This window comes from Rhodoglobus sp., assembly GCF_053580035.1.
Genome location: NZ_JBMDVL010000001.1, coordinates 684,414 through 740,716, shown reverse-complemented (window position 1 = coordinate 740,716; position 56,303 = coordinate 684,414). Strand labels below are relative to the sequence as shown.

Below are 56,303 nucleotides of genomic sequence, written 5' to 3'. Positions count from 1 at the left end.
CTACAACCAGAACACGCGTGAGTTCGAATTCAAAAAGGGGCCGGTATTTGCGAATATCGTGATCGGCGACGAGATCAACCGGGCCAGCCCGAAGACGCAGTCTGCGCTCCTCGAATGTATGGCGGAGTCGAGTGTGACCGTTGATGGCCACACTTACGAACTGACGAGCCCATTCATAGTCGTTGCCACGCAGAATCCGATCGAGATGGAAGGAACGTATCCGCTGCCCGAAGCGCAGCGAGACCGTTTCATGGCGCGGATTTCGATGGGGTATCCGGATGCGGAGTCCGAGTTGGCCATGCTGAGGTCGCGCGAGCTCTCGAGCCCACTTGATTCGCTAACGCCCGTTGTGAGCGTCGAGCAGTTGCGCGACTTGATTGCCACGGTGCGGCGAGTATTTGTCAGCACCGCGGTGGAAGAATACGCCGTTGCTATTGCTCAGGCGACGCGTCGTGATCGTGAGGTTCGGGTGGGGGCGAGCCCTCGGGCAACGCTTCACCTTGTGCGGGCGGCGAAGGCCAGGGCGGCTATCGACGGTCGCGATTTTGTTCTTCCGGATGACATTGATGAACTCGCCGTGACTGTGCTCGCACACCGAATGATTCCGGCTCGCCATGCTGGTGACACTGCTGCGGTGCTCTCGGGTCACTCGATCGCCGATGTGATTGAGCGCATTGTGGCTGAGACTGCCGTTCCTGTTATCGCTGCTGCTTCCTAGATCACTCATCATGCCCCGCGCAGACTTTCGGCGATCTATCCGCATCATTCTTGGCGGTGCCCGTCTGACGCGCCGAGGAATTGTCTTCGTGGTGTGGGGGATAGTGACGGTTCTTCTGGGTTTCGGCGTCGATATGCCAATTTTGTTATATGTCGGATGCTTCGCGGTTGCGTTGCCCCTTGTCGCGCTGTTGTTTGTGCGAACTCGGGAGTCGGCGCTGAGCGTTTCTCGTCGTTTTTCGTTCCCCGTTGTTGAGGCGGGAAACACCACTGCGGTAACCCTGCGCGTTGATAATCATTCACAGCGAGCGACTTCGCCTGTGCGGTGGCGAGATGCGTTGCCGTGGCGGCCCTGGGTGACAGACAGCGGTTGGCTTCCGCGGTTGTCGGTCAAGACTCGCTTGGCGAGTGACCGCAGCGCGGCGCAATTGAGTTATTCATTGACGCCAGCCAGCAGGGGAATTTTTGAGATCGGTCCTCTCGTCGTTGAGGCAACTGATCCATTCGAGCTTGCGTGGGGCGCCTGGAACGTTGGCTCCGAGTCCTCGCTCATCGTGACTCCGCGGGTCGCACAACTCGCAACGAGTGCGCTTGTTGCTCAGTCGGGTGACGGTGAGGCACGCGTTGTCCAGCGCCGGTCGGCCGGCGATGATGACGACGCAATGACGCGCGAGTACCGGCGCGGCGATGCGATGCGCCGGGTGCATTGGAAAGCGTCCGCCAGACACGGCAGCTTGATGGTTCGCCAAGAGGAGCAGCACAGTTATCCCGAGGCCCGAATCATTGTCGATACCCGATTGGAGGGTTATCCCGATGCGAGTCGGGCAACATCACTGCGGGCTGTTGGCGGCGACCGGGTATCGCCGGCGCACAGTGCCCGCTTTGAATGGGTTGTTGGCATGTTGGCATCCGCGGCGGTGCAGTTGCGTCGAGAAGGATTCCTTGTTCAGATCATTGAAACGGGGCAATCGCAGTTGACGGATGCCGCAACGCTGCACCGCAGATCGTCTGCTGAGCAAGAATTGCTGACTCGACTCGCGGCTCTGGCTCCGATTGAAACGCCGGCCGACTGGTGGGGTGACCCTGCATCTCGTTCGTTCGCGCGTGGTCCGGTCATCGCGTTGGTTGCACGGCCTGAACCGGCGACGATTGATTACCTCGTGAGTCAATCGACCAGCACTGTGCTCGCGGTGGTATTCATAGTGGAATCGACCTCTAGTTTTGGCGATCGGGAGCGGACGAACGCACCGCAGCGTCCGCCTCTCGCGGTGGAGCTTCGTGCCGCAGGCTGGAGAGTCATCTCGGTGCAGTCGTTTGACGATGTCGCTGACGCCTGGAATCTGTTCGTCGCGGAATCGATGGTGGCGCGTGAACGTCACTGATAGCGCACGTTTGGCTAGCATCGAGCGCCACACCTACCGGCTTCAACTGTGGTCGATGGCCGGTGTCATGGCGTTGGCTGTTGGCATCGCAGCCGGCAGCCTTGGGGCCGTGCTGACGGAGGGGGCATGGTGGTTCCCGTTCATGGCAATGGTGATGGTGATGTTAGCCACCGCCGCTGCGGTTCGCGGTGTGACCAAGCGTCGTCTTGTCGGCACGATCGCGGCCTTCCTCTCTGGCGGAGTCATTCTCATCCTGATGTTTGCGGCCGACACGGCGATTGCCGGGATCATCCCGACGGGCGAGACTTTTGCCCGCTTTGCGCAACTCGTCAGCGACGGCGATGAGTCGATCGCGAATCAACGTTTTCCTGCGGATGCCGAAATTGGCATCGTCTTTCTGATCTGTTTGGGTGCGCTAGCGGTGACGCTCGCCATGGATGTTGCAGCCTTCGTGCTGCGCAAACCGGCGTTAACCGGCATCCCGTTGTTGATTCTGTTGCTGGTGCCGAGTCTGGTTCGCAGCGAGTTGCATGATGCTTTTGTCTTCGCGACGACGGCGCTGGCGTATGTCGCGATCTTGTTGGTTGCTTCTCAAAGGGCCAGCGTGCGCACAGCGTGGCCTTTAGTGGCGGTAGCTCTCGTGATTTCGCTCATCGTTCCTGTGTTGCTGCCAAGCGTTGAGCCTGCGGTTGACGCGGGAAGTCGTCCTGGCCTGATCTCGACTGGCGTGAATCCCATCATCAACCTGAGCAGTGATCTGCGGCGTAACGCACCCCTGCTTGCCCTGCAGTACACCGCTGAGGGCACGGGCGAGTACCTCCGGGTTGCCGCCCTCGACACGTTCGACGATGACACGTGGCGGCCATCGGAGAACGACGATGCACGTAGTGATGCGATTGACACGTTCCCCGAGCCTGCGGGGCTTACGCCAGAGGTGCCGCGCAGCGAAAACATGATGCAGATCGAAATTGAGCGCATCCGAGGTAAATATTTGCCTGTTCCCTATGCGACGTCTGGCATTTCGGGGCTGGATGGCGACTGGAGTTGGGAACCAGAGGGCCTCACCGTTTCCACTGTGGATGCCAACTCAAAAGATCAAGCGTATGAAGTGTCGTTCGTCACACCAGCGCCATCGATCGAGCAATTGAAGGCGGCTCCGACAGTGCTGCCAGACGGTTTTGACAAATATCTGGCGCTACCCGAAACGCTACCGGCCGTTGTTGGCGAGACGGCGCTTGACGTGGCTGGTGACCTGCCTACGCGTTTTGATCAAGCGCTCGCTCTTCAGTCGTTCTTCAAAGACACCGATTTTGAGTATTCCGAGAGTGCGCCGCTCACCGATGACTATGACGGTTCTGGGGCAGAGGTCCTCGCCGAGTTCTTGAGCGCGCGCAGCGGCTACTGCGTGCATTTTGCCTCCGCTATGGCGGCGATGGCCCGCACTCTCGACATCCCTGCCCGCGTCGTTGTCGGGTTCACGCCCGGTCAAAAGAAAGCAGATGAGGAAACTGACGAGATTCGGTTCGTCGTGACGACGGACAATTTGCACGCGTGGCCGGAGTTGTACTTTCCGACCGTCGGGTGGATCCGGTTCGAACCAACGGTCTCTGTGGGCACTGAGCCCCGGTTCGCGCAAAGCATCGTTGACGATCCCAATACGCCAGACGTAGATGAGTCCCAACCAGAGCCTGCCGCAACGCCAGCACCCACGCCGACAGCGACCTCCGGAGCCCGCCCCGATCTCCCTCTTGATGAGCAACCGAGTAGTTCACCGACTGGCCCCGCTGCGGTATCCCCGTTCTGGTGGTTGCTTCTCGCGCTACCGGTTCTCCTGCTGATACCAGCGCTCGTGAGGGCGATTCGTCGTGGGCTGCGCTTGACCGCCGTCTCTCGAGGAGGTGTCGCTCCGGCCTGGCGCGAAGTGCGTGACACCGCCCGAGATCTGGGGCTAGCCATTAGTGCAACCGCCACCCCGCGCCAGCAATATGAACAGATGGCAGCTCAGCTGGGTTCGTCGAGTGCGAGCGCACTGGCAAGCCTTCTGACCAGTGTCGAAGCTGCTGCCTTTGGTCCGCGCGCGACTGCGTTGCGACCGGCGGCTGTGAGATCGGCGCTGACGTCATTGAGGTCCGCTGCGAATTGGCGAGCGCGACTGCGGGCACGCTGGGCACCGCGCACAGCGTTTGGGCCGGTCGAACGGTCCCGCTAGGCGGGACTAAAACCAATGACCGGTTTGCCAGTAACCGGGTTGTGAAGAATTGAGGCTCGCACGCCGTAGACGTCAGCGATAAGCGCTTCAGTGAGTACCGTTTCGGTAGGGCCAGCAGCCACAACGCGACCGTGCGAGAGCACGATGATGTGATCGCAGTAGCTCGCGGCGAGTGACAGATCGTGCAACGCCGCCAGCACGGTAACCCCGGTGGTGCGGAGCTCTGCAAGCAGCTCGAGGACCGCAAGTTGCGCGGCAATGTCGAGGTGGTTCGTTGGCTCGTCGAGCGTGAGCAATTGTGGTTGCTGAGCGAGCGCCCGAGCGAGCATTACACGCTGCTTTTCGCCGCCAGAAAGACTCTGGAATTCTCGGCCCCGAAAGTCGGTCATACCCACGGTGGCGAGGCTTTCGGTGACGACAGCTGCTGACTCGGCGGAATCCGCTTCCCACAGTGACTGGTGGGGGAGTCGGCCAAGCTGCACAACCATGTCGACGGTGAGCGATGAGTCTGTGGTTGCATCCTGCTCCACAAACGCCGCCAAACGTGCGCGTTGTCTTCGCGGCATCCCGAGGAGGTTTTCTCCATCGAAGTGAACGGAGCCGGATGCCGGAACCTGCACGGCGGTAAGGGCACGCAACAGGGTGGACTTTCCGGCACCGTTTGGCCCGACGAGCGCGCTCAGCGAGCCGCGGGCGACGGTGCAGTCGACATTGTCGATGAGGAGGGTGCCGTCGATCGTGACGCTGATGCGTTCGCCAACGAGGCCATTCTGCTCGCTCATGTTGAACTCTTTCGACGAGTGAGCAGGAAGGCAAAGATGGGAGCGCCGATCATCGCGGTCACGATCCCCACCGGGATCTCTCGTGGATCAAAAAGCGTGCGGGCGAGCGTGTCTGCCCAGACGAGGAACACTGCCCCCAATAGTGCGCTGAGGGGCAACAGCGCTCGATGGCCGGGCCCGACGAGCAGTCTCACGGCGTGAGGCAAGATGAGTCCGACGAATCCGATGGAGCCGCTGACTGAGACCATGGCTCCGGTGACGAGCGCAGTCGCCGCGAGAAGCCCCCACCGCGTCGCGCTGACGTTGACGCCGAGCGACGCGGCTTGCACATCGCCAAACGCAAAAGAATCGAGCAAGCGCCCCGTGAGCATCACCGGGATGCCGACAACAATGATCGCTGTCATTGTGATGGCGACAGCGGGCCAGCGTGCACCGCTCAGCGAACCAAGCAGCCACGAAAGAACTTCGCGGTAGGAGTCACCGGTGACCGTCCAGAAGATCACAAAGCTTGTGATTGCGGAGGCGAGGGCCGAAACAGCAATCCCCGCAAGCACAGTGCGTGAGGGAGTGATCGAGCCAAGCGACCCGGCGAGCAGCAGCGTCAACGTCAGCGCGAGAAGTGCACCCACGAACGCAGCCAACGGCAAAAGGATGGCCGCGCCGAGCAGCAAAACCGAGACCGCACCAAGCGCAGCACCAGAAGACAGCCCGAGCAAATACGGGTCGGCAAGCGGATTGCGAGTGATTGCCTGCATAACGGCACCGCTTAGCGCCAGCCCGGCTCCAACCGCAGCCGCAGTGAGCACCCGCGGCAACCGCAATTGCCACACAATTCCATCGCGCAGTTCCGTTAACGGGCTCACCCCGATGCCGAGATGGCTGCCGATTGACCGCCACACCTCATCAAATCGGATGTCGGCAGGCCCGATCGTCACCGCAATCGTGATCGACACCAGAAGTGCGACCCCGAGAGCGGCGCCGAGCGCGAAGGGAGAAACCTTAGCCATCGAGCTCCGCAATTTGAGCAGTCAAACTTTCTGCTGCCTCTACGCTGCGCACGCCAGCTTCACTTGCCGCGAAGGGCACCACGAGGTAACGGCCAGCCTTCACCGCGCTGAGGTTTGCGGTTGCGGGGTTCGCCTCGAGAACGCCGATCTTCTTCTCGGCACTGTTCCAGGCGGCATCCACCAGCACGATGAAATCGGGGTCAGCGTCGACTACGGCTTCCCAGTTGTATGGTGCCCAGGTGGCATCCACATCGGCGGCAATGTTGGTGAGGCCGACGGTGTCGAGCAACAACTGCGGGGCACCGATTCCGGCGCCAACGTAGGGGGTGTCAGACCCGGACGAGAACCAGAGTGCTGTGCGCGAATCACCATTGGCATCGATTGCTGCGAGTCGATCACGCTGGTCGGTGATCAGGTCGCTCGAATCGACGCGGAAAATTGAGGCAACAGTTTCGATGTCGTTAAACACGTTGTCGAATGTCAATTGTGCGGGCTGTTCAGCGCTCTGGCAGGCGGAGGGTGCCACAAAGGTGTTGATGCCGAGCGCGCTGAGGTCGGCACGTTCACCGGCACCATCAGCGCTGAATGTTGATTCCCAGCCGGCGAAGACTAGGTCGGGTTCACGGTCAAGCACGGCCTCTTCGCTGGGTACGCGCTCCGCGATCGAGGTGAGTCCTGAAGCTTCGGATGCCCATTTCTCGGGCACCGGACCATCCTGGAATGCGGTTCCAATGATGCGATCGCCGAGCCCGAGCGCCAGCAGCAGCTCAGTAGTGGACGACTTGATGGTGATTACGCGTTCTGGTGCGGAATCGAAACTCACATCGAAACCGCAATTGCTCAGCTCGACGGTGTCGGTTGAGGAGTCGCTCGACGGAGCTGTTGACGGGGTGGCGGTAGCCGCGCATCCGCTGAGAGCAAAAAGTGAGACACCGGCGACAAGCGCGGTGCGGGAAAGTACAGACAAAGGGGCCTCCGAAAAACCGTGAATTTCGGCGCTGGGCGCGCGGAACAGGGTGAATAGTGTTTCGAGAAGACCGGCAGCCCAATCCTGGGCAAACCAACCACGCCATACCAAGCGCACGGGTCTGTAGAAACCATCCTATTAGGGCGGAGATGTCATGGTCGCCCTTCATACGAGCACCGAGTGGCTGTGCGATCGCTGACCGGGGGCGACAGCGAGGCTGTTGCGAGGGTAGAATTGACGATCGTGTCTAGAATCAACGAGAGTCCGTATGCCGTGTTGGTGCGCGATCTCATGCACCGCCCAGGTGAGATGAGAGAGCACTCGCTCGACATCGTCGTACCCGAAACCTTTGGGACCACCGTAATTGAGGTTCCCCAGGGCGCGGAATTGTCCATCGATGGCCGTTGTGAATCACTTCATGACGGTATTTTGGTGGATGCCGTTGTCGCGGGAAAAGCTAAGGCAGAGTGTGTTCGCTGCCTCATTGATGTCACGCTGCCGGTTCGAGTCGAGTTTCAAGAACTTTTCGCGTATTCTGAGGACGAAGCTTTCGACTACACGGTTATCGACGAATACATCGATCTAGAACCTGTAGTGCGGGATGCGGTGGTTTTATCATTACCGTTCCAGCCGGTCTGTCAGAAGGATTGTCTTGGCCTGTGCCCTGAGTGTGGGGTTCGGTTGCTCGATAATCCAGGACACGAACACGAAGCGCCGATTGATGCCCGCTGGGCAGCGTTGGCTGGCCTCCAAGATTTCACGCAAGACTCGCACGATCACGATTTGAACGACGCGAACGATTCACCTGAGACCCAAGAAGAAAAGAGTTAGTCATGGCAGTACCAAAGCGCAAGATGTCGCGGGCCAGCACCCGCATGCGCCGCGCCCAGTGGAAGGCAACCCCTCCCACACTCGTCAAGACCGTTGAAAACGGCAAGACCGTTTACAGCCTCCCGCACCGCGCCAAGGTAGTCGAAGACTCCGCTGGCACGCCTCTGTACCTGGAGTACAAGGGCCGCAAGGTAGCTGACGTTTAACTAGTTTCCTTTTCTCGGGTCACATCATGGCGGTCACGGGCTCTAGCGCACCGGCTGAGCTCTCCGCCGTGCTCGGGGTCAGTATTGACCCCGATTTGCTTGTGCTTGCGCTAACGCATCGCTCTTTCGCGTACGAAAACGGCGGCATTGCCAACAATGAGCGGCTCGAGTTTCTTGGTGATTCAATTCTTGGCCAGGCGGTTACGGTCAAGCTGTATCGCGATAACCCGGATCTTGATGAGGGCGACCTTGCCAAGCGCCGGGCTAGTCTCGTTTCTTCTGTTGCGCTTGCCGAGATCGCGCGCCAAATTGGGTTGGGCGCCTTCATCCGTCTTGGCAAAGGCGAAGAGCAGACTGGTGGACGCGAAAAGCCGTCGATTCTGGCAGACACTGTCGAGGCGGTCATCGGTGCCGCCTACCTTGATCTGGGCGGTGACGAAGCAACTGCGCTCGTCTTGAGACTTGTGGCACCGCTGTTGGCTGATCCTGAACGTTTTGGCGCCGCCATGGACCCGAAGACGAGTCTTCAAGAGCTCGCAGCAAAAATGGGTCGTGGTGTGCCCGACTATCGCATCGAAGATAGCGGCCCCGACCATTCCAAACGTTTCCACGCCAGTGTTGTCCTCTCCGATAAGGTCATTTCGACTGGCGTCGGCTCCAGCAAGAAGCAGGCCGAGATGGCCGCGGCGCTCGAAGCCTGGACCCTCCTCCAAACCGCAGTGAAGTAGCTGGCGTGCCCGAACTTCCCGAGGTTGAAGTTGTGCGCGCAGGGCTCGAACCGGCCGTCACTGGCGCGATGGCGGCATCCGTCACCGTCTTTGACGAGCGCTCTCTGCGTCGCCATGAGGGGCCAAGCGAAGACTTTGTCGACCGTCTGACCGGCCGCACCTTTCTGACGCCTCAGCGCCGGGGCAAGTTCATGTGGCTGCCTCTCGCCGATAGCGATGAAGCGCAAGATGAAGCGCTCGTCACGCATCTCGGCATGAGCGGGCAGGTGCTTTTGCGCGATCGGAGCACGGATGACCGGCTCACGCGCATCCGCATCGAACTTGATCATCCTGACCACGGCGCACTGCGCCTCAACTTTGTCGACCAACGTATTTTCGGCTCGATGGCGATCGACAGCATGCTGCCCACCGTTGATCAGCCCGCTTTCGCGGTGCCGAGCCAAGTCGCTCACATCGCTCGTGATCCACTCGACCCCTTCTTCGATGATGCGAAGTTTTTGCGGTCGCTGAAGGCGAAGCGCACGACTGTGAAGCGGGCGCTGCTTGATCAGACCCTCATCAGCGGGGTCGGCAATATCTATGCGGACGAAGCGCTCTGGGCCGCCCGTGTGCACTACAACCAGCCCACCGAGACTCTCAGCCGGGCGAAAGCAGTGCAGCTGCTCGCTGAAGTGAGGGCCGTGTTCTCTAAGGCTTTAGCCGAAGGCGGCACGAGCTTCGATACGCAGTACCTCAACGTGAACGGCGAATCTGGCTACTTCGCGCACTCGCTCAATGTCTACGGCCAGCAAGGGCGGGCGTGCCCGCGCTGCGGTCGCGAGGTTGTGCGCGAGAGCTTCATGAACCGAGGATCGCACTTCTGCAAGTTCTGCCAGCGCATTCGCTGAGGATTGTTCGCGGTCCATAGTTGGTTGAACCAGTTATAACGTGGGTGTGCGCCTTGCCCCTCGAATCGGCAGTACTCCTGCCCAGACAACGAGCTACGCGTACAACGCAGCCGATGCGCTCGCTTCTGTGGCGTTGCCGGGCTCGGCAACGGCGGTCACTTACACGGCTGATGGGGACAATCTCCGACAGTCGCGTACGAAGGGTGCGGCGACTACACGATACCTGTGGGATGTCAGTGGCAGTCTGCCGCTCTTGGTCGAAGCAGGCTCGACTAGCTATCTGTACGGGCCATCACACACTCCGCTCGCGCAGATTGATAGTGCTGGCAATATTGACTATTTGCATGCGGACCTTATCGGTTCGACCCGGATGACAACTAGTGGCTCGGGCGTGGTCACCTCGACTAATGCTTATGACCCGTTCGGTAAACGAACGCATACTGGAACTAAGGACTCTGCATTCGGGTTTTCCGGTAATTTGACCGATGTCGACACTGGTCTGATCTACATGCGCGCGAGGGACTACGACCCGAGGACGGGCCAGTTCCTTACAGTCGACCCTGCTCTGTACTTCACAGGTGACCCGTACGCGTATGTCTCGAATAATCCGCTGTTGAGAATTGATCCCACCGGTCTGTGGGACCTTGTGTCTGATGTCATTGACCCTCTCGCGGTGAGCATGATGCGAGGCAGTCTGGCAGGCGCCACGAGCGCAATAGTGGGATTCGGGGATGGTGCAAGCCTTGGGTTCACCGACTTGTTTAGGGAGTCCGTCGGTACGAACTGTGTCGTAGATAAAGGCAGTTGGTACTTCGGAGGTGGTGTTGTAGGAGTCGCCGGCATCACAGCCCTCAGCGGGCTCGTCAGTGGAGGGGCAAGCGCGGCGGGCGCGGCGAATACGACGGTGGCCATCTCGCGACCCTCTTCCCGGGTGCTGGGAGCGAACCTCGAAGCTGCCGGGACAATTCGCCCTGCAGGCTCTGCTGCCCATCACATTGTGGCCGGAAATGCCAAAAGCGCGGCGCAATCTAGGGCTACTCTCCAGAGGCTTGGCATTGACATTAATGACGCCAGCAACGGGGTATTCTTGCCTGGGCGTTTGACGTCCCCTAACCCGACAGGCGCAGCGGTCCACAGTACGATTCATACGAATGCCTATTATCAGGAGGTAAACAGACTCGTGGTGAAGTCAACCTCTCCCGCTGGTGCGACCGATGTCCTCAACCTGATCAGGTCGCAACTTCTCTCTGGCGGGTTTCCGCGATGAGTTCACCAGTGCGTGTCTACCGCCCAATAGGTTCTGATGGGTTTGAGTGGGCGCTGCCGGTGGACGATACCGATTTCGAAACACTCAACACATTGGGGCCTAGTTCACAGCTGTCTGTTCTTGGCGCGATTGAGATGGAACTGATTAAACTGGACGATCGGAGTCGACGTGAGCGACGTCGCGCAATGATGCCTTGGCTCGGATCTAGTCTCCTGGTGCTTCGTGATGAAGCTATCGACATCGTTGGTCCTTTGCTGGGCGCGTATGGCACGGTTTTTCCTGTCCGGTGTAGAGAAGCTCGATTGGCGGTGTTTGGCGCCCCCTTATTGGAGGGTGCCTTGGACGAGGTAGCGTCTGAGCCCGTGAGATTCAGCGACGGCGGAATCATGTATATGCCTCAGCCGATCTTTCACTCAGATGTGGTTTCGGGCGCTGGCGCGTTTAAACTCGCGGAAATGCCGCGGGGTGATCTGCACCTGACGGGCGAACTTGTTGACGCGATTCTTGCGACGGGACAGACCTCGGGTACCGACTTCACCCTTCTCTTTGAAGAGGGCGCCGAGAAGTAAAAGAACCTCCCGCACGACCGGCTCCCAAGGTTAAGTGGCTGCATCCTCGCGTTTTGGCGACCCGCTTGTTTTTGTTTCACCGTTGTGGGCCGGCAGTTTTGGCTTAGTCACCGATTAGCGCTGCAGCTAGCTCAACTCCTGCTTCCTCACCCCCTCGTAGCCAATCGGAACGAACCCTACGGCTTCGTTCAGGGAATCCATTGGGCTGAATTGCGTGGTCGATAGAGGCAGCCGGTACTTCGGCGGCGGTGCCGTTGGAGTTGCCGGCATCACAGTCCTCAGCGGGCTTGTCAGTGGAGGGGCAAGCGTGGCGGGCGCGGCGAATACAGCGGTGGCCATCTCGCGACCCTCATCACGGGTACTTGGAGCCAACCTCGAAGCCGCTGGAACAACTCGCCCTGCAGGCACTGCTGCCCATCACATTATGGCCGGACTCTCAAGTAATGCGGCGGACGCCAGAGCGGCGCTTCAGGGGTTTGGGATTGACATCAATGATGCGAGAAATGGAGTGTTCTTGCCTGGGCGTTTGATGTCCCCAACCCGACAGGCGCCGCGGTCCACAGCACTATCCACACAAAGCTTTATTATCAAGAGGTGAATGAGTTGTTATTGAGTTCAACCTCTCCCGCGCGCGCGACGGATGCGCTTGGCTTTATAAGGTCGCAACTTCGCTCGGGCGGTTTCCCGCAATGAGTTCACGCGTGCGCGTCTATCGAGTAAGGAGTCCTGAGGGGTTTGAGTGGGCGCTTCCGATTGACGAGGCCTATTTTGAGACTTTGCATACGTTGGAGGCGGGATCACAGCCGTCAATGATCAGTGAAGTTGAACTGAAATTATCAAAAACCGATGATCGGGGCCGCCGCGAGAAGCGAGCACTGATGCCGTGGCTCGGGTCAAACCTCTTGTTGCTTCGTGACGAGGCTATCGACACCGTTGGTCCATTGCTCAGCGGGTACGGCAGCGTGTTTCCTGTTAAGTGCAGGGAAGCCCGATTAGCAGTCTTCGGTGCCCCTTTATTGGAAGGTGCCTTAGACGAGGTAGCGTCTGAGCCCGCGAGATTTAGCGACGGCGGAATCATGTATATGCCGCGGCCGATGTTTCACCCTCATGTCGTTGAAAAGGCCGGAGCGTTCAGGGTTGCTGAAATGGAGCGCGGCCCCGTGTACTTTACCGGCGAACTTGTCGACGCAATTCTGGCGACGGGACAGACCTCGGGTACCGACTTTGTCTTGCTCGATGACCACGGTGATCAGCCCTAACTCTGTGCCAGCTGTTAGTTCGAGGTATTTCCGAGCGCCGGTCGGGCAGCTTTGCAAACGGTTCTCCATGAATGATGACCAATCAACACCGGCGTTCTCGCTCGGGGTAATCGTGGGCGGCACGAGCGCCGACTCCCGAGCATGGGGTGATGCCGTAATGGAACTGGCACGCACAGTCATCGAGGAAAGAGCCCAAGTCGAGTCCGCCCTGCGCGTGAACTTGGTCTTTCAGGTGCCGGGCGAGGTCCTTCCGGTGGATTTTTCAGGCGTCAGGACCGGGCGATACTCGCGGAACGAGCGCTTGCTCTTAATACAAGCGGCTGTTCCCCAGTCGCCGGTGCCGCTCGATCCGAAAGAAGTTCTTTTGCCACTGATTGCTGATTCGATTGAGCTTGCGGAGAAGTTCGCGCAGCGAAAAGGGATTATCAATGGACGGCTTGAGTCACTTCGTTCCCTGGCTATGCGTTTGAGCGCGGATAGTGGTTTTTCGTAGCCGGGAATGTCAGCCAGAGTCAGGCGATCGCGTGCTTGGGTTGTCGCCTGAGTTCGACCTCTACGTCAAGACTGGTGCTGAATTGACAAAATCTCTACTCACCGCGATTGCCAAAGGTGACATTGAGTTAAAGTTTATTCCATGACGCGCGAAAAGAGACGACCGCGCGGGACGACGGCCGGGGGATTCATGGCTGAATTGTCCACAGACACTGAGTTCATGGCTGCCTCAGCTGCTCGTGAATCAGCGCGCGAAGCGCATGCCGCCGAGTGGCGAAATGCTGAACGCCCAATAGTCAAGGCACTTCACTCTGCTGGTGTTGAGGTGGATTCGGTTTGGGATCTTATTAATACGAGCACGCCGTATCCACGCGCCCTGCCGGTCCTCATCGAACACTTAGAGCGGGGCAAATACCCTGATCGAGTGAATGAGGGCTTGGCGCGTGCGCTCGCAGTGAAGCCATCTGTTCAATATTGGGAACGTCTCGTAACGCTCTACAAGATGGCGAATGAGAGTGACGAGCGCGACGGGTTAGCAGCTGCACTCGCCGCATGCGCGACTAAAGAGCAAATTGATTCGCTCATTGAGCTGATCACAAGCCCATCAAGCGGCAAGAACCGAGTGTTATTTGTGAAGCCCATCTTGGCTCTCGCCGGAGCCAGGGGCGAAGTCCTCATTGATTCTCTGAAGAGTGATCCCGTAGTGGGCCAAGAAGCCACCGCACGTCGCGCAGAAACCATGAGGCGCAGGCGAACACGAAACAAGTTGTAGCCTCGGCGGCGACCGAAAATAATTGCTCAACCGATCAACATACTGGGTTAGCAGGTGTGGTCACCTCGACTAATGCTTATGACCCGTTCGGTAAACGAACGCATACTGGAACTAAGGACTCTGCATTCGGGTTTTCCGGTAATTTGACCGATGTCGACACTGGTCTGATCTACATGCGCGCGAGGGACTACGACCCGAGGACGGGCCAGTTCCTTACAGTCGACCCTGCTCTGTACTTCACAGGTGACCCGTACGCGTATGTCTCGAATAATCCGCTGTTGAGAATTGATCCCACCGGTCTGTGGAACTTTGTGTCTGATGATGACTTACGAAATCCCTCGGGGCACCCCGGAGCTCCATCCGAACGTAACTGGCGTTCGGATTATGGATCCTACGACGACCGGCAAGTATCCGTATCCGCAGGGCTACGCTGCTTACATGAATAAGAGCGGTGACACGGTTAATCCACTTAGTGGGGCGGGAATCGACCGTAACCACCCCTTTGCCCGCCTGCCGCTGCCATGATGAAGCTCCATGAACTCCTTGAATTTGATCCGGCACTTCGGAAGTGGCAAGCGAAGCCGGAAATGAATCCGTTGACGGAGGAACATGCCCTCCAAGAAGCGCAACTTCTCGAGGTGCGATTCGACGCTCTGAGACTGAAAGTTGGAATCCTTTTCGATCTTCGTATGGCGCTCCAACTTCGGGAAGCAACCACCGGACTACTTGTGGCTTCTGGTGTTCGGGACTTTTCTTGGTCAGGGCCGAGTCGCGATACCGCCATGACGTGTTGGACCATAGACGGCTCCGAGCTAGGTGGATCTTCTGATTCGTTCGAGCTGGTACTGGGCTTGTGGCCGCCCGCAGGAGAGTTGGTATTGCGCGCGGATTCCGCCGCCTTCTTTGCGGGAGATGTCACTAGTCTCCGCGGCTGGACTGAGGACTATATCGATCTCGATCGATCGGAGGTAGATGCTTACCTACCGCACTGGAACTCATCATTTTCGTTGGTAAGCGCAGTCTTTCGGGATGCGTAAGCAACGCAGGTAGACAGACGAGGAAATGCCGAAGATTTTCTGGCGCGCGGAGGATCGGCTAGCACATCACCATTCCAAGCCAAGTCGCTTTTCGAGGGTCTTCAGTGCGGCAGGAAACAAGCACGACACCATACTCGTGGTGCAGCTCGCTAGATCGCCAATGCCGGCAATCTAGCGAGCGCGTTTTAGCCCCAGGTGCGTGCGTCACCGCTGGTGCGGTAGTCGGGCCAGGGGAGATCGATCGGTGGCTGGAAGTCCACCGGCAGCAGGGCGGGCATCGGTTCGTCAGCGACTCGCTTGTCGAACTCGTTCTTCGCCTCGGCGAGGAGTGCGGGGTCAACCAGCAAGTCGATGAAAGTTCCTGCAACGGTCTTGCCGGCGGTCTCGATGGTGGGGTCGATCGTCTCGGGGATGCCGCCGAGAGCATTCATGACCCACCCCGGGTAGGCGCCTTTGCCTGGCGCAGGCTTGAGCGCGGGGCGTGAGACATAAAAGCGAACGGTCGGCGCGTAGTGCGTCATTTCGACGTAGTCGTCGCTTGTCCAGTTCTGCTGCCACGGGGCGAGGTGTTCGCGCAGTGCCTTCTCGGCATCCTGCGGGGTGATGAGCTGCTCGCATTCGTCGAGGAAAGGCTTCTCCATGGCGTCGAGCCCGAGATTGCGCTGAATCTCTTGAGCAACAGCGATCGCGTCAGCGCCGTAGCTGGGAGCGCCAACCGTCTCGAGGTTGTTGTAGAGAACGGTCGACATCGCGTGGTTGGTGCGACCGGGACGGCTGCGTGCCACCCAGGTCGTCTCAACATCGCAGTGCGCCATGGCACCGGCGTGCTCAGCGTTGCGGTCGAGCACAGCGAGCACGTGCTCCGCCATCTCGATGTTCGGCGTGCGCCACGAATACTGGATGCGGGCAACGCGCGCCGGCAGATTGTCGGCGGTTGCTTGACCGTCGAGCAAGATGGCGTCGCTGAGACTCCACCCTCCAAAGCTCGGGAGCATGGCATCCTGCATGATGCGCGACGAGGTGTACATCGACATCAGGGCAACGTTGGCGCCGGGAGCGCGTGCCGCAGAGTGCGAAGCAGGGATGGGGGAGTTGGGGTTGGCATTGAGCTGCCACGACTCCGGCTCATCGCAAATGAAGGTGTACACCTTGCTGTAGTAGGCACCGCACTGGGTGTCCCAGCGGGCGGTGTTGCAGAGCGGCAGCATGTAGAAGGGGTGGAAGCTCACGATGGCATCCACGTTGTCGTAGTAGCCGCGCAGTCCATGAACGACCTTGGAGCCGTGCATCTTTTCGGCGGGCTCGCCCGTGTACTTGAGGGTGCCGGGGATGTTGTGCTTCTCCATGGCGTGCTTGGTGGCGAGCAGCCCGGCAAGAGTAGAAATGCCGAGCGCTGAGTGCGGGTCGGTGTGGCCGGGCGCGAAGCGGCTCATCCCCTCGCGGCTGTCTTCGGTGACGGATGCCGACTGGTTGTTGCCGGGCACCGCGTCGTATTCGGCGTAGCTCAACATCGTGGGCCCGCCAGTGCCGTTGGTCCATTCCGCGCTGAAAGCGGTCGGCATCCCGGCCGAACCTTCTTCAACCGTGAAGCCCTCGGTGCGCAGTAGCTCGACGTACCACTGGGCTGAACGGAACTCGCGCCAGGCCGGCTCGGCGAGCTGCCAAATGTGGCTGTGCCACTCGGAGAGGCGAGGCATGTTGTCATCCACCCACGTGCGGGCGGTGACTTTAGCGCCGGCGGCGAGAGCGAGTTCTGTCATGTCGTGATCCTTGAGGTGAAAAGAAGTGGTGAGAATTGGAGAGTTGTCGGTGGCGCGAACCGCCGAGAGGGCTAGCCGTGTGCGGCTTCGAAGATGGCGAGCGGAACGTGCACAAGGGCGAGCCCCGGAGTCGCAATGGCCTGAGCTACGGTCTCCGTGAGTTGCTCGGGCTGGGTCACCGAAAAGCCATGACCACCGAAAGCCGCAGAGAGCACCGACCAATTGGGCTGCGCGAGTACCACTCCGACAGGAGTGATGCCTCGGTCGCGCTCGTTCTGGTTGATCTCGGCGTAACCACCATTATCGACACACACGATAGTGAGATCGAGGCCCTGCTCAATGGCCGTGATGAACTCTTGCACCGCGAACATGAGGGCACCGTCGCCAACCACGCACACTACGGGGCGATCAGGTGAGGCCACCTTTGCCCCGATTGCCGCGGGCAGACCATAACCGAGGGTGGCATAGGCCGGCGTGTACAGGAACGAGTGCGAAGTGTCTTGACGCACAACACTCGCCATCCCGAAATACGTGATCTGTGAGGAATCACCCGCGATGATCGCGTTCTCGGGGATCGCATCGTTAATCAGGGCCGCCACTCGGTGCAGCGTCGGTGACACTTCTTGAGCTTCACGAACCGCGGTTTCGCGCACGGCGTCGAGTTCCGCAGCCGTTGTCGCGTTGCCCGTGATGGGCTGTGCCGCCAGAGCGTCGCGCAACTGACCAACGATCACCGCGCTGTCTCCCACCAGCCCGAGATCGCTGGCGACGTTCTTGTTGAGTTGCGACTCCAAGACGTCGATGCGGATGACCGTGCCAGCCGGCGCGATAACGCCGCCCCACAGCTCCGCTTCGCCCAGCTTTGAGCCAATGATGAGTACGGCATCCGAGGCATTGATGAGCTCGTGGATGACGGGCAAACGGATCTCGGAGGCCAGCGAAAGCGGGTGAGTCTCCGGAATCGACGCCTTGCCATTGAGTGTTGTCACGACGGGCGCGCCCAGCGATTCGGCGAGAGCGGTGAGCTCGCTGCCGATACGGCTCGCACCGCCACCAGCGATGATGACGGGATGCGCGGCAGCGGCCAAGATCTCGGCGGCGCGTTCGACGGCACCGGCATCAGCGGCGGCGCGGGCACGCTCAGGGCGGGCCTGCAGCAATTCTTCCGGGCAATCGCTCGCTGACTCGAGCACATTGAGAGGAATCTCGATGTGCACGGGGCGCGGGCGACCATAGCGGAACAGCTCGAAGGCGTCGTGAACGGCGGTGACGGCATCCGTTGCGCTCGTCACTCGACGGCTCCACTCCACGATGGCGCCAGCGGCGCCCGTGGAATCTTTCGTCTCGTGCAGGGCGCCATTGTCGGCGAACTCGCTGCCTTCGGCGACGCCGGGGGAGATGAGGATCATCGGGCGGGATTCGCAATATGCGGTGCCCGCGCCCGACAGAGCGTTGAGCAGGCCGGGGCCGGAGGTGGTGATCACGACACCGGGCAGTCCGGTCTGCTGCGACCAGCCATCGGACCCATAGCTCGCGCCCTGCTCATGGCGAGTCGTCACAGGGTGGATGCCGAGTGCGCTCAGAGGGCGGTACAACTCGAGGTTGTGGGTTCCGGGAATCCCAAACACGGTGTCGATTCCGTAGTTGCGCAGCACCGTCATGATGGCAAGGCCTGCGTTGTTGACATCGACGCCCACGGCAGAGGCCGTTGCCGCAGCCTCAGCGGTGTAGTTGTCGTTCGTGGTCGTAGTCATCGCCGTGCTCACTTCGCTTCGGCGCTGTACTGGCGAACGCCATCAACCCAGGTTTCAGCGACAGCGATCTCGCCAATTTGGGCACATTCGGTTTCGAAAATATCGGCGGTGAGCACGGCAAAGTCGGCACGTTTGCCGACCTCGAGGCTGCCGAGGTCATCTTCGCGACCCAGAGAATAGGCGGCGTTGATGGTGTGAGCGCGCAACGCCTGTTCCCGAGAAATCGCGAGGCTGTCTGGGCCTAGCTGGGTGCCACGACGAGTGATGCGCGTGGTCGCCGCCTGAATGGCTTCGAGCGGGCGCGGGTCGGCGACTGGCGCATCCGAACTGATCGTGATCGGAACGCCAGCAGCAGCAAACTCGCCAAGAGGGTTGAAGCGCTCGCCGGGAGTGCCGATGGCCTGTTCAACACCCTCACCCCAGTTGAAGTGGTGCTGCGGCTGGTTGACGGGCCGGATGCCGGCCGTCGCCATCCGTGAAATGTGGTCGGCGGTGGGCAGGCCGCAGTGTTCGATGCGGTGCCGGGCGTCACTGTCTGGGTGCTCGGCTTGGGCCGCTTCGATCGCGTCAACAACCATCTCGATTGCGGTCGGCGATTGCGCGTGGGTTGCCGTCTGGAGGCCAACGGCGTGAGCGCGGCTGATGAGCGCCTTGTAGTCGGCGGGCTCGTGGTACAGCTGACCGGTGCGGCAGGGATCTCCGACATAGCCATCGGGGAAGTACGCGGTCCAGCCGCCGAGCGTACCGTCCGCGTAGAACTTGATGCCCGAGAAACTCAAGTGGGCGTTACCGAAGGCGCCGTGCATCCCGGTCTCGATCGCTTCCTCGAGCAAGTGAGACAGCAGATACATCGAAATGCGCGTCTTGAGCTGGTTCTCCTCGGCCAGGCGCAAGTAGGTGTCGAATTCGCGACGCGACACCTGGGCGTCACCGATTGTCGTGACGCCACCCTGAAGGAAGGCATCCTGTGCCACAGCAAGTTGGCGCACGTGCTCAGCCGGGGTGTCGGCGAGGTGAAAGTTGGGGCCATGATGGCCGACCTTCACTCCGCCGAGACCAGTCAGAATGTTGCAGGCGGCATCCGAAAGTTCGCCCGTGAGATCGCCATCGACATCGCGGAAAAATTCGCCACCATCGGGGTTCTTGGTGTCACGATTGATGCCAAAAAGTTCGAAGGTGTAGCTGTTGACGACACCACCGTGGCCAGAAGCATTCATGAGGTACACCTCGCGGTCGAGAGCGACCTCGTCAAGCTCGGTGCGATGAGGGTGACGCTGTTCGGCAAGATTGCGCTGTTCATAGCCGTAACCGCGAATCGGCTGGCCCTCAGGTACAGTGTCAGCCGCAGCCTTCAGAAGCGCGACAATCTCAGGAATGTTCGACGCTTTGTTTGGACCACAATCCACCCAGCTCATCAGCTGACCGAGCATCAACGGGTGAGCGTGCGCATCAATGAAGCCAGGAACAATGACCTGAGCTCCGAGGTCGACACGCGACGGCGACGCTGGTGACAGCTGTGCGGCCGCGTCGAGACATTCGTCGACGGTTCCGACCGCGGCGATTGTGCCAGCAAACATGAGCATGGCATCCACGACAGTGTTGGCGGCATCCAGAGTGTGGATGGCTCGCGCGGTCACTACCGTGGGGGTGAATTCTGAAAGTGGCACATCAAAGGCCGAAAGCTTGCGCATGAGTACTCCGGTGGGGTTCTTAGTGAGTGGAGAGTGAGGGTGCCGCTAAGGGCACGAGAGGCGTGTCTGGTGTGCCGCGTTGGGCCCATGAGACAACGTTCTGGGCTTGCAGCCGCACGTACTCTGCTTCACTGCGACCAGAGAAGTACGCGATGTGCGGTGTGATGAGAGCACGAGGATGACCGAGGAGCGGATGCTCGGAGCTCGGCGGTTCGGCATCCAAGACATCGAGGCCAGCGCCAGCAAGGTGCCCGCTGTCGAGCGCTTCGCACAGTGCTGAACTATCGACGAGTCCGCCGCGGCTCACGTTGATGAGATAGGACAGCGGTTTCATCGAGCCAAGGAATGCGGCGTCGACCATGGCGGCGGTGTCGGCAGTGAGCGGCAGGTGCAGCGAGAGGAAATGTGAACTCGAACGAACCGTCGCGGCATCGACCCGGCGAACGCCAGCCGCTGCGAAGCGCGCACGAGTCTCGTCAGTGTCCGGAATGAACGGGTCGTAGCCGATAATCTCGCCGAATAGCTGGCGTGCAAGTTCGGCGAACTTCATACCGATCCTGCCCAACCCCATAAGGCCGAGAGTGCACTCGCTGAGGCGCGGTTGCACGAGAGCATCGCGGTCGTTCCACCGGCCGAAAACGACGGCCTGCTGTGAGAACGTGATGCCGCGTGCCAAGTGAAGCGCCATTGCCAGCGCGTGAGTCGCGACCTCTTCGGTGGCTGCGCCGACGATTGTCGTTACCCAGATTCCGTGCTCGGTTGCCGCATCCACATCCACGTTGTCAAAGCCCATCGACATCAGCGCGATGATCTTCACGGAGGGCATCCGCTCGATCATGGACCGCGTGATTTCGGCATAACCGACAAGCAACGCACTGGCGCCAGCGGCCCCGGCGACGATCGTTTCAGCATCCAGCGAATCGAGGTAGCTGACGTCGAACCCGGCGGAGCTGAGAAGCTCCCGCCCGGCACTGAAGTCGGTGCCATCGAGGTCGGTGTAGACGGCGCGAAGCACGCCGCCGGTGTTAGTGGACATGGCTCAAGAACTGCTTCGTGCGCTCATGCTGCGGGTTATCGAAGAACTCGCCAGGTTCGGCCTGTTCGACAATCACTCCGCTGTCGAAGAGGGTGACCTCATCGGCCGCGCGACGCGCAAATTTTACTTCGTGGGTGACCACAATCATTGTCATGCCGCCGGCAGCGAGGTTTTCCATGACCTCGAGCACTTCACCGACCAGCTCAGGGTCGAGTGCGGATGTTGGCTCGTCGAAGAGCATGACGTGCGGGTTCAGGACGAGTGCCCGCGCGATTGCAACCCGCTGCTGCTGACCTCCGGAAAGTTCGGAGGGAAAGTGCCGGTCGCGATCGCCGAGGCCCACTTTGTTGAGCATCAGGAAGGCGCGCTCGCGAGCTTCGGCTTTGCCGACTTTCTGCACTTCGGTGAGTGCGAGCACCACATTTTCGAGCGCGTTGAGATGCGGAAATAGGTTGAATTTCTGAAACACCATGCCGATATCGCGACGTTGCACTGCGAGTCTGCGCTCGGAGTGGTGCGCGATGCGGCCGTTGTTGTCTGAGGCGCCGATTCGATTGCCATCGAGGCTGATTTCTCCCCGGTCGGCAGGCTCGAGTAGTGCCATCAGGCGCAACATCGTCGATTTACCGGAACCGGATGGACCGAGAACTGCCTTGACTTGACCTTTGTTGATCTGGAATTCGACGCCCTTGAGAACTTCGGTTCCGTTGTACGCCTTGTGGAGGTTCGAAACTTGAAGGGTAGGAACGGTGTTCACGGTTTCTGTGCTCATGCTTACTTCTCCTTCGAGACCGTTGCGAGTGCCCGTGTGCTCAGGCTGATCGGGTCGGTGTTCTTCTTGACGCCACGAGACGTCCAAAGGAAACGTTTCTCGATCCGACTCTGCACGAGAGTGATAATCGTCACGATGACGAGGTAGTACATGATCGCGACGGTGTAGTACTCGGCGTAGCGGAAGGTGATGTTTACCCCGACTTGGGCGGTGGTGAGCAACTCTTTGAGCGAAATCACGGATGCCAGGGAGGAGTACTTGATGAGTCCAATGAATTCGTTGCCAGTCGGCGGCAGCGCGGTACGGATCGCCTGCGGCAAGACCACCCTGCGCATTACGGAGCCAGGTTTCATTCCCAGAGCGCGAGCGGCAAGTTCTTGACCGTCATCCACGCTGCTCAACGCTGAGCGAATGATTTCTGCCATGAAGGCTGCTTCGACCAAACCGAGACCGACGGATGCTGCCACGAACGGTGTGTACCAGTCAGAGCGAAGGGCGGGAAACATCTGGGGGAGTGCGTTCCACATGATGAGCAGAACGAGTAGCGCAGGCAGTGCCCGGAAGAACCAGACGTAGAGGTGTGCTGGAGCGCGAAGGTAGCGCTGCTTGGAGGTTCGCCCGATGGCGAGGAAGAAGCCGAGCACTGTGGCGATGACGAGCGAGCACGCTGCGACTCCGACGGAGATGAGTGCACCCCAGAGGTAGGCGGGGTTGACGAGTTGGGTGAAGAAGATTTCTGGATCAAAGATCATGTGGTGTGACTCCCTGGTTGTGGGTGGTCACGCGAGGTGACCACCCACAGTCGAGTGTTCTTAGTAGACGTCGACGATCGAGGCGTCGAGGTTGTAATCGGCGGCGATCTTCTCGAGAGTGCCGTTGTCGTAGAGGGCGCGGAGGGCCTCAGCAACTGCAGCCGTGAGTACGCCGTCCTTGGGGGTGAAGACTCCGAAGGTGGTGTCTGGGTCGAAGACGCCGTTGGCTACGGCGAGTAGTCCGTCATTCTGGGTGGCCATGTAGGCGGCTGCGACGTTGGTTTCGACAAGCACGTCGGACTTGCCGTTGATCACGGCGAGTACGGTTTCTGCAGTCTTGGGGTACTCGGTATTGGTGATGCCTTCTTTGCCATCTGCGATGCACTGGTCGCTGAGCTTCTGAACGCTCACCGTGTTGCTGGATGCTGCCTGCGTTGCAACGCGCAGTCCGCACAGGTCGGCGCCTTCTTTGAGCTTCGCTGCGAGGTCGGGTGCTGCCAGCGCTGCGGGACCCGCATTCATGACGGCGGAGGCGTCGGCGATCTGTAGGCGCTCTTCGCTCATGTAGAGGCCGCCGAAGATGACGTCGCAGCGGCCGGTCTGGAGTCCAGGCATGAGTCCGTCAAACGAGGTGATTTCGAATTTGGTTTCGACGCCCCAGTAGTCAGCAACGGCGCGGATGCCGTCAGCGTCGAAGCCGATGATGTCGCCGCCAGTCGAGTCTGCGTAGTACTCAAGGGGTGCGTATTCCGGGTCGATGCACGCGGTGAAGGCGTTGGCGTTAACGAGACCTTCAGGGGCGTTGGATGAGGTGGAGTCTGTGGTGTCTGTCGTGGCTTCAGTGCCAGCGGCACATCCGGTCAGCACTACCGCGAGCGATACTGCTGCGGCGATGCCCATGATCGATTTCTTCATTGTTTCTCCTGTGGCTGCAGAACGATTCATCCCCGGATGTGCTGGGGAGGGTGATTTGGTTCTGACCATTGTGTTCACACTCGGCACGAAAGTCAATGCATATTTGCAGTCCTGTAACCAAAAAGACGCAAATATGAAACGAAAGAGAGGTTTATGGAGGGAAAAACGTGGAATTTCACTCAATAAAGTGACAAAACGCTACGTTTTAGTAGTGGGTTGAGATAGTCTGGCCCCGTGGACCAGCTAACCGAGCAATCTTTCGCAATTCTGCGCCAGGACGGCCGAACGTCGTTCAGCGATATTGCGCGCCAACTTGACACCAACCGGGCAAGTGTCGCTAAGCGGTTGAACCCGCTACTCGTTTCTGGCGACATCCGAATCATCGCGGCCGTTCACCCACGGCTTCTCGGGCTGCACGTTCTCGCTCACTTGTCGATTCAGACAGAAGGCGATGCGGGAGAGCTCGCGGAACGAATTTGCGAGCTAAATTCGCCCGTGTTCGTCTCGGAGCGCACGGGCAAGTACCAACTGATTACCGAAGTACACACTGCGACGATGGCGGAACTGCACGAAGAGATTCGCGCGATTCGCGCCTGCGACGGCGTAGTCGACGTGCAGGTGATGATCTATGAACGAACGCTCAAAAGCTTCTTCCTTGGAGAAGAACCTGCCCTGGCAGATTTGCCGCTCGATGCGACTGATCTTAAGTTGATGGAACTGCTCCAAATTGACGGACGCATGGGCTACGCCGAACTCGCTGAAGCCGTTGACCTATCGATCAGTGGATGTCGCACCCGCATTAGCCGCCTCACCGAAACCGGGGCGATGCGCATTGGCCTCTTGCGTGAACGCACCGATATGACCTCGCATCTAACGTTCGGTTTTGGATTCATCACCATGGGAAATGCCGACCCGCTCGTGCGACTTATTGATGAGCAACCGGGGGTGGAGTTCATGGCACGCACGATAGGTCGGTTCGATTTCGTGACAACCATCTCGTTTCCTACTCTCAGTGATTTTAATGACTTTGTGGCGGAACTTCGCGCGCTGACCAGCGTGAAGTCATTGGAGACGTGGCTGCACGCCCGGATTCACAAGGAGCGCTATCAGCACAGCTTGCATCGCATCCGTGAGGGTGCCGTGGCTCTCGCAGCTCATACGGATTCTGCTGCAATTTAGTCGCCCGCAGTGAGAACCCGCTTCCACACTCCTTGGTATCCGATAGGGACAAAGCCGACGGCCTCATTGGTGGAGAGCATATGACGGTTCTCTTCTGCGTTGTAAGTGATCACAGAGGGGTGTCCCGGCGAGACTCGTTCGAGGTGAGCCAGGTTGACAACCTTAAGCAACATCCCCAGGCGGTGTCCTCGATGCTCGTCGAGCACAATGGTGCCTCCCTGGTTGACGGCGCGGTTGGTTTCTTGCGGCACGGCCAGCGCGGTGTACCCGACAAGAGTGCCGGTCTCGACGTGCTCGACTGCAGCGTAAACCATGGTGAGTGAGCTTTCGGCGAGACGACTTTGGTATTCCAGAAGTCGCTTCACCGACCAAATGTCTTCTGGGGGCTCGAGGCCGGCGGAAGGTTCATCGGTGCTCATGCGGGTGTAGAGAAGCGCGAGATCCGTTTGCCACCGCTCGGGGCAGATGTCGACCCACTCGTGTACGGCGTAGTCGCGATTGAGATGGTCAATTGCATCGTCGACTAGTGATCGCACACCCGTCACGGGTAGTACAAGTCGACTGACTCGTTCGACCTGTTCAAAGCTGAAGCCGTGAGCAAACAAGAACTGAGTTTCGGAGTTGTCTTTCGGCACCGCGCCAAACCCAGTAGGTGCTGCAATGACAGGGCCATCGCTCAAGGCGGCCGGAGCGTACATGTGCACCTGACGTTTGTTGTCAGCCCGCGCGATACTCTCTAGTTCGGCGAGTAGTGCGCTCCCTAGCCCGCGCCGTGTGTAGTCAGGATGCACGTGAGCGATCACCCATGCAGTATCCACGTCGTCGCCAACCGTTGTCTCGTAGGTGCCGGAGCCGACAACGCGGCCATCGATCGTCGCCACGATCATCCGATACTTCTCAAATTCACTTGGCTGCCACAGCCCGAGCTCTTCTGTGAGATCAAAGGCCGTATCGGTCGTGCCAAACGCAAGTTCGTAGCTGAGGTTGCCCAGCGCGATGGCCTGGCAAAATTTGTCGCTGCGGGTGGGATCAAGTTCCCGCGGAATCTCAACGGTAGCAATATCGAACTCTGACATGAGCGCACCAATCTGGCTGGTTGGGTGCTACTGAGGTAGCCGACCAGAATACTCTCGTGGACGCCAGAGGATCAAGCGATTGCTTGGCGGGTGAACAGATCGTCGTCGAGGTACTTCAGGCCGGTGTCGCACGCGACGGTCACGACTACTTTGCCTGGCCCGAGCTCCCTGGCAAGCTCGAGTGCGGCAGCAACGTTCAGCCCAGAAGAGGTGCCGACCAGGAGCCCCTCCTGCTCGGCTAACTGCCGACATGTCTTTCGTGCCACGGCCTCGTCGATTGCCCGAGCGTCGTCATACAGCTCGCTGTCGAGGAGGGGAGGGAGGAAACCTACCCCGATGCCCTCAACGTGGTGTTGTCCGGGGTGCCCGAGGGTAAGCAGGGGCGCCGACGCGGGTTCGAGCGCAATTATTTGAGTGCTTGAGGAGTTGTCCTTGAGTACCCCCGCGACCCCCATCAGCATCCCAGCGGTACCGACAGCACCACAGAAAGCGTCGATTCCTTCCGGGAATTGGGCGAGGAGCTCGTGCCCGATCCCGGCATACCCGATGAGGGAGTCGGCGTTGTTGAACTGGTCGGTCTGGTAATAGCCACCCTGCGCTGCGATGGTGGCGGCAACCGAAATCATCTCCGGGATGAGTTCGGGAGTAATTTCCCCACTGGGGCTATGAACGACCGTGAGCTGAGCCCCGAATGCCCGCATGGTGTTGAGCTTGGCAACAGCAAAGGCGTCTGAAGAGACGGCGTGAAAACCGTAACCTTTTGCCGCGCAAACAAAGGCAAGTGACGATCCGGTACTACCGCCGGTGTATTCGATCACCGTCAGGTCCCGGGTTAGCGCACCGCGTTCCTCGGCCTCTTCGATCATGGCGAGTGCCATTCGGTCCTTATAGGAGCCGGTGGGATTGAAACCTTCGAGCTTGACAAATACCGCAGCGGAATCTTGCGAAACAAGGCGCCGAAGCTGAACAACCGGCGTGTTTCCGATGGCGTCGAGAGCTGTACTTGCTGGCAGTGGGGGACGCATTGGATCTCCAAATCCTTACCCCCAGCGGCACGAGGACGCGCACGCGACTGGGACCAGTTGACTCCTCGGGTGTGCCGATGTCAATGGTCATTAGTTGCGCGTGGCTTCCTGCGCGGCAGAACGGCGGAACCCCGCGCATCCGGTACCGTATACCAAGGTTCTGACCAGCAACTTGGCCAGAGACTCGGCCAGCAGAGACAGGGCGGTGACGTGTACCTCAAGAGTTTGACCCTCAAGGGGTTCAAGTCGTTCGCTCAACCAACCACTTTTGCTTTCGAGCAGGGTGTGACGTGTGTCGTCGGCCCCAATGGTTCTGGCAAGTCGAATGTCGTGGATGCTCTCGCCTGGGTTATGGGCGAGCAGGGTGCCAAAACTTTGCGCGGCGGCAAGATGGAAGACGTCATCTTCGCTGGCACCGCCACGAAGGGTCCCCTCGGTCGTGCCGAGGTAGTTCTCACTATCGACAATGCAGATGGCGCGCTGCCGATTGAATACAGCGAAGTCACCATCAGCCGCACCCTGTTCCGCAATGGCGGCAGCGAATATGCGATCAATGGCAGCCAGTGCCGCCTCCTCGACGTTCAAGAACTCCTGAGCGATTCCGGTCTCGGCCGCGAAATGCACGTCATCGTTGGCCAAGGCCAGCTCGATGCGGTGCTGCACGCGAGCCCCGAAGATCGTCGCGGATTCATCGAAGAAGCGGCCGGCATCCTCAAGCACCGTCGTCGCAAAGAGAAGACTCTGCGCAAGCTCGACGCGATGCAGGCGAACCTCACGCGGCTCTCTGACCTGGCGGGGGAGATCCGTCGCCAGCTCAAGCCGCTCGGACAGCAGGCCGAGATTGCCAAAGAGGCAGCATCGATTGCCTCCATTGTGCGGGATGCTCGCGCCCGCCTCCTCGCCGACGAGGTCGTAGAACTGCGCTCAAGCATCAACGATTTCAGCCGCAACGAAAGCGAACGCAAAACTCAGCGCATCGTATTGCAGGAACAACTCGACCAGAACAAGCTTCGTGAAGCTCGCCTCGAGCAAGCACAGGTTGGTGATGCCGTTGATGAGGCCCGCCGGGTGTCATTTGGTCTCGAGTCTGTGCAAGAACGCCTGCGTAGTTTGTACACGCTCGCCAACCAGCGGCTATCGCTACTCGGTCAACAGAGTGATGCTCCCACCTCAGGCAACACCGTAAGCCAGACGCTCGTCGATGAAGTGAAAGCTGAAGCCGACGCTCTCGCCGCCGGAGTTGCGGACGCCGAAAAGGCTGTCGGCGCTGCCGCAGCTGCGACGGCAACGGCCAAAGCGGCCCTCGATTCGCTCGACGAAGAAATTGCCGCCCAGAGCGCCCTAGTCTCGCGCCATGAGTTGGAGAGTGCAGGCCTCACCGCGCGCGTAGAAGTCGCCACGTCAACCCTGACTGCCGCGCAGGGTGAACTCGTTCGCCAACAACAGGCTCTCGCTGAAGCGCAGTCTCGTCGTGAAGCAGCTCAGGCCGAGTTTGAGGCCCTCGAGGGTGAAGCAAACAACTCGACCACCGAATCTGACGGGTCGCTCGATAAGGCTTACGAGGCTGCTGAGGCGAAAGTCGCGAGCATCCAAGTAGACATCGAGTCCCTTCGTGATGCCCTTCACGCGTCCGAACGTGAACGGGATGCTCTCGCCGCGCGAAACTCGGCACTGTCTCTCGCGGTCGATCAGAAAGATGGCTCGAGCGCGCTCGTTGCTGCCAAACTTTCGGGCATCCGTGGGCTCGTCGCCGAGCATGTGAAGATCACCCCCGGCTATGAGGCGGCAATTGCTGCAGCCCTCGGAACACTGGCGGATGCCGTACTGGCCGACGATCGTGATTCCGCGATCGACGCGCTCGCCGAATCTTCCCGTCGTGATTTTGGTCGAGTTGAAGTTGTCATAGCCAACGCCGCGACGTCAGCAGTATCGCTTGGCACAGCCGCCGGAACGGTACCGGCATCTGAGGTTGCTACGGCACCCGATGGCGTGCACGGGCTCTTGGCTCACGTGCTCATTGCCGATGACCTCGAGGCTGCCCGCGCCGCCTACAGCTCACTCGCCAATGCCGCCGACATCACTTTTGTCACACTCCACGGTGACGTGCTCACTCAATTCGTGTTGCGCGGTGGCTCTGGTGCCAAGCGTTCACGACTCGAACTTGTTGCCGAACGGGATGCCGCAGCCGAGAAACTCGGTGTCGTCACGACACAAATCGAGCGCACCAGCTTCGAACTCGCTGAGAAGCGCCGCGAGCTGGTCTCAGCCAAGACGGATGCCGAAGCCGCTCTCGTAGAACTGCGCGAATACGACGCTCAGTTGGCCGCGCAATCAGAGCTCCTCGGCCGACACCGTATCCAGGCGGATGCCGCCCAGGCGGAATGCGACCGCCTTGCCCGTGCCGTCGATATCGCGTCGCAATCGGTGGCCGATGCCACTGCCGAAGTGGGGCGAGCTCAGACCGCCGCCGACGAGTACCAGTCGGCACCTCGGCCCATGCTCGATGTCTCGCAGCGTGATCCGATGCTCGACGAAGTGGAGACCGCTCGGGCTCACGAGGTTGAGCAACGCATCCAGCTTGAGACTATCCGGGAGCGGGTGCGTGCTGAGCGTGCCCGGGCTGAGCAGCTTGCTGCCCAGCTGGTGCGCGAGCGCGAAGCCGCCGCAGAGCAAGCCAGGCTTGCCGTCATCCGTCAACGGCAGATCGCCTCAGCGACGCGCGTCGGAGAAATGCTGCCGGCGGTGCTCGACTCTGTCGACCGCTCGCTGTCAGAAGCGCGAGTCGTTCTCGCGGCGAAAGAATCAGAACGCTCAGCCCAAAACCAAGAACTTTCTGGGCTTCGTCGCGAAGATTCAGCGTTGCGTGAACGACTATCGGCCGTGAGCGAAAGTGTGCACGGCCTAGAGATGCAGATCTACGAAAAGAAGCTGCACCTCTCCAGTTTGCTTGAACGCTCTGGTGAAGAACTCGGCCTAGTCGAAGATGTGCTCGTTGCGGAATATGGCCCGCAGGTCGCGGTGCCTAACGACATCGCGATCAACGCAGACGCAGACGCAGACACAGACGCAGACACAGACACAGACGCAGACACAGACACAGACGCAGACGCAGACGCAGACGCAGACGCAGAGGCAGACGCAGAGGCAGACGCTGACGCCGGCACTCACGTCGACGTTGAGCCCGCGGCATCCGGTCGCCCGTTTGTTCGTGCTGAGCAAGAACTTCGTCTGCAGAAGGCTGAACGCAAGCTCGCGCGTCTGGGGCGGGTCAACCCTCTCGCGCTTGAGGAGTTCGAAGCCCTTGAGCAGCGCCACAAGTTCTTGACCGAGCAACTCACTGACCTCACGAACACGCGCAAGGATTTGTTGACGATCATCGATGAGCTCGACGAGAAGATGCAGGCCATCTTCTCGAGCGCTTTCGAAGACACCAAGAACGCGTTCAACGATGTCTTCCCCATCCTGTTCCCGGGGGGCACGGGGAGCATCTTCTTGACGAACCCGGATGAGCTACTCACGACGGGTATCGAAGTCACGGTAAAGCCTGCGGGTAAGAAGATCGAACGCCTCTCGCTGCTGAGCGGTGGAGAACGGTCGCTCGCTGCGGTTGCTCTGCTGATCGCGATCTTCAAAGCCCGCCCGAGCCCGTTCTACATCATGGACGAGGTTGAGGCAGCCCTCGACGACGCGAACCTTGGCCGTCTGCTCGCGATCTTTGAAGATCTCCGTCAGACCAGCCAGCTGATTGTGATCACGCACCAGAAACGCACGATGGAAATCGCCGATGCGCTGTATGGCGTGAGCATGCGTTCAGACGGAATCAGTGCGGTTGTCGGTCAGCGGGTCGCTAAAGAGACTGTGTCTGCCGAAACAAGCTAGGGCGCGGACCTCCTGATGAGCGTTGTTGGTTAGTCGACGCCCTCGAGCGGTTCGCCGTTGACGGTGTGCACGCACCATCCACTGCGCAGTTTTTCGATGGTCGAGATTGACCCGTTGAGGATGTGGTCGAAGTCGCGGCCAGCGAGCTCGGACAGTGTGTAGCGGATGATTGTGCCGTGGCAGACGACAATAACCTTCTTGCCCGGGTAATCGAGGGAGACCTCGTTGAGGGCTGCGATGCCGCGTTCGACGACGTTGTGCAGAGACTCGAGCCCGGGATAGCCGCTGTGGTTAGGCCAGCGCTCGTTGATCTGCGCGGTTGTGAGTCCTTCGCCTTCACCGTAGTTGCGCTCGATGAGGAGGTCATAGCTGCGACCCAACTCAAGCCCGAGACCGTCGGCGATGATCTGCGCGGTCTCACGGGCGCGCTGCAGGGGAGAACTGACGATTACATCCCACTCGGTGCCGCGCAGCAACTCGACAGCCTCGCGGGCTTGTTCGCGACCGATGTCGTTCAGCGGAATGTCGCTGGAACCTTGCATGCGTCCGGCAGCGTTCCAGTCAGTTTGGCCATGGCGAATCAATGAGAGCATCCAAAAACCCTAGCGCGGTTAGGGCATGTCACTTCACCTGCCTTAACCTGTAGCTATGGCAGCATCTTGGTCGCTTTCGGGCGCACTCAAATCTATGTTCGCGCGCGACACGATCGACGCTGAGACGTGGAGCGATCTCGAAGACGCAATGATCTCCGCTGACTTCGGCCCAGACATCACCGAGTCGGTCATCGATGAGTTGCGGGCGAGCGTCGCCAAATTCAAAACTGACGACCCGGCAGACCTGAAGCGGATGCTGCGCGAAACCCTCGAGGAACGCTTGGCTCGCCTCGACCCCACCCTCACTCTCAGCGCCCGCCCAGCGGTCGTGCTGGTTGTTGGGGTCAATGGCGTGGGAAAGACCACCACGATTGGCAAGTTTGCCAAGTTCTTGGTTGGCCACGGCCGCACTGTTGTTGTTGGTGCTGCTGACACGTTCCGTGCCGCAGCGGTTGAGCAGTTGGCGACGTGGGCTGAGCGCGGGGGAGCCGAGATTGTGCGCCCGCAGCAGCAGGGTCAAGATCCGGCATCCGTTGCTTTTCAGACGGTTGAGCGTGCCCAGCGCGAGGGTATCGACATCGCCATTATCGATACGGCTGGTCGTTTGCAGACGAAGAGCGGTCTGATGGATGAGTTGGGCAAGATCCGTCGTGTCGTCGAAAAGCAGACCGAGATCGCAGAAGTGTTGCTCGTGCTTGACGCGACAACCGGCCAAAACGGTGTCGCTCAGGCAGAAGCCTTCATCCAGCACGCGGGAGTCACGGGTCTGGTGATCACGAAGTTGGATGGTTCGGCTAAGGCTGGCTTTGTGCTTGCTGTGCAGGAGCGCACCGGCATCCCGATCAAACTTGTTGGGCAGGGTGAGGGCATCAACGACCTCACCGGTTTTACCCCGCACGTGTTTGTTCAGGGCCTTGTCGGCTAGCTGCTGACTGCTTTGTGCGCGGCCGCGATGTCGAGGTAGTGGGTCGCGTTTTGGCGCACGCCAGCGATTTCGTCATCACTGAGCTCCCGCCGCACTTTCGCGGGAACGCCTGCAACAAGTGATCGGGGCGGAACAATGGTGCCTTCGAGCACAACAGCGCCGGCGGCGACGAGCGATCCGGTGCCGATGACGGCTCCGTTGAGCACTGTTGCACTCATCCCAATGAGGCAGTCGTCTTCGACGGTGCAGCCGTGGAGAACGGCGCCGTGACCCACGCTCACGCCAGAACCTACGGTGGTCGGAATGCCTTCATCGCAGTGCACGGTCACGTTGTCTTGAAGGTTTGAGCCTTTACCGATGGTTATTGAGTCGGTGTCTCCGCGCAGGACGGCACCGTAGAAGATGCTCGCGCGTTCGCCGAGGGTGACCTGCCCGATGAGTGTTGCGTTTGGTGCGACGAATGCGCTGTCGGCAATCTGAGGCGTCTGTCCGGCGAGAGTCACGATGAGTGCGGTCATTCCTCCACGCTAGCGCGATATCGCGTCACGCTACCGAGAGAAGCGGGTAGCGATCTCGATCAGCACACTTTCATTACCGGCGTAGATGCCCTCTTTGCGTGGCCAGTGGCCAATCACATCGGTGAAGCCAAGGGCTTCGGCGCGACCAACGGCGTCATCCCAGGCGTCGACGCTGTCGAGGCTGAATACGGGTGCGCCATCGAGGTTGAGATAGCGATCGAGACTTGCGGATGCCCGGCCGGCCTTTTCGAGGCTGGCATCCATTCGCGCGGATGACTCAGCGACTACCTGCCACCACTCATCGAGCGTGTCAGCGGTGCGCCCGAGGGTGAGCCAGCCGTCGGCGAGTTCCGCAGCAAGCCTCAGACCCTTTGGCCCTTCGGCGGCGACCACGAATGGCAAACGTGGTGTCCGGGCTGGAACCCCGACCATCCGAGCATTCACTGCGGTGAACCAGTCGCCGCTAAAGCTGATTCCGCCGCTGCCCGGTTTCTCGAAGCGGAGCAGTTCGTCGAGGTCGCGAACGAACTCTTCGAAACGGGCGTGACGTTCGCGCGGGCTGAGTTCAGGAATTCCGAGCACTGTGGAGTCAAAACCGGTGCCGCCAGAACCGGCGCCGAGGAGAAAGCGGCCACCGCTCACATCGTCAAGCGTTGCCAATTCTTTGGCGAAGGTTACGGGATGCCGAAAGTTGGGGGAGGCGACGAAAGTGCCGAGCCCGATGCGACTAGTGACGCTCGCAGCCGCCGTCAGGGTGGGGACTGTGGCGTGCCACGTCTCGTCTGCGAGCGAACGCCACGACAAATGGTCGTAGGTCCACGCGTGATCGAAGCCGAGTTCTTCAGCTCGAATCCACTGGTTTTTGGCTTCAGCCCACGGCTGTTGGGGGAGGATTACGATGCCATATCTCACGCTCACACCCTACTCGGGCACGCTGTCAGCGCATTGCGTTCGCTCCCAGTGCCAAGACACCTTAAACTGGTGTGATCATGGCCACTTTTGGAAATCTCACCGACCGCCTCGCGGATACGTTCAAAAACCTGCGAGGCAAGGGCAAGCTCAGCGAAGCGGATGTCGACGGCACCGTTCGCGAGATTCGCCGTGCTTTGCTGGATGCTGACGTTGCGCTCGAGGTAGTCAAGGAGTTCACGGGCCGCGTTCGTGAACGTGCCCTTGGTCACGAGGTCTCTGGCGCTCTGAATCCTGCCCAGCAGGTGGTACAGATCGTCAACGACGAACTCATCACGATTCTGGGTGGCGAAGCTCGTCGTATCGAGTTCGCGAAGAAGCCACCGACAGTCATCATGCTCGCCGGACTTCAGGGTGCAGGTAAGACGACGCTTGCCGGAAAGCTGTCGAAGTGGCTTGCCGCAGATGGTCACACGCCGCTGCTGGTCGCTGCCGACCTTCAACGCCCCAACGCAGTAACGCAACTCCAGGTTGTTGGTGAGCAGGCTGGTGTTGCCGTGTTTGCTCCCGAGCCTGGCAACGGCAAGGGTGACCCGGTCAAGGTTGCCAAGCAGGCTCTCAAGTTTGCGAAAGACAAGCAGCATGATGTGGTCATCATTGACACCGCTGGTCGTTTGGGTGTGGATGCCGAACTCATGAAGCAGGCAGCAAACATCCGCAAGGCTGTCGATCCCGACGAAGTGCTCTTCGTTATTGACGCGATGATCGGTCAAGACGCGGTCAAGACTGCCCGAGCCTTCCAAGATGGCGTGGACTTCACCGGTGTCGTGCTCTCAAAGCTCGATGGTGATGCCCGTGGTGGTGCTGCTCTCTCGGTTGCTTCGATCACCGGTCGCCCCATCATGTTCGCGTCAACGGGTGAGGGGCTCGACGACTTTGAGCCGTTCCACCCCGACCGCATGGCGAGCCGCATCCTTGACCTTGGTGACATCCTCACTCTCATTGAGCAGGCTCAGAAGACCTTCAATGAAGAAGAGTCCCGCAAGGTTGCCGAGAAATTTGCGACTGACAGCTTTACCCTCGATGACTTCCTGCAGCAGATGCAGCAACTCAAGAACATGGGCTCCATCAAGAGCATGTTGGGCATGCTGCCCGGTGCCAAGGGGATGCGTGAGCAGCTCGAGAATTTCGACGAGTCAGAAATTACGCGCACTGAAGCCATCATCCAGTCGATGACGAAGCAAGAGCGCACCGTGCCGAAGCTGCTCAATGGCTCGCGACGGGTGCGCATTGCTCGCGGTTCGGGAACGACCGTCACTGAGGTAAACGCCCTCGTGAACCGATTTGAGCAGGCCGCCAAAATGATGAAGACCGTTGCCAAGGGCGGAACGCCGCAGATTCCTGGCATGGGCCCGATTCCTGGTGGTCATGGCGGAAAATCAGCGCAGGCGAAAAAGGGTCAGAAGAAGAAAAGCTCCAAGTCTGGCAACCCTGCCAAGCGCGCTGCAGAAGAGGCAGCCCGCGCCCAGGGCGCTGTCGCGCCGGCAGCGGCAGCAGGCTCAGGCTTTGGTCTTGGTGGGTCGAAACCTGCTGCTGGCGGCCCATCGGCAGAAGAGTTAGAGAGTCTGCAAAAGTTCCTCGGGCGCTAGGCTGCTGCGCTTCTCGCGCATCCTGAGCAGTCAGTGTGGCGGGCGCTACTGCATCGTCGCGGTGTCGCTCCGACCGGATACTGTGGAGTTATGACTCAAAGCCGTCCCGTTCGCATTGCCGTCCAGCTTCAACCGCAACATGCCGAGTATTCGGTCATTCGAGACCGGGTTCGTGAACTCGAACAGCTTGGTGTTGATGTGCTTTTCAATTGGGACCACTTCTTCCCACTGTATGGAGAGCCGGATGGACTGCACTTTGAGGCGTGGACGGAACTGGCCTCCTGGGCTGAGCTGACGAGCCGGGTCGAGTTCGGCACCCTCGTTAACTGCAACAGCTACCGCAATCCTGACCTTCAGGCCGATATGGCTCGCACGCTCGATCACATCAGTGGGGGCCGTTTCATTTTCGGCACCGGCTCCGGTTGGTTCGAGCGTGACTACGACGAGTACGGTTACGAGTTCGGCACGGCCGGCTCACGATTGGATGCTCTCGCCGAGGCACTTCCTCGCATCGAGTCGCGCTGGGGCAAACTGAACCCGGCACCCACTCGCAAGATTCCCGTGCTGATCGGTGGCGGCGGAGAGAAGAAAACTCTCAAGCTCGTCGCGAAGCACGCTGACATTTGGCACAGCTTTGCCACCGGAGATGCGCTCGTTCACAAGTTGAGCGTGTTGGCAGGTCACTGCGAGGTCGTCGGTCGCGATATTAATGAGATTGAGCTGTCGAACGAACTTCGCGACAAGAGTGTCGAAGATGCCGACAGCATGCGCGAGCAGGGCATCACGCTCTTTACTTTGGGTATTACGGGCCCCGACTATGACCTCACGAGCACCAAGCAGTGGCTTTCTTGGCGGGATTCTCAGAACGACTAAGGTCACCTCTTTGGGGCTTTCTTCGCTATCGGTTCCCGAAGCGCTCAAAACTCTGGCAGAATAGGCGGTTGAGTCCTTCGTAGCCCGACCCTCTAATCGGCCCGAATGGAATCCACTAGAGCTTTTGTGCCGAGTGTGCCCCCACGCTCACGGCTAGCGGTTCGCCACCAAAACATTTAAATCAGGAGAATTGTGGCTGTAAAGATTCGTTTGAAGCGCATGGGCAAGATCCGTGCACCCTACTACCGCATCGTCATTGCCGACTCGCGCAAAAAGCGCGATGGTCGTGTCATTGAAGAAATCGGAAAGTACCACCCCACCGAGGAGCCCTCGTTCATCGAGGTCGAGTCCGAGCGTGCCCAGTACTGGTTGAGCGTTGGCGCGCAGCCTAGCCCGCAGGTTGAGGCAATCCTCAAGCTGACCGGCGACTGGGGCATCTTCAAGGGTGACAAGAACGCTGTTAGCACCGTCAAGGTCAAGGAAGCTAAGCCAGAGTTCCAAGCCGACGAGAAGAAGAAGCCAGTTCTCAAGCCCAAGGTTGAGAAGGCTGAACCTAAGGCTGAAGAGGCACCTGCTGCAGAAGCTCCCGTCGCTGACGAGGCTGCTGCTGAAGCACCAGCCGCTGACGCAGACAAGGCTTAGCAATTGCTCGCTCCCGCCCTCGAACACCTCGTCAAAGGTATCGTCGACCACCCCGAAGAGGTTCAGGTCGTTGCGAAGAACACGCAACGCGGTGAGCTTCTTGAGGTTCGCGTGCACCCAGAAGATCTCGGCCGTGTAATCGGTCGTGCTGGTCGCACCGCGAAAGCACTGCGTACGCTGATCACGGCTTTGGCCGATGGTCGCAAGGTACGTGTCGACGTAGTCGACACTGACTTCTAACCAGTGGGCGAAGTAAAGACACCCCGCGAAGGTCGCACACAGCTGCGAGTGGGGCGTCTGACGAAGGCTCATGGGCTCAAGGGAGCCGTCAAAGTAGAGATGTACACGGATGCCCCGGAACGACGTTTCGTTCCGGGCGCCGTGTTCTCTCTGCAAGTGCCAACAAGTTCTGCGTGGCATGGCAAGACACTTGAACTCATTGAGCTCAAGTGGTTTAACGCGCAGCCGGTCGCCTTCTTCAAAGGAGTGCTTGACCGCAGCGAGGCCGAAACTTTAGTGAAGGCCATCCTCTGGATCGATCACGATCCCAACGAAGAGCCAGAAGAAGATGCGTGGTTTGATCATCAACTCATCGGCCTCAAGGTCATCCGCGACGGCATCCAAGTTGGTACTCTCGCGCAGGTTGATCATTTTCCTGCGCAAGATCTGCTGACGGTTGATACAGAAAACGGCAACGTACTTGTCCCGTTCGTTAAGTCGATCGTTGCCAGTGTCGATCTCGAGACCGGCGAAATGGTTGTTACTCCTCCGCCTGGTCTGTTCGAAAATCTCGAAGACCTCGCAGACGACACTGAGACACCAGAAACCACATAGCCGTTAGGGTGACTGCGTGCGCATCGACATCGTGACGATCTTCCCCGACTTCTTCGGGGTGCTCGACATCTCTCTGCTTGGCAAAGCGCGCGAGCGTGGAATCATCGAACTCGGCGTTCACGACCTGCGCGACTTTACCTACGATCGTCATCGCACCGTCGACGACACCCCTTATGGCGGTGGCGCAGGCATGGTGATGCGCCCAGAACCGTGGGGCGAAGCTCTGGATGCCGTTCTTACGCCAGAAACAGTAGTGATCGTTCCGACTCCTGCCGGAGTGCCTTTCACGCAGGCTGCCGCCCGTGAGCTCGCGCTGGAGAAGCATCTCGTCTTTACGTGTGGGCGCTATGAGGGAATCGATCAGCGAGTGATCGACTACGCGGCATCCACCGTTCGAGTTCGTGAAATCAGCCTCGGCGATTACGTGCTCAATGGCGGCGAAGTTGCGACGATGGCGATGATTGAGGCCATCGGTCGACTCGTGCCCGGCGTAATTGGCAATCCTGAAAGTTTGACTGAAGAGAGCCACGAGCAGGGGCTACTTGAATACCCCAGCTACACGAAGCCGTCAACGTGGCGCGAGCGATCAGTGCCCGCTGTTTTACTCAGCGGTAACCACAAAGCAATTGCCGACTGGCGTCTTGAGCAGCAACGGGAACGCACTCGACGAGTGCGCCCCGATCTGCTTCCCGACGACCAGTAGCTTTCAGCGCCAGCGAACTTCGGGGCCGGCAGTTCTTCTGCGGCTAATTGCGCGCCGTAAGGACCAATGGTCCCTCTGGGGTGATGGCGACGGTGTGCTCGAAGTGAGCGGCTCGGGAGCCATCAATGCTGCGCAGCGTCCAGCCGTCATCATCGGTGTAGATCTCGTCTGTGCCGATCATGAGCCAGGGCTCGATCGCGAAAACGAGGCCCGGCTTCAACGGCATTCCGCGACGCGCTTTGCCATCGTTAGGGATGTGGGGGTCGCCGTGCATTTCGCGACCAACCCCGTGTCCACCAAAATCGAGGTTCACTTCGTAGCCAGCGCCGTAGGCGACGTCACCGATCGCGGCCGAGATGCCGCCGATGCGGTTGCCAACAACGGCAGCGGCAATGCCGGCGTCGAGGGCGCGAGAGGTGGCATCCATCAGTTTGAGATCTTCGTCGCGGGGCGTTCCCACGGCAAAGGTGATTGCAGAGTCAGCGACCCAACCGTCGACGGCGACGGCAAAGTCGAGACTCAGTAGGTCACCATCTATGAGGGTGTAGTCGTGGGGGAGTCCATGCAGCGCAGCATCGTTTACCGAGGTGCAAATTACTTTGCCGAACGGCGATGCTCCAAACGACGGGTGGTAGTCGATGTAGCAACTTTCGGCGCCGCGCTCACGGATCATGCTGTGTGCGAGGGCATCGATCTGCAGCAAATTGACACCAACCTTTGATGCCGCTTGGGTCGCTGTGAGCACGCTGGCGACGAATTCTCCCGCAGCTTTCATCTCATTGATTTCGGCTGGCGTTCTCAACTCGATCATTCGGTGGTTGCCTCTTTCATGTGCGGTGCCAAGAGTTGCGCAATGAACTCTCGAAGTTTGTCGATAAACGGCTCTTCACCGCGCGGGTCATACAAGAATGCACGCTCGAGCAGTGAATCCGCTATTTGTACGGTGACTTCGATGTCGAAAGTGAGTTCGTCAGACCTCGGAACCCCATAGGTGGTGACAAGAAGTTCGGTCAAGATCTCGGCAAGAGCAGTGTTGTTGCTCTTGCGATCGACGTTGAATCTGCGGTCAATGATGTTCCCGAAGGAGAGAATGCGAAACCCAGGTTCGGTGCGACTGAGTTCGATATACACGTCGATCGCAACATTGAGCGCGTCGAGCGCATTGGTTGCTCTCTTATTGAGCGTGGCCGAGAGTCCGGCGCGGTATTTGTCGAAGTTGCGGGTCGCTAGACCGCGCAGAAGCGATTGGATGTTGGGAAAGTAGCGATAGATAACGCCAACTGAGGAGTGTGCCCGTTTGGCAACATCGCTCGTGGTGATCGCATCGATCCCCACTTCATCTAGCAACACTGCTGCAGCATCGAGTAGCACGGTCAGTCGTTCGGCGCTTCGTTGCTGCACTGGTTCGGTGCGTACGATGGCGGGTTTTGGCACGGGGGGCCACCACGGTCTTTCGGATCGAGATTTTCAGCATTCCTAATCAGTTCGAAGATACCCTGAGAAGCATGATGATCAGGCGTGCGTTCTATTACTGGCAATTCATCGCTGTGATTGTATTGCCGCTGTGGGTGTTGATCGGCCGCGGAGTCTTCGGGTCGAGCGTTGGTTGGGACTTTGTCCTCTTCCTTCTGCTGTGCCCGATATTGGCTTTCGCGCAGCTTGCTGTCGCCGGTCTAACCACCGCACGCAAGAGCGTTCGATCTCAGCGGACCGTCTCGTGGATTGATGCTGGAGTACTCGCCGCCTGGCATGCCGTGATCATCGCCTACGGATTTGTGGATGCTCCACTGCTGGCAGCGCTCATCGTTATTGTTGCCGTTGCTGGCTTCTGGATCGCTCTCTGGCAGCTGGTCACGGAGACTCGCAATCGCTTTACAACACTTGTTGAGGGCTTTGAGCGCGATGCGCAGCGCCCCGCGAATTCGGGGGAGCGCCTCGATAACGGCAACGTGATCATCCTCGACGCCGATGAGAATCGCACTTCTGACTAAATCTGTGGCAGAATTGCTGATTGTGCTCGCGCACGACTCTGCCATGAGGGCGTCGTAACCGCTTGAAGCACAATCTTTCTTTTCTAACTATGTGTGTTCGACTCATGGCGGGCGCAGAGAGCGATTAATAATGCATATCCTCGACGACGTCGACAAGGCGTCCCTCAAAGACAACATTCCTGATTTCCGTGCCGGCGATAACGTCAAGGTTCACGTAAACATCATCGAAGGTACGCGCTCGCGTATCCAGGTGTTCCAAGGTGTTGTAATCGGTCGTTCAGGCCACGGCGTTCGCGAGACCTTCACGGTTCGCAAGGTCAGCTTCCAGGTCGGCGTAGAGCGTACCTTCCCGGTTCACTCCCCAGTCATCGACCACATTGAAGTTGTTTCGCGTGGACTCGTTCGTCGCGCCAAGCTGTACTACTTGCGCGAGCTTCGCGGCAAGAAGGCAAAGATCAAAGAGAAGCGCGACAACTAACACTCTCGCAATTCACAAACCAATGGCTCCCAGCGGCATATGCTTGCTGGGAGCTTTGGGGTTAAATGACAAACGAAACTGCTGAAAACACGATGCCGAGTGGCCGTGGTGACCGTCGCGATGCTGCCAAAAAGGGCGGCGGGTGGAAACTTTTCCTGCGCGATCTGCTGATCATCTTCGTTGCAGCAATTCTGATCTCTTTCCTCATCAAGACGTATTTGGTGCGTTCCTTCTACATTCCGTCATCGTCGATGGAGAACACGCTCCAGATCGATGACCGAATTTTGGTCAATCAGCTCGAGCCGAGATTTTTCCCCATCTCTCACGGAGATGTCGTGGTGTTCACCGATCCGGGTGGCTGGCTTCCCGCGATCTCGAGCCAACCCGAGAACTGGTTTGTCGGTGCCGTCGATGGCGTTCTCGCGTTTGTCGGACTCAGCGCGCCGGACAGCAGCAATCACCTCATCAAGCGGGTAATCGGTTTGCCCGGCGACACCATCGAATGCTGCAACGAATTCGGGCAACTCATCGTCAACGGCATCCCTCTGGAAGAGCCATACATTGTGCTTCCCGATGCCGTCACCAAGGCAACACCGGATGATTTCTCCGTGACGGTTCCCGAAGACTCCATCTGGGTCATGGGAGACAACCGCTACAACTCTGCAGACTCTGCCGCCCACCGCGACGACCCCACCGGCGGTTTCGTCAAAGTTGGCTCAGTCGTCGGGCGCGCATTTCTCATCAGCTGGCCAACCGAGCGCTGGAGTGTTCTCGACAACTACCCCACCACTTTTCAGCGGGTAACCCCGAGCTCAGAGTAGACAGTGGCTGTAGCAGACCCGCATAGCGAGATTGAGCTCGAACTCTTTGCGACCGGTGCGCGTGCCGTAATCGGCTGCGATGAAGTCGGCAGGGGAGCGATCGCTGGCCCAGTCGGCGTCGGGATGGCCGCAATCATGCCCACGCAGGGCGCATGGCCAGTAGGCCTCCGTGATTCCAAAATGTTGAGCCAAAAACGCCGCGAACTTCTCGAACCACTCACGCTCGAATGGGCACCGCTCTCCGCTGTCGGCTATGCGGAGGCCACCGAAGTTGACTCCATCGGAATCACTGCCGCCCTCGGGCTGGCAGGCAAACGTGCCCTCATCCAACTTCATGAAGCGGGGCTCGACATCATGTCCAGTGTGGTGCTACTCGACGGCAGCACCGACTGGCTCAGTGGCGCCCTGAGCGTTGCGCCGCGAGTGCACACCAGGGTAAAAGCTGACCGGGATTGTGTTTCAGTAGCTGCGGCATCCGTTGTGGCAAAAGTACAACGTGACCGGATCATGATTGCGGCAGACGAGGAGTACCCCGGCTATCACTGGCCCAGCAACAAAGGTTACGGTTCAGCAGCCCACTTTGAGGGGATTCGCAGCCTCGGCGCCACCGAACTTCATCGACACACATGGTTGCGCTAGCGCGGCCTACAATGAAGACAGCATGGATGAAGACGAGTTTGAAGACTACGACCGCGAGGTCGAGCTAGCGCTGTACCGCGAATACCGCGATGTAGTGAGCCAGTTCCGTTTTGTGATCGAAACGGAGCGACGCTTCTACCTCGCCAACGAGGTCGATTTGGTGCGCCGCGACACGGAACACGACTTCTATTTCGAGTTGTCGATGACGGATGTCTGGGTGTGGGATGTTTACCGTTCCGACCGCTTCGTGAAGAGTGTGCGCGTCCTTACCTTCAAAGACGTGAACATTGAGGAACTCAGCGCTAAAGATCTCGAACTTCCCAAGGAACTCGCGCTCGACGAATAGCGGACTGTTTCCTAGAGCTCGGGCAAGGCTGCGGCGAGAACCTCGGCGAGGTGCTTGCCCTCGGTGTTCGCGAGCTGTGATGCCTGAGTGCGGCACGAGAAGCCGTCCGCGATCAGAGTGCTGCCGGTTTCCGCGTTTCTGAGGGCGGGCAGGATGCCATTCTCGGCCACCGCGACAGAAACGTCATAGTGACCTTTCTCCATGCCGAAGTTTCCGGCGAGACCACAGCACCCGCTGATCTCCGTAATTGTTGCCCCGGCGTTCCTGAGAAACGTGCGATCGGCATCGAAGCCCATCACAGCGTGCTGGTGGCAGTGCGGCTGGACGACAAAAGTTTCGCCGCTGAGGCTCGGCATTTGCCAGTTGGCCGGACCGATCGGCGCCGGTGCTATCAGCAGCTCGGCTAGAGTGAAAGTCGAGCGAGCGACCGCTGCTGCTGGTGCGCTGTCGGGCAGCAACTCTGTGAGGTCTGACCGCAGGACCGCAGTGCACGACGGTTCGATACCAATGATCGGGATGCCGCGGTCGACATAGCGCGAAAACTCGTCTACCAGCGCGGTCAGTCGCTTTCGCGCACCATCCAACTGCCCGGTAGTGATCCACGTGAGGCCACAACAGACATCGCGCTGGGGGAGCAGCACTTCGTACCCGGCAGCATCGAGCACGCGGATAGTGGCTCGCGCGATGTCTGGCGAAAAGTTGTCGGTGAAAGAGTCGGCCCAGAGGAGTACTTGAGGGCGCTGGGGCGAGGGAGCGGAGTTGCGTATCGGGTCCTGGCCGGGTGAGTGGCGGCTGGTGGAACGACGGCTGTTGGGGGCTCGTAGGGCGCGAGCCTCGGAGCTTGAGCGGAACGCGCGGGGAGCGAATGCGGGCAGCGGGCGCCGAGCGTCCACTCCGCCAACCCAGCGAGTGAGGTGCGCAACGGCGGGCACCCTGAGCATGGCGTTAACGAGGGGCGCTATCGGAGCCAGGAGCCGTGCCCAGCGAGGTAGTTGCCCGAGGAAGTAGTGGCTGCGGGGGCGCAGCTTTCCGTCGAAACGGCGGTGCAGCACTTCGGCTTTGAGAGTAGCCATGTCGACGCCAGCAGGGCAGTCGCTTGCGCAAGCCTTGCACGAGAGGCACAGGTCGAGGGCATCGTGCACCTCTGGCGAATTGACACCTCCCGCGACGAGTGTGCCGTTGGCCATTTCTTGCAGAACTCGGGCGCGACCACGAGTGGAATCTTTCTCGTCACCGGTCGCCAAATACGACGGGCACATCACACCGTTACTCGCTGAATTGTCGGCGCGACACTTGCCGACCCCAACGCAACGGTGGGCTGCCATCGTGAAGTCGCCGTCATCGTCGCTGAAAGCGAAACCATTCACCGCCACAATCGGCAACGCTGCCGGGCGGCGCAGATCGGCATCGACCGGCACTGGATCAACAACGATGCCCGGATTCATCACATTGTTCGGGTCGAAGAGTCGCTTGAACTGCCCGAACAGATCAATAGCTGCCGACGAATACATGTGGGGTAACAGTTCGCTGCGTGCCCGACCGTCGCCATGCTCGCCAGACAGCGAGCCGCCATGGGATGCCACGAGTTGAGCGGCGTTATCCACGAAGGCTCGCAAAACTGCGCCATCCGTCGCGAGAGGAATATCAAGCCGAACATGAACGCAACCTTCCCCGAAATGGCCGTACGGCATCCCCTCTATTGCGTACTCGGCAAGAAGTGTGTCGAAGTCGCGCAGGTAAGCACCGAGACGCTCTGGTGGCACTGCTGCGTCTTCGAAGCCCGGCCAGGCTTGCTTGCCGGATGACGTGCGCCCTGCCAGGCCGGCACCGTCTTCTCGAATGCGCCACAGCTCTTTCGCGGCTACTGCATCGGTGATGACTCGTGCCTCGATGGCGGCAGAGTCGGCGGCGAGTAGTCGAGCGCGCTGGAGAGTTTCGGCGGGGTCGACTCCGGTTACCTCTACGAGGAGCCATCCCGCGCCCTCGGGGAGGGCGGCGACAGCGCGTGCGCCTCGCTGGCGGCTGACCGCATCCACAATGCGGGCGTCGAGGCCCTCGATCGCGCTCGGGTGGTGGGGGAGCAGGGCAGGCACAGCGTCGGCTGCGGTCGCCATGTCGGGGTAGCCAAGCGCGACGAGAAGCGGATGTTGCGGTGCGGTGACCAGATCGACGGTCGCCTCGAGGACCGTCACGAGGCTGCCTTCGGTGCCAACGAGACTGCGGGCCAGATTATGGCCATTCTCGGGCAGGAGGTGCTCGAGGCTGTAGCCCGAAACCTGACGGCCGAAGCGCCCGAGTTCGGTGCGCAGCGTCGCGAGGTTGCCGCTGACGAGAGGTGCGAGACCGGCAATCGTCGCGAGGTCGTTGGTGGCAGTGAATCGTCGTCCCAAACCGTCGACGACATCGAGACTCTGCACGTTGTCAGCCGTTTTGCCGAACTGCAGGGAGTGGGCGCCGCAGGCGTTGTTGCCGATCATGCCTCCGACGGTGCAGCGGGACCAGGTAGAAGGATCGGGACCGAAGCGCAGTCCGTTCGGCTGCGCGGCGGTTTGGAGAGTTGCCAAGACGGTGCCAGGCTGCACGCGTGCGGTTCGAGCATCCGGATCAATCTCGATCACGCGGTGAAGATGGCGCGAGAAATCGAGAACGATTCCTGTGCCGATGGCGTTGCCAGCGATGGAGGTGCCGCCGCCACGGGACGTGATGGGCGTGCTGCTTTCACGGCTCACTGCCAACGCTGCCAGCACATCGTCGGTGTCGCGCGGGAACACGACCACTTGCGGCACGACCCGATAGTTGGAGGCATCGCTCGAGTACTCAGCGCGGCGACGCGTGCTGTCGTCGACCTCGCCGCCAATAACGGAACGCAGGGCGTGAACGACTTCGCTGCGATCGTGCAGAGAAGTGTCTGGCATCTTCCTATTGTGCCTCTAGAGTCAATTCATGCCCCTGATTGCCACCATCGTGCTTGCAGGCTTCGGGTTTGGACTTTCGCTGATCATCGCGATCGGTGCGCAGAATGCCTTCGTTCTGCGGCAAGGTCTACGCCGCGAACACGTCACCGCTGTGGTGTTGGTGTGCACGCTCTCTGACATCGTCCTGATCGTGGCTGGCGTTGCCGGGCTTGGTGCGCTGATCCAGCAGGCGGGTTGGCTCTTGGTTGTCGCCCGCGTCGGCGGTGCACTCTTCTTGCTGGTCTACGCGTTCTTATCGGTGCGACGGGCGACGCGACCTCAAGCCCTCACGGCAACGGCAGCAGGAACGGGGATGACGCTCGCCGCCGCCCTCTCGACAGCGCTCGCGCTTACCTGGCTCAACCCGCACGTGTACATCGACACCGTTTTGCTCCTGGGTTCCATCGGCGGAACGTATGGTGACGACCGCTGGTGGTTTGCACTCGGAGCGTGCCTAGGCAGTATCGTCTGGTTTGCGGCGATCGGCTACGGCAGCCGGTATCTGCGCCCACTATTCGCTAAGCCGATGGCGTGGCGGGTGCTCGACATTGTGATCGCCGTGATCATGGTCGTACTGGCGGCGAGTCTTGTGGCAGGGCTCTTCGAATAGTTGAGAGCGTTCGACCTTGGCTCAGCGCAGTGTCGATAGCTCAAACATCCATTCATTGACTCGGATCGGGTGGCCCTTCGGATATTCGAAATCGGCTTCCCCCACGAGGTTGAAGCCCGTGCGTTGGCAGAGGGCGTTGGATGCCGTGTTGTCGGTGCGAGGGAACGCGAATACCTGATCTCGGTCGCCATTGTCTGCCGCGTACCGGAGGCATTCGGAGAGCGCACGAGCGGCGATTCCGCGGCCCTGGTGGGCGGTGTGGACGCTCCACCCGGTTTCGTAGACGTCGTTGCCTCGCCAGCTCTTCTTCCAGTAACCCACCGAGCCCACGGGGCTGTTTGCGGAGGCCGATCGGATGCGAAACATGCGCGCTTCGCCCGTCTCCCACAGGTGCAAAAACTTGGCGTGCCTAGTGACAATCTGTTTATCGCTTTCAGGCCCGCCAAGAAACAGTGTCATTTCGGGGGTGTTGCTGCGTTCAAGCACGGGAAGATCGTCAACCTGCCACTGCTCAAGCCATACTCGCCCGTCGTCACTGCGCGTCATACGGGCACGATACCGCGAGTAGTCGGTTCTCAAAAGAGCGGGTTGAGATGGTGTTTCGGTCTACTCCTCCCCACCGCCGCGTTGGATCCTTGTGTGCGCCAACATACGGGCGGTAATGAAGGGTGGTGCTCGCGAACAGCAGTCTTGAGGCATGGCAGCAAAAGACATATTGGGTGCGCGGGGCGAAGACCTCGCCGCCGACCATCTGATCAGCACAGGGTTCGAAATTCTCGACCGCAATTGGCGGTGCTCGCAGGGCGAGCTAGACATTGTGGCGCGAGACTGCGATGAGATTGTCTTTGTCGAGGTGAAGACGCGCTCAAGCGTGCTGTTTGGGCATCCCTTCGAATCGATCACGGCAACGAAGGTTGCTCGATTGCGCCGACTGGCGGCCGCCTGGTGTGAGGCTCACGATGGTTCAATTTCGGCAATCCGTATTGACGCAGTCGCTGTGATCGCGCCGACTCAGGGTTCCGTAGAGATCGAACACTTGAAGCGTGTTTCGTGAGTGCTCTCTGATGGCGATCGGCAGAACCTACGCTGTTTCACTTCTCGGCCTCGAGGGCGCAATCGTCGAGATTGAGGCCGACCTCTCCAACAATCTTCCCGGTTTCGTACTGATTGGCCTGCCTGATACTGCTCTGGGCGAAGCGAAAGACCGCGTGCGCGCCGCAGCGACCAACTCGGGGTGCGGGTTGCCAAACCGCAAAATCACCGTAAACCTGTCGCCTGCTGCTCTCCCCAAACACGGCTCGGGCTTCGATCTCGGGATAGCGCTCGCGGCGCTCGCCGCCTCCGGCGCAATCTCGGCAGAATCTATTGATCGCGTGTTGCACATTGGTGAGCTCGGGCTCGATGGCCGCCTTCGCCCCGTCAACGGTGTGCTGCCCGCCGTGCTCGCAGCATCGCGTGCGGGGTTCAGTACCGTAATGGTGCCAAGTGGCAACGCTGATGAAGCGTCGCTCGTTCCCGACATACGCGTCGTTGCGGTTCCCTCATTGCGGGATGCCGCGATTTGGCACGGGGGAGAGTTTGAGCCCGAGCCAGTCGAGGTCATTACGCGGCCGGTTGCCACGACGGTGCCAACAGACAGTGGCGACCTCAGCGACATGATCGGCGGCAGTGATGCGATTGATGCAATGCTCGTCGCTGCAGCAGGTGGCCACCACGTGTTCCTGCTCGGACCTCCCGGCGCAGGCAAAACCATGCTCGCCGCTCGACTTCCCGGGCTCCTTCCCGACCTTGATCCTCAGGCTGCGCTCGAAGTTTCATCGATCCGCTCACTTGCCGGACTCCCCGTTGGCAGCAGCCTCACAACCCGACCACCGCTCGAAGCGCCACACCACACGGCGACGGCCGCGGCGCTCGTGGGAGGCGGCAGCTCGCAGATTCGTCCGGGTGCTGCCGCCCGTGCCTCCGACGGAGTGCTCTTTCTTGACGAAGCACCGGAGTTCGCGCCAGCAGCCTTGGACGCGCTTCGGCAACCGCTCGAATCGGGCGTCATCAGCATCCATCGGGCCAACGCTGTCGCTCACTTCCCCGGTCGCTTTCAACTCGTGATGGCCGCCAACCCCTGCCCCTGTGGTCAATGGGGCGCCCGAGATAGCGAATGCACATGCCCGCCCAACAGTCGCCGCCGCTACCTGGCGAGACTCTCAGGCCCACTACTCGACCGCATCGACATTCAGTTCCGAGTCGAAAGAATCACGAGCGCCCAATTGCGACTTGCGGGGGAGCGACCGACGCTCTCCACGGCGGATGCTCGCGCCAAGGTCACCGCGGCCCGCGAGCGCACCCGTGCTCGCCTCGGGGCAACGCCGTGGCGGCTCAACTCCCACGTGCCGGGATCGTATCTTCGCGGCCGCGAATTGCGGCTCGCCCCCAAGGTCACGGCAGGCCTTGATCGCGCCCTCGAACGCGGCGGAATCACCATGCGCGGGTACGACCGCGTACTTCGCGTTGCCTGGTCACTCGCTGATCTCGCCGACGACGCACGACCCGACGAAACCCACGTCGGTCAAGCACTGTATTTACGAAAGGCAATGTCACAGTGAGCATGTTTGGACTCAAAGAATCAGAAATCGCCACCCTCGTCAGAGCGGTCAGCGTTGACAGCGGTGAGGGCCTCGATCGGGCCGCGATCGAAAACCGATTCGCGCGAGCGACCTGGAGCGGTCTCGCCGAGCCCGGTGACCGCCTCGCGGGCCGTGCTCTGCAACAACTCGGCCCGGCACGCGCGCTCTCTGCCGTTGTTGAGCACTGGGACGCTGAACGGTTCGCCATCGAGCTGGAGGCAGACGGCGACCCTGTATCTGGAGATGACATGCGTCAGGCGATCGACCGCTGGATGCCGCGGCTCAAGTCAGACACAGCACTCATCGCACTGCGTCAAGCCGCCCGATTTGGCGCTCGACTGCTCACGCCAGACGACACACTGTGGCCCGGCCGCCTCAATGACCTCGACTGGCATGCGCCATCCGCGTTGTGGGTGCGCGGCACCGACACGGCGCTCGCCGGAATTGTCGACGGCATCGCCCTCGTCGGAGCCAGAGCCGCTACCGGTTATGGCGAGCACATCACGATGGAAGCATCCGCCGGGCTCGTCGATCGTGGCTACACGATTGTTTCGGGCGCCGCCTACGGAATTGATGGAATGGCGCACCGTGCAGCGCTTGCCAGCCAAGGCCTCACCGTCGCATTTCTCGCCGGGGGAGTAGACCGCTTCTACCCGAGCGGCCACGACAGCCTCCTTACCCGAATTGTCGAAAACGGTGCCGTGATCTCCGAACTCCCGTGCGGGTCTCCACCAACCAAATGGAGATTCTTGCAGCGCAACAGACTAATCGCTGCGGCGAGTCTTGCGACCATAGTGCTCGAAGCGGGCTGGCGTTCTGGCTCCCTCAACACCGCCGGGCACGCTGCGGCCCTTGGCCGACCGCTCGGTGCGGTACCCGGCCCGGTCACAAGCGCGGCCTCCGCCGGGTGTCACCGCCTCATCCGCGACTACGACGCCGTGTGCGTCACCAACCCCGACCAAATGGCCGAACTCGCCCCGCTCGCTGAAAAAGCGACTAAGACTTCCGGCGCAGACGCAGGCGCAGATTTGAGAGCCCGTTCGTCGAACTCCGACCCTGCGGCGTCGCCGGAAAACTCGGATTCCGAGAGCCAACAGAGCAGCGAAGCGACCCGCCTGTTCGACGCCCTCAGCGCTCGCAGCGCGCGCACCACCGATGACATTGCCGCGCGCAGTGGACTCGCCCTCACGACAGTGCGTGCACAACTCGGACTCCTCGAACTAGACGGACGCGTCACAGAAACGGAGCGCGGCTGGAAGAGCGTGCCGAAAGGTGCAGCTCAGCACGGCTGAAGCTCCGTTTCGCAAATCGCGCAAGGCCTGAACGCGACGATTATGCGCTAAAGCCCGAAGCGCGAGAGGTCGCGTGCCAATGAAGTCGACGACGAAATGCGGTGCGATACACGCATCGCCAGCAAAAACATCGACACATTTTACCCACCGGCAACACCCTGAAATGCTGACAATGTGCTGCGCGCCTCGCAATAAAGCTGCGGCACTAGAAGAAATATGCGGCATTCCTGCCCAAACGGGCGTACTGTTTAGTAAAACTAATGCTTCGAGCGGGTCCATCGAGATTGTTACTAATTCTTATGTCTGTCAAAGTAGACAGGCTTAGCCCACGGACGTGCAGAAGAAAGGCGACAAAGTGAACGATCAGTTCTTCCAAATTATCGCAATGGTCATTTATCTGGCCGCAATGCTCGGCATCGGTTGGTGGGCCTACAAGCGCACAACCAACCTTGATGACTACATGCTCGCAGGCCGCAAGCTCAGCCCCGGAGTAGCAGCGCTCAGCGCAGGAGCATCCGACATGTCGGGTTGGCTCCTCCTCGGCCTCCCCGGAGCGTTCTACCTTGGCGGCCTCTTCCAAGGCTGGATCGCCATTGGCCTCACCATTGGTGCATGGCTCAACTGGAAGTTTGTCGCACCGCGACTGCGTGCATACACCGAGGTCTCCAAGAACTCGATCACACTGCCGAGCTTCTTCGAGAACCGTCTCCGCGACAAGTCGCGCGTACTGCGCATTACTGCCGGAATCATCATCCTCGTCTTCTTCACCTTCTACGTATCCTCCGGAATGGTGGCCGGTGGCGTCTTCTTCCAGAGCGCATTCGGCTCCGAATACTGGATCGGAATGCTCGTTGTCGGTGGAGTAACCGTTCTCTACACCCTCTTCGGTGGATTCATCGGCGCAACCTACACCGACGTCGTGCAGGGCATCATGATCTTCCTCGCCCTCATCGCAGTGCCCATCGTCGGTATCTCGCAGACCGGTGGCGTTGCCAACACGATCGAATCGATCCGCGCAGCGAACACCGAAATCGACATGTTCAGCCTCTTCACCGGCGGAACAGTGCTCGCCGCAATCTCCGCAGCAGCGTGGGGCCTTGGCTACTTCGGCCAGCCGCACATCCTCGTGCGCTTCATGGCCCTTCGCTCACCAGGGGATGCCGTAGCCGGTCGCCGCATCGGAATCAGCTGGATGATCATCTCCGTACTCGGAGCCATGGCATCCGCCCTCATCGGTGTTGCGTACTTCCAGCAGCACCCCGAGCTTTCGCTCGAGAACCCTGAGCGCGTGTTCCTCGAACTCGCACAGATCTTCTTCCACCCGCTGATCGCTGGCCTCGTGCTCGCAGCAGTACTCGCCGCCGTCATGAGCACGATTTCCTCGCAGCTCATCGTTTCGTCGTCGGCACTCGTCGAAGACCTCTTCAAGATCGTTGCGAAGAAGGAAGCAACTCCTAAGGCTCAGGTAATCCTCGGTCGTATGGGTGTTCTTATCGTTTCCGTCATCGCGATCATCCTCGCGTGGGACCCCAACTCGTCGATCCTCAGCCTCGTCGCATACGCCTGGGCCGGCTTCGGTGCCGCATTCGGACCGATCGTGATCCTGTCGCTGTTCTGGCGCAAGCTGACCAGCATGGGTGCGATCGCCGGAATGATCGCCGGTGCTGTCACCGTCGTTATCTGGGGCAACGTGCCCGCACTCACCGGTGCGATGTACGAAATCGTTCCCGGATTCGCGATCAACGTTGTCGTTGCCATTGTGGTGAGCCTGCTCACCTTCAAGAACAGCGACGGAATCACCGAAGAGTTCGATACCGCAGTCGAAAGCGTGCGCACCGGAACAGTTCAGCTTCCGGTAGTCACCAAGAACGACTAACTTCGCCGAATTCGTTCCTGTCGATTTAGACAGGGAAGGTAAGGATGCCCACCCCACACCTCTGGGGTGGGCATCCTTCGTTAACGACACTGCGCAACCGTCAACGACACTGTGCAACGAGGTAGCCTTCGGGGCAAGTTCCGCGCCATCCTGTCGAATGACACTCGACACACCTAGGCTGTTTATGTGATCCAACTCGGCCAGTACCCCGCCCCCAGCCATGTCATCGCCCACGTCAGCGATACTCACCTTCTTGCGGGCGGCAGGCCGCTCTACGGCGCCGTCAATACGATCGATCACCTTGAGCAAGCCCTCGCCCAGCTCGAACGATCAACCGCCAACCCGCAAGCGATCGTCTTCACCGGTGACCTCGCCGATCTCGGAGAACCCGACGCGTATGTTCGCTTGCGTGCAATCGTTGAGCCGGCAGCCACACGCATGAACGCCGAAATCATTTGGGTGATGGGCAACCACGACGAACGAGACCAGTACTCCAAACTGCTTTTTGATGACGAATCGGATGCCCCACAAGACCGTGTCTACATGGTCGACGGGCTGCGAATCATTTCCTTCGATACCACGGTGCCCGGATATCACCACGGTGATATCAGTGATGAACAGTTGGAATGGCTGCGCAACGAACTAGCGACCCCGGCACCGCACGGCACACTTCTCGCGGTGCACCATCCACCCATCCCGACCCCCATGCTTGAAGCGATGGGAATGCTCGAACTCCAGCGCCAAGAACGCCTCGCTGAAGTGCTTCAGGGCAGTGATGTGCGGGCGATCCTTGCCGGGCACTTGCACTACTCAACTCACTCAACGTTCGCTGGAATTCCCGTTTCTGTTGCGTCAGCAACCTGTTACACCCTCGACCTCAGTGCCGAGGATCGTCTGTTGTCTGGCGTTGACTATGGTCAAGCCGTCAATGTGGTTCACGTGTATGAGAAGCAGACCGTGCACTCGATCATCCCGGTCGGGGATACCGCAGAAATCACCGGTCATTCGGCCGAGGCTTGGGCCCAGATCGAGGCGATGACACCAGAGCAGCGGAGGGAAACCTTCTCGGCCAAGAACTCAACATTCAATTCGGCTGAAGTAGCCGCGTCAGATTAGCGCTCGACAGGGGGTTGCATTAGGCATGCAGCCGAGCGTGAAAGCATTGAGGTATGGCTCAGGGCGAAAACATCACACCACCACACACCCGAATTGAACTCGAAGAGAAGCTGATTTCAGCCGAATTCATCACCGACACCATTCGGGTGCTCACCGGGCACGAGTCGATTCGCAGCTTCGATCCCAGTCCCATCGCAACTGAAGTGTTGGATGCGATACTGCTCTCCGCGCGCAGCGCCCCCACATCCTCTAACCTGCAGGCCTACAGCGTCGTCGTGGTCGAAGATGAGCAACGTCGAGCTCGCTTGGCTCATTTGGTGGGGGACCAAAGTTACGTGGCAACAGCACCGGTGATGCTCATTTTTTGTGCTGACGTTTCTCGGCTGCACTACCTTGCCGAACGACAGGGCCACACTTTCGCCGCCAACAACCTGGAGATGTTCCTCACGGCATCGATCGATGCCAGCCTTGCCTTGCAAAACGCTCTCGTTGCAGCAGAATCACTCGGGCTTGGGGCTGTGCCCATCGGCTCCGTGCGCAACGAACCCAGCTTGATCGCCGCCGAGCTCGCGCTACCGAGAGGCGTCTTCGCCGTTGCGGGACTCACGATCGGCTACCCGAATCCCGGAGTGCGCCGAGGTGCCAAACCGCGGCTTCCCAGCGAAACCGTTGTGCACCGCGAACAGTACTCGACTGAAGACCTCGAGCAGCAGGTCAGTGACTACGACGCTGTCATGATCGCGAACGGACTCTATGCCGGTCGCCAGGTGGCCAGCGATCCCCAGATTCCGGATGCCGAATACGGTTGGGCCGAACATACGGCACGCCGCACGAGCAAACCAGAAACTCTCGCTGGACCATCAGCGGCACTTCGAGACCACCTCAAAGACGAAGTTGAGGCGCGCGGGTTCTCAATTCGTTAGCTGGTCGCCTTGTGTGATGCGCGGCTCGCTCGAGCTACAAATACCAAGATGAGCGGCTGGGCGACCTTCATCGCAGCCCAAGTCAGCTTGTAACGCACGCTCGGGATGGAGACGGCGCGACCGCGGGCGGCACTGCGAAGGGCAGAGCGAGCCACGAATTCAGCGTCGAGCCACATCCATTTCGGCGCCATGGATGAGCGTTCAATGCCGAGCCGTGAGTGGAACTCCGTGCGCACGAATCCTGGTGCAAGTGCCGTGAAGGTGACCCCACGACCGCGGTAGTGCGCGTTCGCCCAGCGACTGAAACTCAGTGGCCACGCTTTCGCAGCGGCATAAAGCCCCAGTGGCGCTTCACCGGCAAGGCTCGCCACGGTCAGAATGGTGCCAGAACGACGGGCGAGCATCCCGCCAAGAACCGCATGGCTGAGGCGCAGCGGGACCGTTGCCAGCAATTCAAGCATCCGCTCTTCGTCATCGATGGAATTCTGATCAAATTCTTGGGGAAGCCCGTACCCGGCATTGTTCACGAGGTACATAATGGGATTCTTGGCCGATTTCAGTCGGCTTTCGACTGTGTCGCGCTCGGCCGCGATCGTGAGATCTGCAGAGATCACTTCGACGGCAATGTTGGCTTTCTCGCGAAGTTCGATCGCCATGCGGTCGAGGCGGGCAGTGTCGCGGGCAACGAGCACAAGGTCATAACCGGAACGAGCTAGCTGGTGCGAGAGCTCGGCTCCAATGCCTGAAGTCGCTCCGGTGACGAGTGCCGTGCCCAGTGTGGAGTGTGAAGATCGTGTGGCCATCCCGAAACGCTATCGCGGCGAACCCGAATGCCGCGTGCATGTTGCACGATAGAGGCGTGAACCTTCACCGCCTCGTGGATACGTTTGCCGCCTATCTTGCGGCCGATCGGGGATTCAGTGTGCACACGGTGAGGTCATACCGCTCTGATCTCACCAATCTGGTCGAATTCGCTACTGAGCGCGCGGCCAACGAACCAGATGATCTTGACCTTGAACTGTTACGCGACTGGTTGTGGCATGCATCTCAGGCGGGGCTCGCTAAGTCGACTCTTGCTCGTCGGGCTGCTGCCGCGCGAGGGTTCAGCGCTTGGTTAAAAAGAACTCATCAGGCGTCGACGGATGCCGCGGCACGGCTCAAAGCGCCGAAAGCTGAGCGCCACCTTCCTCGGGTGCTTAATCGCGACCAAATGTCTGACATGCTGCAGAGCGTTTCGGAGCGCGCATCTTCGGCAGATCCGGTCGCGTTGCGGGATCAGGCGATTGTCGAGCTTTTGTACGCCTCGGCTTTGCGGGTGAGCGAACTTACAGGCCTCTGTCTGAACGATGTCGATGATTCGCGGTTGACGGTGCGGGTCCTCGGCAAGGGGTCGAAAGAGCGCGTTGTTCCCTTTGGAATTCCGGCGCAGCGCGCTATTTCTGCGTACTTAAAGATTGGGCGTCCGCAACTTACTGAGGAGGCCGGGGGAGCGGCCGCGCTCTTTGTCGGTGCGCGAGGAAAGCGACTGACAACTCGAACCGTGTACGACGTGATTGCGCACTTGCTGGCTGACGTTCCGGGTTCTGGTGGTTCTGGTCCCCACACCCTGCGCCACACTGCGGCAACTCATCTGCTGGATGGTGGTGCCGATTTGCGTGCTGTGCAGGAGATGCTTGGCCATGCGAGTCTCGGCACCACACAGTTATATACGCATGTGTCTACGGAACGATTGCGCGAGAGCTATCGCACCGCGCATCCTCGGGCGTAGCGCAGCCGATCCTGCGTTCTTCGTCTTTCACTCGTGAGGCTGTTGCTCGTTGCCGTTGTTATTGAGTGAGGGGCGGCAAGACCGAAATGCCGTCGGCGTGAGTTTCTGGTTTCCACGAACTTTGTCGCGGGCCGGGGACCTCAGCCAGTGGTCGCGGAACGGCGGGTTTCGGGGCCGGGACGTCGCCGGGCTCTGGCAGTCGCGCGCGATAGATCGTGACCACACTGTCGAGGTAGCGCTCGATGACCTGCTTTTCGGCGTCATCAAAATC

The 56,303-nt window shown here is 59.8% G+C and carries 59 protein-coding genes (2 of these 59 cut by a window edge); 38 read left to right on the top strand and 21 right to left on the bottom strand.

The features are described from left to right. The 3 genes in view from ACOH1Z_RS03630 to ACOH1Z_RS03620 are tightly spaced (at most 10 nt apart) and all read left to right on the top strand, a layout consistent with a single transcriptional unit that may run on beyond the window. Nucleotides 1-718, top strand: partial view of an AAA family ATPase gene (locus ACOH1Z_RS03630; RefSeq protein WP_449647117.1) — the 3' portion only. The gene continues 278 nt to the left of window position 1, outside the view; the window shows 718 of its 996 coding nt (coding positions 279-996); its start codon lies off the left edge, out of view; it ends in the stop codon at nt 716-718. A gap of 10 nt (nt 719-728) precedes the next feature. Next, nucleotides 729-2,099: a DUF58 domain-containing protein gene (locus ACOH1Z_RS03625; RefSeq protein ID WP_449647116.1), complete on the top strand. Its 1,371-nt coding sequence runs from the start codon at nt 729-731 to the stop codon at nt 2,097-2,099. Further along, on the top strand, nt 2,086-4,308 hold the full coding sequence (locus ACOH1Z_RS03620; protein WP_449647115.1) for a transglutaminase TgpA family protein: 2,223 nt from the start codon (nt 2,086-2,088) through the stop codon (nt 4,306-4,308). Before ACOH1Z_RS03625 ends, ACOH1Z_RS03620 begins: the two co-directional genes overlap by 14 nt. Here the strand turns inward: ACOH1Z_RS03620 and ACOH1Z_RS03615 are convergent. Genes ACOH1Z_RS03615 through ACOH1Z_RS03605 form a run of 3 tightly spaced genes read right to left on the bottom strand, consistent with a single transcriptional unit; the run spans nt 4,305 to nt 7,064 of the window. Then, entirely contained in the window at nt 4,305-5,090 is a 786-nt protein-coding gene (locus ACOH1Z_RS03615; protein ID WP_449647114.1) for an ABC transporter ATP-binding protein, read from the bottom strand. The genes ACOH1Z_RS03620 and ACOH1Z_RS03615 overlap by 4 nt on opposite strands. Then, nucleotides 5,087-6,097: a putative F420-0 ABC transporter permease subunit gene (locus tag ACOH1Z_RS03610; protein ID WP_449647113.1), complete on the bottom strand. Its 1,011-nt coding sequence runs from the start codon at nt 6,095-6,097 to the stop codon at nt 5,087-5,089. The genes ACOH1Z_RS03615 and ACOH1Z_RS03610 overlap by 4 nt, the downstream gene beginning before the upstream one ends. Next, the gene (locus tag ACOH1Z_RS03605; protein WP_449647112.1) at nt 6,090-7,064 is read right to left on the bottom strand and encodes a putative F420-0 ABC transporter substrate-binding protein; all 975 of its coding nucleotides are present in this window, start codon (nt 7,062-7,064) and stop codon (nt 6,090-6,092) included. Before ACOH1Z_RS03605 ends, ACOH1Z_RS03610 begins: the two co-directional genes overlap by 8 nt. A 186-nt stretch (nt 7,065-7,250) precedes the next feature. Here ACOH1Z_RS03605 and ACOH1Z_RS03600 point away from each other — a divergent pair, with 186 nt between their 5' ends. The 13 genes from ACOH1Z_RS03600 (at nt 7,251) to ACOH1Z_RS03540 (ending at nt 15,112) form a co-directional block, all read left to right on the top strand. After that, a complete protein-coding gene (locus ACOH1Z_RS03600) occupies nt 7,251-7,895 on the top strand; it encodes a YceD family protein (RefSeq protein ID WP_449648187.1) in 645 nt (214 codons plus the stop codon). Between the two features lie 2 nt (nt 7,896-7,897). Continuing rightward, entirely contained in the window at nt 7,898-8,101 is a 204-nt protein-coding gene (gene rpmF, locus ACOH1Z_RS03595) for a 50S ribosomal protein L32 (RefSeq protein ID WP_449647111.1), read from the top strand. Between the two features lie 26 nt (nt 8,102-8,127). Beyond that, nucleotides 8,128-8,829, top strand: a complete 702-nt coding sequence (rnc, locus tag ACOH1Z_RS03590; RefSeq protein ID WP_449647110.1) for a ribonuclease III — start codon at nt 8,128-8,130, stop codon at nt 8,827-8,829. Between the two features lie 5 nt (nt 8,830-8,834). After that, a complete protein-coding gene (mutM, locus tag ACOH1Z_RS03585; protein ID WP_449647109.1) occupies nt 8,835-9,716 on the top strand; it encodes a bifunctional DNA-formamidopyrimidine glycosylase/DNA-(apurinic or apyrimidinic site) lyase in 882 nt (293 codons plus the stop codon). Between the two features lie 46 nt (nt 9,717-9,762). After that, a complete protein-coding gene (locus tag ACOH1Z_RS03580) occupies nt 9,763-10,983 on the top strand; it encodes an RHS repeat-associated core domain-containing protein (protein WP_449647108.1) in 1,221 nt (406 codons plus the stop codon). A 362-nt stretch (nt 10,984-11,345) separates the two neighbouring features. Continuing rightward, nucleotides 11,346-11,552, top strand: coding sequence for a hypothetical protein (locus ACOH1Z_RS03575; protein ID WP_449647107.1), 207 nt, complete (start codon nt 11,346-11,348; stop codon nt 11,550-11,552). Between the two features lie 214 nt (nt 11,553-11,766). Then, complete coding sequence (locus ACOH1Z_RS03570) at nt 11,767-12,150, top strand: AHH domain-containing protein (protein WP_449647106.1); 384 nt, start codon at nt 11,767-11,769, stop codon at nt 12,148-12,150. 91 nt (nt 12,151-12,241) lie between these two features. Next, on the top strand, nt 12,242-12,811 hold the full coding sequence (locus ACOH1Z_RS03565; RefSeq protein ID WP_449647105.1) for a hypothetical protein: 570 nt from the start codon (nt 12,242-12,244) through the stop codon (nt 12,809-12,811). 67 nt (nt 12,812-12,878) lie between these two features. Continuing rightward, the gene (locus tag ACOH1Z_RS03560) at nt 12,879-13,304 is read left to right on the top strand and encodes a hypothetical protein (RefSeq protein WP_449647104.1); all 426 of its coding nucleotides are present in this window, start codon (nt 12,879-12,881) and stop codon (nt 13,302-13,304) included. 219 nt (nt 13,305-13,523) lie between these two features. After that, nucleotides 13,524-14,075, top strand: coding sequence for a hypothetical protein (locus tag ACOH1Z_RS03555; protein ID WP_449647103.1), 552 nt, complete (start codon nt 13,524-13,526; stop codon nt 14,073-14,075). Between the two features lie 56 nt (nt 14,076-14,131). After that, nucleotides 14,132-14,521 carry an RHS repeat-associated core domain-containing protein gene (locus tag ACOH1Z_RS03550; protein ID WP_449647102.1) on the top strand — a complete coding sequence of 130 codons (390 nt, stop codon included), beginning with the start codon at nt 14,132-14,134 and terminating at the stop codon, nt 14,519-14,521. Then, nucleotides 14,460-14,600 (top strand): hypothetical protein, encoded by a 141-nt coding sequence (locus tag ACOH1Z_RS03545; RefSeq protein WP_449648221.1) that lies wholly within the window; start codon nt 14,460-14,462, stop codon nt 14,598-14,600. Before ACOH1Z_RS03550 ends, ACOH1Z_RS03545 begins: the two co-directional genes overlap by 62 nt. 62 nt (nt 14,601-14,662) lie before the next feature. After that, entirely contained in the window at nt 14,663-15,112 is a 450-nt protein-coding gene (locus ACOH1Z_RS03540; protein WP_449647101.1) for an immunoglobulin domain-containing protein, read from the top strand. Nucleotides 15,113-15,297: 185 nt separating this feature from the next. On the opposite strand, the gene ACOH1Z_RS03535 is transcribed toward ACOH1Z_RS03540, so the two are convergent. The 7 genes from ACOH1Z_RS03535 to ACOH1Z_RS03505 form a co-directional block, all read right to left on the bottom strand. Next, the gene (locus ACOH1Z_RS03535) at nt 15,298-16,872 is read right to left on the bottom strand and encodes a zinc-binding metallopeptidase family protein (protein WP_449647100.1); all 1,575 of its coding nucleotides are present in this window, start codon (nt 16,870-16,872) and stop codon (nt 15,298-15,300) included. Nucleotides 16,873-16,943: 71 nt separating this feature from the next. Beyond that, nucleotides 16,944-18,626, bottom strand: a complete 1,683-nt coding sequence (locus tag ACOH1Z_RS03530; RefSeq protein WP_449647099.1) for a thiamine pyrophosphate-binding protein — start codon at nt 18,624-18,626, stop codon at nt 16,944-16,946. Between the two features lie 8 nt (nt 18,627-18,634). Continuing rightward, nucleotides 18,635-20,317, bottom strand: coding sequence for an amidohydrolase (locus ACOH1Z_RS03525; RefSeq protein WP_449647098.1), 1,683 nt, complete (start codon nt 20,315-20,317; stop codon nt 18,635-18,637). Between the two features lie 19 nt (nt 20,318-20,336). Further along, a complete protein-coding gene (locus ACOH1Z_RS03520; RefSeq protein ID WP_449647097.1) occupies nt 20,337-21,353 on the bottom strand; it encodes a C-terminal binding protein in 1,017 nt (338 codons plus the stop codon). Next, nucleotides 21,343-22,125: an amino acid ABC transporter ATP-binding protein gene (locus ACOH1Z_RS03515; protein ID WP_449647096.1), complete on the bottom strand. Its 783-nt coding sequence runs from the start codon at nt 22,123-22,125 to the stop codon at nt 21,343-21,345. Before ACOH1Z_RS03515 ends, ACOH1Z_RS03520 begins: the two co-directional genes overlap by 11 nt. Nucleotides 22,126-22,127: 2 nt before the next feature. Beyond that, nucleotides 22,128-22,877 carry an amino acid ABC transporter permease gene (locus ACOH1Z_RS03510; RefSeq protein WP_010203270.1) on the bottom strand — a complete coding sequence of 250 codons (750 nt, stop codon included), beginning with the start codon at nt 22,875-22,877 and terminating at the stop codon, nt 22,128-22,130. A 60-nt stretch (nt 22,878-22,937) separates the two neighbouring features. Beyond that, on the bottom strand, nt 22,938-23,792 hold the full coding sequence (locus tag ACOH1Z_RS03505) for a transporter substrate-binding domain-containing protein (protein ID WP_449647095.1): 855 nt from the start codon (nt 23,790-23,792) through the stop codon (nt 22,938-22,940). Between the two features lie 234 nt (nt 23,793-24,026). Here ACOH1Z_RS03505 and ACOH1Z_RS03500 point away from each other — a divergent pair, with 234 nt between their 5' ends. Next, complete coding sequence (locus ACOH1Z_RS03500) at nt 24,027-24,971, top strand: Lrp/AsnC family transcriptional regulator (protein WP_449647094.1); 945 nt, start codon at nt 24,027-24,029, stop codon at nt 24,969-24,971. Here the strand turns inward: ACOH1Z_RS03500 and ACOH1Z_RS03495 are convergent. Both ACOH1Z_RS03495 and ACOH1Z_RS03490 read right to left on the bottom strand, forming a co-directional pair. Continuing rightward, nucleotides 24,968-26,047: a GNAT family N-acetyltransferase gene (locus ACOH1Z_RS03495; protein WP_449647093.1), complete on the bottom strand. Its 1,080-nt coding sequence runs from the start codon at nt 26,045-26,047 to the stop codon at nt 24,968-24,970. The genes ACOH1Z_RS03500 and ACOH1Z_RS03495 overlap by 4 nt on opposite strands. A gap of 71 nt (nt 26,048-26,118) precedes the next feature. Then, the gene (locus ACOH1Z_RS03490) at nt 26,119-27,072 is read right to left on the bottom strand and encodes a PLP-dependent cysteine synthase family protein (protein WP_449647092.1); all 954 of its coding nucleotides are present in this window, start codon (nt 27,070-27,072) and stop codon (nt 26,119-26,121) included. A 210-nt stretch (nt 27,073-27,282) separates the two neighbouring features. Here ACOH1Z_RS03490 and smc point away from each other — a divergent pair, with 210 nt between their 5' ends. After that, nucleotides 27,283-30,951 carry a chromosome segregation protein SMC gene (gene smc / locus ACOH1Z_RS03485; RefSeq protein ID WP_449647091.1) on the top strand — a complete coding sequence of 1,223 codons (3,669 nt, stop codon included), beginning with the start codon at nt 27,283-27,285 and terminating at the stop codon, nt 30,949-30,951. Nucleotides 30,952-30,980: 29 nt separating this feature from the next. On the opposite strand, the gene ACOH1Z_RS03480 is transcribed toward smc, so the two are convergent. After that, a complete protein-coding gene (locus ACOH1Z_RS03480; protein ID WP_449647090.1) occupies nt 30,981-31,544 on the bottom strand; it encodes a histidine phosphatase family protein in 564 nt (187 codons plus the stop codon). Nucleotides 31,545-31,599: 55 nt separating this feature from the next. Here ACOH1Z_RS03480 and ftsY point away from each other — a divergent pair, with 55 nt between their 5' ends. Continuing rightward, nucleotides 31,600-32,469, top strand: coding sequence for a signal recognition particle-docking protein FtsY (gene ftsY, locus ACOH1Z_RS03475; RefSeq protein WP_449647089.1), 870 nt, complete (start codon nt 31,600-31,602; stop codon nt 32,467-32,469). Here ftsY and ACOH1Z_RS03470 read toward each other — a convergent pair. After that, nucleotides 32,466-32,987: a gamma carbonic anhydrase family protein gene (locus ACOH1Z_RS03470; protein ID WP_449647088.1), complete on the bottom strand. Its 522-nt coding sequence runs from the start codon at nt 32,985-32,987 to the stop codon at nt 32,466-32,468. The genes ftsY and ACOH1Z_RS03470 overlap by 4 nt on opposite strands. A 30-nt stretch (nt 32,988-33,017) precedes the next feature. Beyond that, a complete protein-coding gene (locus ACOH1Z_RS03465; protein WP_449647087.1) occupies nt 33,018-33,899 on the bottom strand; it encodes an LLM class flavin-dependent oxidoreductase in 882 nt (293 codons plus the stop codon). 77 nt (nt 33,900-33,976) lie between these two features. On the opposite strand from ACOH1Z_RS03465, the gene ffh reads away from it, so the two are divergent. From ffh to trmD, 6 genes are all read left to right on the top strand, one after another. After that, nucleotides 33,977-35,545, top strand: coding sequence for a signal recognition particle protein (gene ffh / locus ACOH1Z_RS03460; protein WP_449647086.1), 1,569 nt, complete (start codon nt 33,977-33,979; stop codon nt 35,543-35,545). 90 nt (nt 35,546-35,635) lie between these two features. After that, on the top strand, nt 35,636-36,418 hold the full coding sequence (locus ACOH1Z_RS03455; protein ID WP_449647085.1) for an LLM class F420-dependent oxidoreductase: 783 nt from the start codon (nt 35,636-35,638) through the stop codon (nt 36,416-36,418). A 192-nt stretch (nt 36,419-36,610) separates the two neighbouring features. Then, nucleotides 36,611-37,060 (top strand): 30S ribosomal protein S16, encoded by a 450-nt coding sequence (rpsP, locus tag ACOH1Z_RS03450; protein WP_449647084.1) that lies wholly within the window; start codon nt 36,611-36,613, stop codon nt 37,058-37,060. A 3-nt stretch (nt 37,061-37,063) separates the two neighbouring features. Beyond that, nucleotides 37,064-37,300 carry an RNA-binding protein gene (locus tag ACOH1Z_RS03445; RefSeq protein ID WP_009772699.1) on the top strand — a complete coding sequence of 79 codons (237 nt, stop codon included), beginning with the start codon at nt 37,064-37,066 and terminating at the stop codon, nt 37,298-37,300. A gap of 48 nt (nt 37,301-37,348) precedes the next feature. Then, nucleotides 37,349-37,894 carry a ribosome maturation factor RimM gene (gene rimM / locus ACOH1Z_RS03440; protein WP_449647083.1) on the top strand — a complete coding sequence of 182 codons (546 nt, stop codon included), beginning with the start codon at nt 37,349-37,351 and terminating at the stop codon, nt 37,892-37,894. Between the two features lie 16 nt (nt 37,895-37,910). Beyond that, nucleotides 37,911-38,597: a tRNA (guanosine(37)-N1)-methyltransferase TrmD gene (gene trmD, locus ACOH1Z_RS03435; RefSeq protein ID WP_449647082.1), complete on the top strand. Its 687-nt coding sequence runs from the start codon at nt 37,911-37,913 to the stop codon at nt 38,595-38,597. A 43-nt stretch (nt 38,598-38,640) separates the two neighbouring features. Here trmD and map read toward each other — a convergent pair whose 3' ends face one another. Further along, a complete protein-coding gene (map, locus tag ACOH1Z_RS03430; RefSeq protein WP_449647081.1) occupies nt 38,641-39,408 on the bottom strand; it encodes a type I methionyl aminopeptidase in 768 nt (255 codons plus the stop codon). After that, nucleotides 39,405-40,031, bottom strand: a complete 627-nt coding sequence (locus tag ACOH1Z_RS03425; RefSeq protein ID WP_449647080.1) for a TetR/AcrR family transcriptional regulator — start codon at nt 40,029-40,031, stop codon at nt 39,405-39,407. The genes map and ACOH1Z_RS03425 overlap by 4 nt, the downstream gene beginning before the upstream one ends. 71 nt (nt 40,032-40,102) lie before the next feature. Between ACOH1Z_RS03425 and ACOH1Z_RS03420 the strand changes: the two genes are divergently transcribed. The 5 genes from ACOH1Z_RS03420 to ACOH1Z_RS03400 all read left to right on the top strand — a co-directional run bounded on the left by ACOH1Z_RS03420 (nt 40,103) and on the right by ACOH1Z_RS03400 (nt 42,872). Then, complete coding sequence (locus ACOH1Z_RS03420) at nt 40,103-40,588, top strand: MFS transporter (protein WP_449647079.1); 486 nt, start codon at nt 40,103-40,105, stop codon at nt 40,586-40,588. 130 nt (nt 40,589-40,718) lie between these two features. Next, on the top strand, nt 40,719-41,066 hold the full coding sequence (gene rplS / locus ACOH1Z_RS03415; protein ID WP_449625862.1) for a 50S ribosomal protein L19: 348 nt from the start codon (nt 40,719-40,721) through the stop codon (nt 41,064-41,066). 65 nt (nt 41,067-41,131) lie between these two features. Beyond that, nucleotides 41,132-41,887 (top strand): signal peptidase I, encoded by a 756-nt coding sequence (gene lepB, locus ACOH1Z_RS03410; protein WP_449647078.1) that lies wholly within the window; start codon nt 41,132-41,134, stop codon nt 41,885-41,887. A gap of 3 nt (nt 41,888-41,890) precedes the next feature. Beyond that, on the top strand, nt 41,891-42,526 hold the full coding sequence (gene rnhB, locus ACOH1Z_RS03405; protein ID WP_449647077.1) for a ribonuclease HII: 636 nt from the start codon (nt 41,891-41,893) through the stop codon (nt 42,524-42,526). Nucleotides 42,527-42,548: 22 nt separating this feature from the next. Further along, on the top strand, nt 42,549-42,872 hold the full coding sequence (locus ACOH1Z_RS03400; RefSeq protein ID WP_009772690.1) for a DUF2469 domain-containing protein: 324 nt from the start codon (nt 42,549-42,551) through the stop codon (nt 42,870-42,872). 11 nt (nt 42,873-42,883) lie between these two features. On the opposite strand, the gene ACOH1Z_RS03395 is transcribed toward ACOH1Z_RS03400, so the two are convergent. Beyond that, on the bottom strand, nt 42,884-45,787 hold the full coding sequence (locus tag ACOH1Z_RS03395) for an FAD-binding and (Fe-S)-binding domain-containing protein (protein ID WP_449647076.1): 2,904 nt from the start codon (nt 45,785-45,787) through the stop codon (nt 42,884-42,886). A 28-nt stretch (nt 45,788-45,815) separates the two neighbouring features. Between ACOH1Z_RS03395 and ACOH1Z_RS03390 the strand changes: the two genes are divergently transcribed. Continuing rightward, on the top strand, nt 45,816-46,436 hold the full coding sequence (locus tag ACOH1Z_RS03390; RefSeq protein ID WP_449647075.1) for a LysE/ArgO family amino acid transporter: 621 nt from the start codon (nt 45,816-45,818) through the stop codon (nt 46,434-46,436). 21 nt (nt 46,437-46,457) lie between these two features. On the opposite strand, the gene ACOH1Z_RS03385 is transcribed toward ACOH1Z_RS03390, so the two are convergent. Beyond that, nucleotides 46,458-46,982, bottom strand: a complete 525-nt coding sequence (locus ACOH1Z_RS03385; RefSeq protein ID WP_449647074.1) for a GNAT family N-acetyltransferase — start codon at nt 46,980-46,982, stop codon at nt 46,458-46,460. A gap of 151 nt (nt 46,983-47,133) precedes the next feature. On the opposite strand from ACOH1Z_RS03385, the gene ACOH1Z_RS03380 reads away from it, so the two are divergent. From ACOH1Z_RS03380 to ACOH1Z_RS03355, 6 genes are all read left to right on the top strand, one after another. Further along, on the top strand, nt 47,134-47,490 hold the full coding sequence (locus tag ACOH1Z_RS03380; protein ID WP_449647073.1) for a YraN family protein: 357 nt from the start codon (nt 47,134-47,136) through the stop codon (nt 47,488-47,490). Between the two features lie 10 nt (nt 47,491-47,500). Continuing rightward, the gene (locus tag ACOH1Z_RS03375; protein WP_449647072.1) at nt 47,501-49,036 is read left to right on the top strand and encodes a YifB family Mg chelatase-like AAA ATPase; all 1,536 of its coding nucleotides are present in this window, start codon (nt 47,501-47,503) and stop codon (nt 49,034-49,036) included. Beyond that, a complete protein-coding gene (dprA, locus tag ACOH1Z_RS03370) occupies nt 49,033-50,349 on the top strand; it encodes a DNA-processing protein DprA (RefSeq protein ID WP_449647071.1) in 1,317 nt (438 codons plus the stop codon). Before ACOH1Z_RS03375 ends, dprA begins: the two co-directional genes overlap by 4 nt. A 355-nt stretch (nt 50,350-50,704) precedes the next feature. After that, nucleotides 50,705-52,225, top strand: coding sequence for a sodium/proline symporter PutP (putP, locus tag ACOH1Z_RS03365; protein WP_449647070.1), 1,521 nt, complete (start codon nt 50,705-50,707; stop codon nt 52,223-52,225). Nucleotides 52,226-52,411: 186 nt separating this feature from the next. Continuing rightward, on the top strand, nt 52,412-53,341 hold the full coding sequence (locus ACOH1Z_RS03360; protein ID WP_449647069.1) for a phosphodiesterase: 930 nt from the start codon (nt 52,412-52,414) through the stop codon (nt 53,339-53,341). A gap of 53 nt (nt 53,342-53,394) precedes the next feature. Further along, nucleotides 53,395-54,264, top strand: a complete 870-nt coding sequence (locus tag ACOH1Z_RS03355; protein WP_449647068.1) for an NADPH-dependent oxidoreductase — start codon at nt 53,395-53,397, stop codon at nt 54,262-54,264. On the opposite strand, the gene ACOH1Z_RS03350 is transcribed toward ACOH1Z_RS03355, so the two are convergent. Further along, entirely contained in the window at nt 54,261-55,067 is an 807-nt protein-coding gene (locus ACOH1Z_RS03350) for an SDR family NAD(P)-dependent oxidoreductase (RefSeq protein ID WP_449647067.1), read from the bottom strand. The two genes, ACOH1Z_RS03355 and ACOH1Z_RS03350, sit on opposite strands and share 4 nt — an antisense overlap. A 56-nt stretch (nt 55,068-55,123) precedes the next feature. On the opposite strand from ACOH1Z_RS03350, the gene ACOH1Z_RS03345 reads away from it, so the two are divergent. Next, the gene (locus ACOH1Z_RS03345; RefSeq protein ID WP_449647066.1) at nt 55,124-56,032 is read left to right on the top strand and encodes a tyrosine recombinase XerC; all 909 of its coding nucleotides are present in this window, start codon (nt 55,124-55,126) and stop codon (nt 56,030-56,032) included. Nucleotides 56,033-56,090: 58 nt separating this feature from the next. On the opposite strand, the gene ACOH1Z_RS03340 is transcribed toward ACOH1Z_RS03345, so the two are convergent. Next, nucleotides 56,091-56,303: the 3' portion of a MarR family winged helix-turn-helix transcriptional regulator gene (locus tag ACOH1Z_RS03340; RefSeq protein ID WP_449647065.1), read on the bottom strand. It continues 378 nt past the right edge of the window; 213 of the gene's 591 nt are visible here — the last part of the coding sequence; the start codon falls outside the window, past its right edge; the stop codon is at nt 56,091-56,093.

Bases quoted from the DNA above. Each gene is read 5' to 3' on its own strand.
- ACOH1Z_RS03540 (WP_449647101.1), top strand. From the start codon at position 14,663: ATGAATCCGTTGACGGAGGAACATGCCCTCCAAGAAGCGCAACTTCTC.
- ACOH1Z_RS03400 (WP_009772690.1), top strand. From the start codon at position 42,549: ATGGATGAAGACGAGTTTGAAGACTACGACCGCGAGGTCGAGCTAGCG.
- ACOH1Z_RS03625 (WP_449647116.1), top strand. From the start codon at position 729: ATGCCCCGCGCAGACTTTCGGCGATCTATCCGCATCATTCTTGGCGGT.
- rpmF (WP_449647111.1), top strand. From the start codon at position 7,898: ATGGCAGTACCAAAGCGCAAGATGTCGCGGGCCAGCACCCGCATGCGC.
- ACOH1Z_RS03380 (WP_449647073.1), top strand. From the start codon at position 47,134: ATGGCAGCAAAAGACATATTGGGTGCGCGGGGCGAAGACCTCGCCGCC.
- ACOH1Z_RS03525 (WP_449647098.1), bottom strand. From the start codon at position 20,317: ATGCGCAAGCTTTCGGCCTTTGATGTGCCACTTTCAGAATTCACCCCC.
- lepB (WP_449647078.1), top strand. From the start codon at position 41,132: ATGACAAACGAAACTGCTGAAAACACGATGCCGAGTGGCCGTGGTGAC.
- ACOH1Z_RS03495 (WP_449647093.1), bottom strand. From the start codon at position 26,047: ATGTCAGAGTTCGATATTGCTACCGTTGAGATTCCGCGGGAACTTGAT.
- ACOH1Z_RS03510 (WP_010203270.1), bottom strand. From the start codon at position 22,877: ATGATCTTTGATCCAGAAATCTTCTTCACCCAACTCGTCAACCCCGCC.
- ACOH1Z_RS03610 (WP_449647113.1), bottom strand. From the start codon at position 6,097: ATGGCTAAGGTTTCTCCCTTCGCGCTCGGCGCCGCTCTCGGGGTCGCA.
- ACOH1Z_RS03530 (WP_449647099.1), bottom strand. From the start codon at position 18,626: ATGACTACGACCACGAACGACAACTACACCGCTGAGGCTGCGGCAACG.
- map (WP_449647081.1), bottom strand. From the start codon at position 39,408: ATGATCGAGTTGAGAACGCCAGCCGAAATCAATGAGATGAAAGCTGCG.
- ffh (WP_449647086.1), top strand. From the start codon at position 33,977: ATGGCCACTTTTGGAAATCTCACCGACCGCCTCGCGGATACGTTCAAA.
- ACOH1Z_RS03420 (WP_449647079.1), top strand. From the start codon at position 40,103: ATGATGATCAGGCGTGCGTTCTATTACTGGCAATTCATCGCTGTGATT.
- ACOH1Z_RS03350 (WP_449647067.1), bottom strand. From the start codon at position 55,067: ATGGCCACACGATCTTCACACTCCACACTGGGCACGGCACTCGTCACC.
- ACOH1Z_RS03560 (WP_449647104.1), top strand. From the start codon at position 12,879: ATGAATGATGACCAATCAACACCGGCGTTCTCGCTCGGGGTAATCGTG.
- ACOH1Z_RS03480 (WP_449647090.1), bottom strand. From the start codon at position 31,544: ATGCTCTCATTGATTCGCCATGGCCAAACTGACTGGAACGCTGCCGGA.
- ACOH1Z_RS03375 (WP_449647072.1), top strand. From the start codon at position 47,501: ATGGCGATCGGCAGAACCTACGCTGTTTCACTTCTCGGCCTCGAGGGC.
- ACOH1Z_RS03490 (WP_449647092.1), bottom strand. From the start codon at position 27,072: ATGCGTCCCCCACTGCCAGCAAGTACAGCTCTCGACGCCATCGGAAAC.
- ACOH1Z_RS03355 (WP_449647068.1), top strand. From the start codon at position 53,395: ATGGCTCAGGGCGAAAACATCACACCACCACACACCCGAATTGAACTC.
- rnc (WP_449647110.1), top strand. From the start codon at position 8,128: ATGGCGGTCACGGGCTCTAGCGCACCGGCTGAGCTCTCCGCCGTGCTC.
- ACOH1Z_RS03390 (WP_449647075.1), top strand. From the start codon at position 45,816: ATGCCCCTGATTGCCACCATCGTGCTTGCAGGCTTCGGGTTTGGACTT.
- ACOH1Z_RS03545 (WP_449648221.1), top strand. From the start codon at position 14,460: ATGGATCCTACGACGACCGGCAAGTATCCGTATCCGCAGGGCTACGCT.
- ACOH1Z_RS03505 (WP_449647095.1), bottom strand. From the start codon at position 23,792: ATGAAGAAATCGATCATGGGCATCGCCGCAGCAGTATCGCTCGCGGTA.
- ACOH1Z_RS03535 (WP_449647100.1), bottom strand. From the start codon at position 16,872: ATGACAGAACTCGCTCTCGCCGCCGGCGCTAAAGTCACCGCCCGCACG.
- ACOH1Z_RS03515 (WP_449647096.1), bottom strand. From the start codon at position 22,125: ATGAGCACAGAAACCGTGAACACCGTTCCTACCCTTCAAGTTTCGAAC.
- rplS (WP_449625862.1), top strand. From the start codon at position 40,719: ATGCATATCCTCGACGACGTCGACAAGGCGTCCCTCAAAGACAACATT.
- ACOH1Z_RS03470 (WP_449647088.1), bottom strand. From the start codon at position 32,987: ATGACCGCACTCATCGTGACTCTCGCCGGACAGACGCCTCAGATTGCC.
- ACOH1Z_RS03395 (WP_449647076.1), bottom strand. From the start codon at position 45,787: ATGCCAGACACTTCTCTGCACGATCGCAGCGAAGTCGTTCACGCCCTG.
- ACOH1Z_RS03555 (WP_449647103.1), top strand. From the start codon at position 13,524: ATGGCTGCCTCAGCTGCTCGTGAATCAGCGCGCGAAGCGCATGCCGCC.
- ACOH1Z_RS03520 (WP_449647097.1), bottom strand. From the start codon at position 21,353: ATGTCCACTAACACCGGCGGCGTGCTTCGCGCCGTCTACACCGACCTC.
- ACOH1Z_RS03615 (WP_449647114.1), bottom strand. From the start codon at position 5,090: ATGAGCGAGCAGAATGGCCTCGTTGGCGAACGCATCAGCGTCACGATC.
- ACOH1Z_RS03385 (WP_449647074.1), bottom strand. From the start codon at position 46,982: ATGACGCGCAGTGACGACGGGCGAGTATGGCTTGAGCAGTGGCAGGTT.
- ftsY (WP_449647089.1), top strand. From the start codon at position 31,600: ATGGCAGCATCTTGGTCGCTTTCGGGCGCACTCAAATCTATGTTCGCG.
- ACOH1Z_RS03565 (WP_449647105.1), top strand. From the start codon at position 12,242: ATGAGTTCACGCGTGCGCGTCTATCGAGTAAGGAGTCCTGAGGGGTTT.
- ACOH1Z_RS03455 (WP_449647085.1), top strand. From the start codon at position 35,636: ATGACTCAAAGCCGTCCCGTTCGCATTGCCGTCCAGCTTCAACCGCAA.